Here is a 57671-nt window from a genome sequence, read left to right on the forward strand (position 1 = left end):
ACCATTAACTGAACGCCAACGCCTTGCGTTATTAACCCCCAATTGGTCTGAAATAGATCGCATAATAGCTGACGCCCAAGCCGCAGGTGCTGTAATTATTGGTTTTGATGACGCTCGTTATCCTTCGCAATTAAAACAAATTTATGATCCACCCTTAGTGTTGTTTGCTCGCGGAAATACGGATTTGTTACAAAAAACACAGTTGGCGATTGTCGGTAGTCGCAATTGTACGATTAACGGCCGAGAAATCGCTTATCAGTTTGCCGAAAAGCTCGCAAGCTATGATCTGGTGATCACAAGTGGCTTGGCATTAGGCATTGATGCGTTCGCTCATCAAGGGGCATTAGCTAGTTCGGGCAATACCATTGCAGTAACTGCCACTGGCATCGATATAACTTATCCGGCTCGTCATAGGCAGTTAGTGAACGATATTGTCGTTAAGGGCGGTCTTATTCTTAGTGAATTTTTACCAAAAACGGTCGCCAAAAAAGGTCATTTTCCTCGTCGCAACCGTATTATTAGTGGATTAGCACAAGGGGTTTTGGTGGTTGAAGCGAAAATTAAGAGTGGCTCGTTAATTACGGCAAAAATGGCACTAGAGCAAAATAGAGACGTTTTTGCTGTACCGGGCAGTATTTGCAATGAAATGGCGAGTGGTTGTCATGCGCTTATCAAACAAGGTGCTAAACTTGTAACTGAAGTGGCCGATATAATGAATGAGTTGGCCATTGAATTTCCTGAGGTAAATACTAAAGAAGATCACGCAAGTAAAAAGGAATGTGAAAAAACCAACGATCAAGGCTTGTTAAACGATGCATTGTTAGCTAGTGTGGGAGATGAAATAACACCAATTGATGTTGTTGTTTCTCGAACGCAACTTCCCATAGAGGAAGTGTTAAGTCGACTAACAGTTCTTGAGCTTAGAGGTCTGGTAGCTGCTGTACCAGGAGGCTACTTGAAGTTAACTAGGGGGTAGTGATGTTTGACATTCTAATGTACCTTTTTGAAAACTATATTCACTCCGAAGCAGAAGTAATGGTCGATAACGACACATTAACTGATGAGTTAAGAGGGGCTGGTTTTCACCAAGATGAAATATATAAAGCGCTAAAATGGCTTGAACAGCTTGCTGCTTTGCAAGATGCAGAAGCGTACCCATGTTTAACTAAAATCAATAACCACTCCGTAAGAGTCTATACGGCTGAAGAAATGCAGCTATTAGATACGCAATGTCGTGGTTTCTTATTGTTCTTAGAGCAAGTTAACGTGCTTGATTTTACCATGCGTGAGCTTGTTATCGATAGAGTCATGGAGCTCGATACCAAAGAATTCACTTTAGACGATTTAAAGTGGGTTATTCTTATGGTGTTGTTTAACGTACCGGGCAAGGAATCAGCGTATTCTCAACTCGAAGACTTAATTTTTGATGAAGTCCCTGATGGCCCTTTACATTAATACAATCTAGCAATAGTTATTTAGCGATACTTTGTGACATAATTGGCTTATCTAACGTTTTATAAGGTTAATTATGTCTGATCGCGATGACTCATTGTTTGAACGTCATGAACACGCCTTAGAAAAGGCATACGAAGTGTGCCCAGAATGTGGCTGTGAACTGGCTATAAAACATTCAAAAAGCGGTGCCTTTTGGGGCTGTGTTGCTTATCCCAGTTGCCAATATACTCGACCAATTGTAGAACACGAAAAAGTCGAAGATAAAATTCTAGTCGGTACGAGTTGTCCCGAGTGTGGCCATGAGCTTGCGGTTAAGCAAGGCCGCTATGGCATGTTTATTGGCTGCAGTAACTTTCCTGCTTGTCATCATATTGAAGATCCCAATGCTCATGAAGAGGATGAGAGTCAACTCGTCGATTGCCCAAGTTGTAAGACAGGGCAGTTACACGAAAAACAAAGCCGTTATGGTAAGACGTTTTATGCCTGTGATGGTTACCCTAAATGCAAATTTGTTGTTAATTATCAACCTGTTGTTGGTAGTTGTAGTGAATGTGGCTTTGATTTGCTAGTAAAGCGCAATATGGCAAGTGGCGAGAAACTTCAATGTGCCAATAAAAAATGTGGCAAGTTTCAGTAATTGCTTGATAGAAAAATAGCGACAATAAAGCCCTTAACTTATAACAAGTTAAGGGCCATTTTCTTTGTTTGAATAGTTTACCTTAGTTGCGAGATATATTGTGCAACTTCAGGAAAATCATCTTCCGGTAAAATCTTAGCTAGTTTATTTAACCGTTCAATGAGTTGAGCTTTACTATCACCACAAACATTAATGTGACCCATTTTGCGTCCAGGGCGCTTAGTTTTACCATACCAGTGCATCGCAACAGAAGGCACGCTAAAAATAGCGTGATCAACATGATCTGGCCCTAATATATTGATCATCGCTGACGGACGAACCAAGTGCGTTGAACCAAGTGGTAAATCAGCAACCGCGCGAATGTGATTTTCAAATTGGCTAGTGTCACTACCTTGTTGCGTCCAGTGACCTGAGTTATGTACGCGTGGCGCAATTTCATTGACTAACAACTGCTCGCCAACTTGGAAAAACTCAATCGCTAATACACCAACGTAGTCTAGTGCATTAGCAATACGGTCAAACGCTTGTGCTGCTTGTGCCTGTAGCTCCTGCTTTTCATTAATCGCCAGTGACACGCTTAACACACCATTGCAGTGGTGGTTTTCCGTTAATGGATAAGCGTGGGTTTCACCTTGTTTGTTGCGAACACCTACGAGCGAGACTTCGCGGTCAAATGGGATCATCTGCTCAGCGATAACGCCTTGTTGCTCAGCGCCTTTGGCTCCGTCGAAAAATGCTTGAATATCTTGCCAAATAGCATCGCTATCTGCCTTATCTTTAAGTCGCCATTGACCTTTACCGTCGTAGCCGGCGAGGGCGCTTTTTAAGATAAGTGGTAAACTCAATGACTCAAGCGCCTGATCAAAATCCGCTTTAGTATGAATAATTTTATGTGGTGCGTTAGCAACATCAGCTTTTTCAAGTAAAGCTTTTTCCAAGCGGCGATCGCCGCCAGTTTTGATTGCTTGGCTTGATGGAAACAATTTGCCTGTCGCTTCGCAGATCGCTAGCACATCGTGACTAATGTGTTCGAATTCTGCAGTGATGACATCGGCAAAGGCAAGACCATCTTCTAAATCACCGTAAACTAACGAATTTACTAAAGGGTCAATGACTTTACCTGAGCCGACATCATAGGCTCTAACTTCTATATTCAGCGGCTTGCTCGCTAACGCCATCATGCGTGCAAGTTGGCCTGCGCCTAGTACGAGAACTTTTTTCATCATTATGGTTGTGTTGGGTCTGGGTTGTCTAAAATAGTTTGGGTTTGTTCAGCGCGAAACTTCTCAACATTGGCCATAATTGCTTCGTCATGAGTCGCTAGAATTTGGGCAGCAAGTAAACCTGCGTTAGCGGCGCCCGCTGTACCAATAGCTAAAGTTCCTACTGCGATACCTTTAGGCATTTGAACAATTGATAATAGTGAGTCTTGACCACTTAGTGCTTTTGATTGCACTGGCACCCCTAATACTGGCAAGCTAGTAAAAGCTGCTGCCATCCCCGGTAAGTGCGCAGCACCACCAGCACCAGCAATAATAACTTTAATACCGCGATCTTTAGCATTCTCTGCGTAGTCAGCAAGTAAATGTGGTGTTCTGTGAGCTGAAACAACTTTTGTTTCATACTTAACGCCAAGTAAATCTAACATTTGTGCTGCGTGTGTCATTGTCGGCCAATCCGACTTAGACCCCATGATGATACCAACTGTCATGATAAGTGTGCCTTTTTTAAACTTGTAAGGATACTGCAAGAGGGCAGAAATGAATTATCGCATTATACCTTTGTTTCTAGCTGAACGAAACTTCAACAATTAGCTAGCTACAAGATAGACATATAAATCTAATCTTCAGCCTAAAGAAAAGCCTGACTTGTTGACTTAAAAACGCTCAGCGCAAGCTTATTAGACTAAAGCACAATAGCTATTTCCTATTATCCACATAAAATCTAGGGGTGTTTGTTTTTTAATCAGGGCGAATAAGATGAACAATATTTATCAACAAGGTCTCGATCAGGTGTATGCCAATAGCACGCCTTTATCCCCGGTCAATTTTCTTCAGCGCACTGCGCAAGTTTTTCCTGAACGCATAGCGATTATTCACGGCGAACTACGTATTAGTTATCGCGAGTACTATGAAAACGTCAATCGGTTAGCTTCTGCACTAATAGCGCGAAACGTTAAAGTCGGCGACACGGTTTCGGTGATGGCGGCAAATATTCCTGCATTTCTAGATGCTCACTTTGCCGTGCCAATGACGGGCGCAGTGCTAAACGCTCTAAATACTCGCCTTGATGCACAAGCACTTGCTTTTATTCTCGATCACGGCGAGTGTGATGTTTTGTTTGTTGATACTGCGTTTGCACAAGTGATGCGACAGGCATTGTCTTTATCGACGCGTAATCCATTAGTGATCAATATTGATGACGTTGGCAATGGCGATTTGATTGGTGATTTAACCTATGAGCAATTACTCGCCGAAGGGGATAGCCATTATACCGACAACTTTATTACCGATGAATGGCAAGCACTAGCACTAAACTATACTTCAGGAACAACAGGCAACCCTAAGGGGGTTGTTTATAGTCACCGCGGTGCCTATTTAAACGCGATCGGTAATACGTTAGTTTGGCCATTAGGTGAGCAACCCGTGTATTTATGGACTTTGCCTATGTTCCACTGCAACGGGTGGTGTTTTCCGTGGGCGATTACCGCTGCTGGTGGAACACATGTTTGTTTGCGCCAAGTAGAGCCTGAGGCTATTGTTCAATCTTTTGTCGATCACCAAGTGACGCATTTTTGCGGTGCGCCAATTGTCCTCAATATGATTTTAAATGCGCCAGCTCAGTTAAAACTCAATATCCCCCGAAACATAAAAGCGATGACGGCAGGCGCGCCACCGCCGGCTGCGGTGATTAAAGGCATGGAAATACTCGGCTTTGAAATTACTCAATCCTATGGTTTAACAGAAGTTTATGGACCTTGTGTGGTTAGCCAGTGGAAACCCGAGTGGGACAGTAAAGACGAAGATGAACGCGCGGCCCTAAAGGCACGTCAGGGGGTTAAATACCCAACGCAAGAGCATGTTGATGTACTCGATCCTGAAACCATGCAATCTGTGCCTAGTGATGCTACAACCATTGGTGAAATCATGTTTCGCGGTAATACCACCATGAAAGGTTATTTGAAAAACCCTACCGCCACTGAAAGCGCGTTTAAACACGGTTGGTTTCATTCTGGTGACCTAGCGGTTAAACATCCTGATGGCTACATAGAAATTCGCGATCGTTCAAAGGACATTATTATTTCGGGCGGTGAAAACATATCTTCCGTTGAGGTTGAGGGGGTATTATTCCAGCATCCTAAGGTGTTGGAAGCGGCGGTTGTGGCAAAATCCTGTGAAAAGTGGGGTGAAACACCTTGTGCATTTGTCACTTTGAAACCGGGAGAACAGGCGACATCAGAGGAAATAATCGCTTTTTGCCGACAGCATCTAGCCGGCTTTAAGTGCCCTAAAACGATTGTTTTTTCAGATTTGCCGAAAACATCAACGGGTAAAGTACAGAAATTTATCTTACGGGAAAAAGTCAGAAATATGCCAGCTCAAGCCTCTTAAAAGATAGGTGATGATATTTTTATTAATTTTCTGGCGATAGTAGGTTAAAGGGATATAATTAGCACTTTTCAATCTAGAGTAGATGCAACCTATTACGATGGAAAGTGCAATTCAAGCATATCAAGAAGGCGGTATTATCGCCTACCCAACGGAAGCTGTTTTTGGTTTAGGCTGTGATCCGAACAACCAAGCCGCCGTTGAGAAGCTTTTAGCAATAAAACAACGCCCAGTAGAGAAAGGGCTCATTTTGTTAGCGGCTAATTACTCTCAGCTTCTACCGTTTGTTGATGATCAAAAAATCCCACAGGATAAGCGTTACAGCGTATTATCGCGCTGGCCTGATGGCATTACTCAGGTTTTGCCGGCTAAGCATGATGTCCCCAGCTTTTTAACGGGTAAATTTTCTTCTATTGCTGTACGTGTAACTAGCCAGCCAGACGTCGTTGCTTTGTGCAATGCTGTTAATGGCCCGATTGTTTCAACAAGCGCTAACTTAACTGGGCATGAACCTGCAAGAACTGCACAACAAGTAAAGGAAGCGCTTGGCGATTTGGTCGATTATATCGTCGAAGGTAATACGTTAGGCTTTACTCAACCATCAAAGATTATCGATGGTTTAACCGGAGAAGTTTTTCGTATATGAGTCAGATAGATATAAATAGTGTTATTGATTATTTAAAGTCGTTACAAGACCAAATTTGTCAGTCGCTTGAACAAGCCGATGGCACAGGTAAGTTTGTAGAAGATAACTGGCAACGCGAAGCCGGTGGTGGCGGTAGAACAAGAGTTTTATCCGATGGTAGCGTCATTGAACAAGGCGGGGTTAACTTCTCCTATGTGTCAGGAGATAAATTACCGCCATCGGCAACCGCTCATCGCCCAGAGTTAGCGGGAAGAACTTGGCAAGCCTGCGGTGTTTCTTTAGTTATTCACCCGAAAAACCCTTATATTCCAACCTCTCACGCCAATGTTCGGTTTTTTATCGCTGAGAAAGAAGGAGAGGAGCCGGTTTGGTGGTTTGGTGGAGGATTTGATTTAACGCCGTTCTATCCATTTGATGAAGATATTAAACACTGGCATCAAGTCGCTCGCGATTTAACTTTACCGTTTGGTGATAAGGTTTACGATGAGCACAAAAAGTGGTGCGACGACTATTTCTTTTTGAAGCATCGCAACGAAACTCGTGGTGTTGGTGGGCTTTTTTTTGATGATCTAAATGAGTGGGGTTTTGATAAGAGCTTCGATTACATCAAAGCTGTTGGTGAAGGGTATATTGATGCTTATGTGCCGATTATCAATAAACGCAAGGCAGTTGAATATGGCGAGCGCCAACGACAGTTCCAGCTATACCGTCGTGGTCGCTATGTTGAATTTAATTTAGTTTTTGACCGAGGTACATTATTTGGCTTGCAGTCAGGTGGTCGAACCGAGTCTATTTTAATGTCGATGCCACCGCTTGCTCGCTGGGAATATAACTACCAAGCCGATGAAGGTAGCGAAGAAGCCAAGTTGATGAACTATTTATCTCCGAGAGAGTGGTTAAGCTAAATTACAAATAGCAAAAGGATTGTAACCATAAAAAAGCGTCTAATTTTTAAATTAGGCGCTTTTTTCATCTTGTTGAGTTGCTTTGGGTGATTGTTCAGCTTGATGCAAGGCTATTGGTGGAAAAGTTCCCTGTGTTTTATTGATGTAGATCATACTTTTTGTTTGTTTACATATTGATAACTTTTTTACATTTTCTTTTTTTGAGGTAAATCAAGTTTTGTCGAATGCGAAGTCGTTAAACTACGCTCAATACTTATTTAGGAAGCACTCTCATGAAAAAGAATTTATTAGCTGTAGCCGTTTTATCATCATTATCTCTATCCGCTTTTGCTGGTGGCTTTCAAGCTGGCGACATGGTTGTTCGCGGTGGTTTGGTGAACGTTCAACCGGATAGCTCAGAGTTTACTATTTACGCAGGTGGTGAGCCGGTTGATTTAGGATTAGGTAACTTATTAGCATCAGTTGAAGATGATACACAAGTAAGCTTAAATTTCGTGTACTTTTATGATTCAAACTGGGCTGTTGAAGTACTAGCTGCTACGCCATTTTCACATGATATCACCGTGAATTTAGGTGATGGCACAAAAACCAACTTAGGTAAAACAAAGCACTTACCACCGACAGTGAGCGCATTATATTACTTTGACACTAACTCTAACTTTAAGCCATACGTTGGCGCTGGTGTTAACTATACCTTTTTCTTCGATGAAAAATTCAATTCAGCGATGGAAGGACCTGATTCTCCTTTAGAATTAAGTGACTTAAAATTGAAAAACTCTTGGGGTTTAAGTGCACAAATAGGTGCTGATTATTACTTCGATGATAATTGGTCGATTAATGCTTCAGTTCGTTACATTGATATTCATACCAAAGCACGCTTTAAAGCACTTGATGGTGCAGCAGATGGTCATGTGAATGTAGACATTGATCCAATGGTTTACTCATTACAAGTAGGCTACAAGTTTTAATCGCCAGATTGAAAACTCCGACGTCCTTAAGCAGCAATATAATTGCTGCTTTTTTTTTGCCTTTAAATTAATTAAGCTTGCTTAACGCTTCGCTAATTACGCATACCCATGGATCAATATTTCGTTGTTGGAAATCCAATAAAACAATCAAAATCGCCAGTTATTCATCACTTGTTTGCCGAGCAAACCAAACAATCGCTCAATTATGATAAAAAACTCATTGATGATGATGATTTTGAACAGGCCATATCGCGATTCAAAAAAGCAAACGTCAAGGGCGTCAACGTTACCGCGCCGTTTAAAGAGCGAGCGTTCAATCTATGTGATGAACTTAGTGAGTTCGCGGCCAAAGCTGGTGCAGTTAATACATTAATTATTGAAGAGGGTAAAATCAAAGGAGACAATACCGATGGTGTAGGTTTAGTGAACGATCTACTTAATCACCAAGTCTCTTTATCTGGTCAGCGTATATTAATACTTGGTGCTGGCGGAGCAGCTAAAGGTGTTGTCGCGCCAATTCTCGATCACCAACCAAGCCAGTTAATTATTGCAAATCGAACGTTGAAAAGGGCGCAAGATATTGCTAACCAGTACCCCAATAAAGCGATCGATGTTTTAACCTTCGATGAATTAGCAAATGTATCTGTTGATCTTATTATCAATGCAACCTCAGCTGGCTTAAATGGTCAGTCGTTACCTATACCACCCTCAATCATTACGCCATCGGTAATCTGCTACGATATGACATACGGTAAAGAGCTAACGCCATTTCTCACATTTGCTAGTCAAGCGGGTTGTGAAAAGCTGATTGATGGCCTGGGGATGTTGGTAGGGCAGGCTGCTCAAAGTTTCTACCTTTGGCGAGGGGTCATGCCACAGGTAAAAGATGTTATTGATAAGCTCAGAGCGCAGATGTAATTATGAATCAAGCAATTCTACTTAATGATGATCTCAAATTTAATGGTGAAAGTTGGCAGTTAACGGGCTTGGCTTCGGGGCAGCTAATCACTATTACTGTGTTTACCGAGCAAAGTGACTATAGCGATAGTTTAAAGTTTGATATCGAGATGGCAATAGAGGATTGGCTCGAAGACAACGAGCCAGATGAATTTAGTTCTATTGAGCTAACCCTCTAGATAATCATTTTTGAGGATTACGTAATTTTCAGCAGACTTAACCAAAAAAGCTTTTTCTTCTGGTTTAAGGGGGCGAGCTTTTTTCATCGGATTGCCAACGTATAAATAACCACTTTCTAATACCTTATTAGGAGGAACTAACGTGCCTGCACCAATAAAGACATCATCTTGAACCACAGCACCGTCCATTATAATCGCGCCCATACCAACGAGGATCCGACTCCCAAGCGTACAACCGTGCAACATACACTTATGACCAATAGTAACGTCATCACCAATAATTAGCGGGTATCCATCGGGGTTAGCATGACTTTTTCTAGTGACATGGAGAACACTACCGTCTTGCACATTAGTTCTCTGACCGATCATAATTTTGTTTACATCACCACGCATGGCTACAAGCGGCCAAATGCTAGTGTCATTTCCTATAGTTATGTCGCCTACAACAACAGAACTTGAATCTATATAGGTATTCACACCTAAATTTGGCATGATCGATTTAAAAGGGCGAATGTTAGCTGTCATATTCATCTCATCTTATATCAACGTTATCAGCACATCTTACAACAAAACAAAGCAAAAGCGTTTTAATTAAAAAATTCCCTATTTTACCAGTAACAGATAACGATTCCGCTTAATAAACTAGCAGTTTGTAGACTTAATAAACAAACGGGATTTAATTTTAAAATAAGTGTTGACGCGTAATAAAAAATCCCTAAAATGCGCATCCACTTCTTCGGGACAGCCCAAAGGAGTTTTGTATAGGAAATACTTATTAGACCGAGTCAGGACGACGAAAGGTCAGTTTTGATAAGTTTAGTTAGTCGATATGAATAACAAACAGGTCAAACAACTTAGAAAAATACTTTTCTTACAAACCTAGAAAGTTTTTTCGAAAAAAGTTGTTGACATAAAAACTGAGACGCGTAGAATGCGCATCTCGCTTCGGGGCACTAACCACGAAGCATACAACTTAAACGAATGCGATTTAAGTTGGCTACTTTAAGCAAGTAGCGTTCTTTAACAAATAGTTATCATGCAATTTGTGTGGGCACTCACATTAATAAATTCATATAAAGACCTAACGTTTCGTTAGGCAAATTTATCAATGTTGATGTTCACATAAAAACTTACATAAGTTTTAATGTACAACAGAATTCATTGAGCCGTATCGACAGATACACAAACGATTTTAATTGAAGAGTTTGATCATGGCTCAGATTGAACGCTGGCGGCAGGCTTAACACATGCAAGTCGAGCGGAAACGAGAAGTGCTTGCACTTCGGCGTCGAGCGGCGGACGGGTGAGTAATGCTTGGGAATATGCCTTTAGGTGGGGGACAACAGTTGGAAACGACTGCTAATACCGCATAATGTCTACGGACCAAAGGAGGGGATCTTCGGACCTTTCGCCTAGAGATTAGCCCAAGTGAGATTAGCTAGATGGTGGGGTAAAGGCCTACCATGGCGACGATCTCTAGCTGGTTTGAGAGGATGATCAGCCACACTGGGACTGAGACACGGCCCAGACTCCTACGGGAGGCAGCAGTGGGGAATATTGCACAATGGGGGAAACCCTGATGCAGCCATGCCGCGTGTGTGAAGAAGGCCTTCGGGTTGTAAAGCACTTTCAGTCGTGAGGAAAGGGTAGTCGCTAATATCGGCTATCTGTGACGTTAGCGACAGAAGAAGCACCGGCTAACTCCGTGCCAGCAGCCGCGGTAATACGGAGGGTGCGAGCGTTAATCGGAATTACTGGGCGTAAAGCGTGCGTAGGCGGATTGTTAAGCGAGATGTGAAATCCCGGGGCTCAACCTCGGAACTGCATTTCGAACTGGCAGTCTAGAGTATTGTAGAGGGTGGTGGAATTTCCAGTGTAGCGGTGAAATGCGTAGAGATTGGAAGGAACATCAGTGGCGAAGGCGGCCACCTGGACAAATACTGACGCTGAGGCACGAAAGCGTGGGGAGCGAACAGGATTAGATACCCTGGTAGTCCACGCCGTAAACGATGTCAACTAGCTGTCTGTGAACTTGATTCGTGGGTAGCGTAGCTAACGCGCTAAGTTGACCGCCTGGGGAGTACGGCCGCAAGGTTAAAACTCAAATGAATTGACGGGGGCCCGCACAAGCGGTGGAGCATGTGGTTTAATTCGATGCAACGCGAAGAACCTTACCATCCCTTGACATCCAGAGAATTTTCTAGAGATAGAATAGTGCCTTCGGGAACTCTGAGACAGGTGCTGCATGGCTGTCGTCAGCTCGTGTTGTGAAATGTTGGGTTAAGTCCCGCAACGAGCGCAACCCCTATCCTTACTTGCCAGCGGATGATGCCGGGAACTTTAAGGAGACTGCCGGTGATAAACCGGAGGAAGGTGGGGACGACGTCAAGTCATCATGGCCCTTACGGGATGGGCTACACACGTGCTACAATGGCGTATACAGAGGGCAGCGAGACCGCGAGGTGGAGCGAATCCCAGAAAGTACGTCGTAGTCCGGATTGGAGTCTGCAACTCGACTCCATGAAGTCGGAATCGCTAGTAATCGTGAATCAGAATGTCACGGTGAATACGTTCCCGGGCCTTGTACACACCGCCCGTCACACCATGGGAGTGGGTTGCAAAAGAAGTGGCTAGTTTAACCTTCGGGAGGACGGTCACCACTTTGTGATTCATGACTGGGGTGAAGTCGTAACAAGGTAACCCTAGGGGAACCTGGGGTTGGATCACCTCCTTATCTTGAAGAGTTTATCGTGTTGAGTGTTCACACAAATTGCATTGATAACGAAAGTGTTTAAGACGAAGCCTTTGGGGCTATAGCTCAGCTGGGAGAGCGCCTGCCTTGCACGCAGGAGGTCAGCAGTTCGATCCTGCTTAGCTCCACCAATTTTGCTTTGCTCGCAAAATACTAATCTGTATCAGCTGGTTAGCACCCACATCCCTTATAAAAAGTAGGGTGAGGTCGGCGCCGACAGGATTGATAACTAGTGTATATAATAGGTCTGTAGCTCAGCTGGTTAGAGCGCACCCCTGATAAGGGTGAGGTCGGCAGTTCAAGTCTGCCCAGACCTACCAATTCTTATAGGAATTGACAACTTCGTCCATGGAAGAAGCCAAATTCAAATTATGCTTAGATAGATAATTTCAATTTGGTTTTTTATTCCCTGCTAAGGGAGAAAAACACTGCTCTTTAACAATTTGGAAAGCTGATATATATCCTTAAACAAGAAATTGTTTAAAACCTCTTAATTAAGTGTCGCGCTTAATTAAGAATTCTAATTCAAGATACTCTATTGAGTACGTGAAAATGTCAGAATACATTTAGTTAGCGGTTTGTCTCGCTAACACTCAAAACTATTTGGGGTTGTATGGTTAAGTGACTAAGCGTATGTGGTGGATGCCTTGGCAGTTAGAGGCGATGAAAGACGTGTTAATCTGCGATAAGTCTAGGTGAGGTGATAAAAACCGTTATAGCCTAGAATGTCTGAATGGGGAAACCCAGTGCCATAAGGCACTATCTTTACCTGAATACATAGGGTAAAGAGGCGAACCGGGAGAACTGAAACATCTAAGTACCCCGAGGAAAAGAAATCAACCGAGATTTCGTTAGTAGCGGCGAGCGAACGCGAATTAGCCCTTAAGCTTGTGGGCGTTAGTGGAATGTTCTGGAAAGGACAACGATACAGGGTGATAGTCCCGTACACGAAGACAAACACAAGTGAAATCGAGTAGGTCGGCACACGTGAAATGTTGACTGAATATGGGGGGACCATCCTCCAAGGCTAAATACTCCTAACTGACCGATAGTGAACCAGTACCGTGAGGGAAAGGCGAAAAGAACCCCTGTGAGGGGAGTGAAATAGAACCTGAAACCGCATACGTACAAGCAGTGGAAGCCTTCGGGTGACTGCGTACCTTTTGTATAATGGGTCAGCGACTTATATTTAGTAGCAAGGTTAACCGATTAGGGGAGCCGTAGCGAAAGCGAGTGTTAACTGCGCGTTCAGTTGCTAGGTATAGACCCGAAACCCGGCGATCTACCCATGGGCAGGTTGAAGGTTGAGTAACATCAACTGGAGGACCGAACACACGTATGTTGAAAAATGCGGTGATGACTTGTGGGTCGGAGTGAAAGGCTAATCAAGCCGGGAGATAGCTGGTTCTCCCCGAAATCTATTTAGGTAGAGCCTCGGACGAACACCACTGGGGGTAGAGCACTGTTAAGGCTAGGGGGTCATCCCGACTTACCAACCCTTTGCAAACTCCGAATACCAGTGAGTGATATCCGGGAGACACACTATGGGTGCTAACGTCCGTAGTGAAGAGGGAAACAACCCAGACCGCCAGCTAAGGTCCCAAAGTACTAGTTAAGTGGGAAACGATGTGGGAAGGCTTAGACAGCTAGGAGGTTGGCTTAGAAGCAGCCACCCTTTAAAGAAAGCGTAATAGCTCACTAGTCGAGTCGGCCTGCGCGGAAGATGTAACGGGGCTAAACTAGTCACCGAAGCTGCGGATTCACACTATGTGTGAGTGGTAGGGGAGCGTTCTGTAAGCCGTTGAAGGTGTGTTGTAAAGCATGCTGGAGGTATCAGAAGTGCGAATGCTGACATGAGTAACGATAAAGGGGGTGAAAAACCCCCTCGCCGAAAGACCAAGGTTTCCTGTCCCATGTTAATCAGGGCAGGGTAAGTCGGCCCCTAAGGTGAGACCGAAAGGTGTAATCGATGGGAAACAGATTAATATTTCTGTACTTCTATATAATGCGATGGAGGGACGGAGCAGGCTAGGCAAGCATGGCGTTGGTTGTCCATGTGAAAGTAAGTAGGCTGAGAACTTAGGCAAATCCGGGTTCTTAAGGCTGAGATACGAGACGATGCTCTACGGAGCAGAAGTTGTTGATGCCATACTTCCAGGAAAATCTTCTAAGCTTCAGTTATATAGGAACCGTACCCCAAACCGACACAGGTGGTTAGGTAGAGAATACTAAGGCGCTTGAGAGAACTCGGGTGAAGGAACTAGGCAAAATAGTACCGTAACTTCGGGAGAAGGTACGCTCTCTAATGTGAATGACTTGCTCAGTAAGCATAGGAGAGTCGAAGTAACCAGGTGGCTGGAACTGTTTATTAAAAACACAGCACTGTGCAAAATCGAAAGATGACGTATACGGTGTGACGCCTGCCCGGTGCCGGAAGGTTAATTGATTGGGTTAGCTCTGCGAAGCTCATGATCGAAGCCCCGGTAAACGGCGGCCGTAACTATAACGGTCCTAAGGTAGCGAAATTCCTTGTCGGGTAAGTTCCGACCTGCACGAATGGCGTAATCATGGCCACACTGTCTCCACCCGAGACTCAGTGAAATTGAAATTGCGGTTAAGATGCCGTATACCCGCGGCTAGACGGAAAGACCCCGTGAACCTTTACTATAGCTTGACAGTGAACATTGCTCCTACATGTGTAGGATAGGTGGGAGGCTTTGAAGCATGCACGCCAGTGTGTGTGGAGCCATCCTTGAAATACCACCCTTGTATGCGTGATGTTCTAACCTAGGGCCCTTAGCGGGCTTGGGGACACTGTCTGGTGGGTAGTTTGACTGGGGCGGTCTCCTCCCAAAGCGTAACGGAGGAGCACGAAGGTTGGCTAAGTACGGTCGGACATCGTACGGTTAGTGCAATGGCATAAGCCAGCTTAACTGCGAGACAGACACGTCGAGCAGGTGCGAAAGCAGGTCATAGTGATCCGGTGGTTCTGTATGGAAGGGCCATCGCTCAACGGATAAAAGGTACTCCGGGGATAACAGGCTGATACCGCCCAAGAGTTCATATCGACGGCGGTGTTTGGCACCTCGATGTCGGCTCATCACATCCTGGGGCTGAAGTCGGTCCCAAGGGTATGGCTGTTCGCCATTTAAAGTGGTACGCGAGCTGGGTTTAGAACGTCGTGAGACAGTTCGGTCCCTATCTGCCGTGGGCGTTTGAGAATTGAAGAGGGCTGCTCCTAGTACGAGAGGACCGGAGTGGACGAACCTCTGGTGTTCCGGTTGTTATGCCAATAGCATTGCCGGGTAGCTACGTTCGGAACTGATAACCGCTGAAAGCATCTAAGCGGGAAGCAGGCTTTAAGATGAGTTCTCACTGGAGATTTAATCTCCCTAAAGGGTCGTTGGAGACTACAACGTTGATAGGCTGGGTGTGGAAGCGCTGCGAGGCGTTGAGCTAACCAGTACTAATTGCCCGTGAGGCTTAACCATACAACACCCAAGTGGTTTTACACCATGTTGTATGAAGACAAGTCACGTACTCAGAACTTGAATAGAATTAGATATCAGATTTCCAGATTGTAACGTTTTTAGTCTAGCGACAATAGCGTTGTGGTACCACCTGATCCCATGCCGAACTCAGAAGTGAAACGCAACTGCGCCGATGGTAGTGTGGGAGGTCCCATGTGAGAGTAGGTCATTGCTAGACACCTATTACTAAGCCCAGCGTAATACTGGGCTTAAACCCTTTTGGAGGGGTTCCCGAGTGGCCAAAGGGATCAGACTGTAAATCTGACGGCTCCGCCTTCGGTGGTTCGAATCCACCTCCCTCCACCATCATAGAAAAGCTCGACATATGTCGGGCTTTTTTTATATTTGTTTTTTGATGAGTACGATATCTTTTATATTCGGCTCATAGGCCACTTACTCTGCCCAGACTGCCTTATAAGTTAGCGGGTTACTTGATTGTTAATTAATTGTCCGTTTCTGGGTTGATCAATAGCTCGTATTTTTCTTTGAGGACAATATAGCGCGATTGTGAATAACTTGATGATGGTAATTTATCCATTTCTTTAATTAATAATTGCGCGCGCTCGATGTAATTACTATTTTGCGGGTTCTTTTCGTATGCCACTAAATATACCTGTAGCAAGTTTAGTTTAAGCCCAGTGTGCTGGGGAATAATCCTAGAAGCATTTGATAATTCATTGATCGCCTCTGAAAACTGATTTTGCTTGTAATAGCTCATACCTACCTCTATAGCTTGCTGAGCTTTAACAATATTTCCACTTATCGGTTTTGCTAAGCATGAGTCTATTTCTTTAAGTAGGTCTTCATCTTTTGCATTATCTTGAGCGAGCTGCTGCAAGATATTATTGGCTCGTTCTTCTCTATCTAAACGTACAAGTGAGCGAGATGATTCCAGTTTACCCTGAGTAGTCATATCGTGTTGGTATATATCTAAAAGTTTTTCAGCTGCTTCTAGGCTAACAGTTGAAGTATGTTTTTCTTTTATTGATCGCTGTAGTAAAGCAGTGAGCAATTGTGATCGTATTTTAAGTTCAACATCATCAAAATCTTTAGTCATCAAGCTTAGCGCATTAAATACCTTATTAGTTAGCTTTCTCGCCTGGTCGATTGGCATTTCGCTTATGTGTTCCAAAACAGCTTTAGCAAAAAGCAAGGCATTTTCTGGATGGTTATGGACAGAATGGTATGCTAATTCATTTGTCGTTTTAAGCGCATTCGCTGCTTTTGAATATTGTTCATTCTCTAAACAGACATTGGCATAAAACTTTAATCGTGCTACTGAGCGTGGTGAAATAATTAAACAACGTTCCAGTGTTTGTTCTGCCTTAGCGTGTTCTCCTTGAGCTTGGAAAGTTTTGGCTAACCAGTCGTATGCCGAGAGGTAGCGGCGGTTATCATCGATTATTTCTTGAAAATAAGTCTCTGCCTTTTGATATTGTTTATTTTCTAATGCTATTTTACCCAACCCTATTTTCGCCCAAGCGCAGTTTGGCTCATTTTGATACCGCAAGTAAATGTCCTGTGCTTGAGCGAATTGCTTCATATTGAAATACTGGCGAGACAAAATCCCCATACACTCTGATTCATATTGCGTTTGATTTTCGATTGCTTGTTTTACTAAACGGATGACTTTGGCCTCGTCTTCGTTATCGAGCGCTTTGTATATTTTAGCCATACTGCGTTTTTTCTGATAACTGCGAATTAGCCGTTTTTTAAGGTCGTGGAGTGTATATGGCTTAGCAATATATTCATCCGGTTTGTGCTCTAGTGCAGCTAACACCATCGCTTCTGAAACTTCGGCGGTAATCATGATGATAATGGTTTGGCGCTTAACAATATTTTTGGACTTCAACTCTTCCAAGACCTGTTGGCCATTTTTTTGATTTTCACCAAGATCATAACCCAATAGAATAACGTCGTAATTGACATTTGCGCATGCGGTGATTGCATCTTTAGCAAATGCAGCAGAATCTACTTTTACATCACCAAGGGTGTAAGCAAATTGCTTTAGGGTATCTCGGGATTGTTTAATGTTATCGACAACTAAAAAACGCTTATTAGAAAAGTTTGGGGTGGCCATTCATTAACATCCTGTGGTGGTGATTTCCTGCACCAAAACCCTTAATGAGAAACGGGAAACAAAATACATCGTTTGACTATATAGTTTGATATTACCGAGATCAATTTTAAGTAATTAATTTAGTAATCAAGGCGCATTATTACATTTGCCGAAGACTTTGTTAACCTTTGACGACTATACGTATAGCGCTCTAGGTTAGTAAACAAAGTGGCGATTGGTTACAAAAATTTAACTTACTTGATGTGGTAATTTGAATAGTTACATCAAAAACGCGAGTATCCTGTTGTCAGCTTACCTTGAAATAACATCGGTAAATATGACCCAAGCTATCTAATTAATGACCTTTAGTCTTGTTAATTAAATATATAATAATCAACTGGTTATATTGTAATTGCTTTGCTAATCTCATTTCATTACCTGTGCCAATGTAAGGGGAAATAGCCTCGTGAAACCGCAAAACAACCGCAGCAAGAGTGTTAATTTCACTCCAAGTAATCAGTATTGGGCTGAGACCCACGTCGTTACTAATTTACCGAAAGCACTTGAAAGTTATAATCTGTATACCAGTGATCGGGCACTGATTCACTGGACTTCAATATTTTGCCAAGACAAAGAAAATGCCGCCCTATCCGAACTAGGGGAGTATTGTGGGCGCCCCGAGGTAATTGAATGGGGAGCGCAAGCCAACCATAACAAACCTGAGCTTTTTACCCATGATCGTTATGGCCAACGAATCGATGAAGTAAAGTTCCATCCCGCTTATCATCAATTGATGTCGCTCTCAATGGCAAACGGATTACACTCAAGCCATTGGTTAGAGCAAACCGATTATAGCCATGTCGAACGTGCGGCGAAATATTATATGGTGGCTCAGGTCGAAGCTGGTCACGGTTGTCCAATTACAATGACATCAGCGGCAATCCCTGCGCTAAAAAACCAACCTGAAATTTTTGAACTATGGCGCGATAAAATCCTGAACACGACCTATGATCCGCGCAATGTCAGTCACGAACATAAACAAAGTGTCACGATAGGTATGGCAATGACCGAAAAACAGGGCGGTTCAGATGTTAGATTAAATACAACCCGAGCTTTTCCGATAAATAAAGCCGGTGGCGGAGAGCTATACGAGCTAGTTGGTCACAAGTACTTTGTTTCAGCCCCGATGTGTGATGCGTTTTTGGTATTAGCTCAAACTGATGCGGGTGTCTCTTGTTTCTTAGTACCAAGATGGCGACCGGACGGTACAAAGAACCCAATTCAAATTCAGCGATTGAAAAATAAAATGGGTAATGTTTCTAATGCGTCGAGTGAAACAGAATTACGAGGTGCTCAAGGTTGGCTTATTGGTGAGGAAGGGCGTGGCATAGCGACCATATTAGAGATGGTCGCTATGACTCGTTTTGATTGCATGATTGGTTCATCAGCGCAAATGCGACAAGCTGTAGCACAAATTACTCATCATTGCCAAGAGCGAGTGGCTTTTGGTAATGCTTTGATTGAACAGCCACTAATGCAAAACGTATTAGCAGATTTGATTTTAGAAAGTGAAGCTGCACTGGCTATGACCATGCGACTGGCCCGAGCCTTTGATCAAATGGCTAAAGATAACCATGAAATGCAACTGGTTCGTTTAGGAACAGCGTTGGGAAAGTATTGGATTTGCAAACGAGCACCAGGGCATGCTTATGAGGCGATGGAATGTATTGGTGGTAGTGGTGTGATGGAAGACTCGATCATGCCAAGACTCTTTAGAGAATCGCCGATTAATGCCATTTGGGAAGGTAGCGGTAATGTTCAATGTCTTGATATGTTGCGAGCGCTAGTAAAACAACCTGACTCGTACCAGGCCTATTTAGCTGAACTAAAACGCGCTAGCGGTAAAAATGCATTTTTCGATCAAACGATTATTGATATTCAGGGCCTATTTAATGATCAAACATCGCTAGAGTATCGCAGCCGAACGATTACTGAAAAAATGGCGCTAGCATTACAGGCGAGTACCTTACTGCAGTACGGAGATCCGACAGTAGCGGATGGGTTTTGTCAGGCGAGACTAGCCCCCCATGCTAATGGCTTGCTCTATGGTAATCTATCTGAGGCTGTTGATTGTAAGTACATTATTGAGCGTGGCTGTGTTCACCGTTAAGTTCGTTAATTAAATGTTACAATTTAACCGAGGCCATTATGCTGACTATCACTTTGATGAGTAGACAATCACCATCGATTTGAATAGATTTTTACTACGACAAATAAAAATAACCAATTGGAAACAAGATGAATTTTAAACTAGCGAGCCTATCGTCAGCCCTTGTCCTGACTTTTGCTCTAACAGGCTGTGAGCAATCAGCGCAATCAACTGCTCAAAATGCTAATGCAAGTCAAAGTGAACAAGCAGTTAAGTTTGCTTATCCAGAAACCAGAAAAGGCGCTGTGGTAGACGAATATTTTGGCGTGAAAGTAGCTGATCCATATCGCTGGCTAGAAGACGATATGAGTGATGAAACTGCTCAATGGGTTAAAGCACAAAACGCAACAACTTACGGTTACCTATCGCAAATTCCATACCGCGATGCCATTAAATCACGCTTATCGACATTACTTGATTATGAAAAAGTCGGTATGCCTTTTATCGAAGGTGAGTACACTTATTTTTACAAAAATGACGGCTTACAAAATCAATACGTGCTTTACCGTCAAAAAGAAGGAAGTGAACCAGAGGTTTTTCTCGATCCCAATGCATTTAGTGAAGATGGTACGGTTTCATTAGCAAGTATTGAGTTCTCAAACGACGGCTCTTTAGCTGTTTACCTTATTTCAGAAGGCGGTAGTGACTGGCGAAAAGCGCGAGTGATGGATACAAAAACTTTAGAGATTATCGAAGAAGAGCTTGTTGACATTAAATTCAGTGGCTTGTCGTGGGTTGGTAATGAAGGTTTTTATTATTCGAGCTATGACAAACCCAAAGGTAGTGAGCTTTCGGCAAAAACAGATCAACACAAACTGTACTACCACAAATTAGGCACTGAGCAATCAGAAGATCAACTAGTGTTTGGCGGTACACCGGAACAAAAACACCGCTATGTCAGTGGTGGAGTCACTGAAGACAACCGTTACTTAATGATTTATGCATCGGTGTCAACGTCGGGCAATCGTTTATACATAAAAGACTTACAATCACCTGAGAGTGACTTAATTCCTGTATTGACTGAGCCAAACTCTGATACTTATGTCCTTGAGAGCAAAGGCGAAGCGTTGTGGTTAGTAACCAACCTTGATGCACCAAATAAGCGCGTTGTAAAAACGACCGTTAGCAACCCTACACCAGATACTTGGGTTGATGTGATCAGCGAAACTGAAAATGTTTTGTCGGTATCAACAGGCGGCGGCTATATGTTCGCAAAGTATATGAAAGACGCGACATCGTTGATCCAGCAATATACGCTTGACGGTCAAAAAGTTCGCGATATTGAACTGCCAGAGGTTGGCACCGCTAGTGGTTTTGGTGGTCATGATGATCAACAAGCGATTTATTATTCATTTAGTAACCAAAAAACACCAAGCACCATTTTTAAATTTGATGTTGAGTCAGGTAAATCAGACGTTCACAGTAAATCTAAAGTGAACTTTGACAGCAATAAGTACGAGTCTAAGCAGGTTTTCTATACGTCAAAAGACGGTACAAAAGTACCTATGATCATTACACATAAAAAAGGCTTAACGCTTGATGGCAGCAATCCAACCATTCTTTATGGTTATGGTGGTTTTAACGTTAGCCTGCAACCGCGTTTTAGCTCAACGCGAGCAGCTTGGCTTGAGCTCGGTGGTGTTTATGCCGTAGCTAACCTACGTGGTGGTGGTGAATATGGTAAAAAGTGGCATGATGCCGGCACTAAAATGCAAAAGCAAAACGTTTTTGACGACTTCATTGCCGCTGCAGAGTATTTGATTGATAGCAAGATCACCTCATCTAACAAACTGGCAGTAATGGGTGGCTCAAATGGCGGTTTATTAGTCGGTGCTGTAATGACACAACGACCTGAACTATTCCAAGTCGCATTGCCTGCAGTCGGTGTACTAGATATGCTTCGTTATCACACCTTTACATCAGGTGCAGGTTGGGCATACGACTATGGTAAGTCAGACGATAGCAAAGAAATGTTCGAATACTTGCTAGGTTATTCACCTCTACACAATGTCAAATCTGGCGTAGCGTACCCGGCAACGTTGGTGACTACTGGTGATCACGACGATCGTGTTGTACCAGCTCATTCATTTAAATTTGCCGCCGAATTACAAGATAAGCACCGCGGTGAAAACCCTGTGATGATCCGTATCGAAACCGATGCAGGCCATGGCGCGGGTACACCAATTAGCAAAACGATTGATCAGTACGCTGATATTTATGGGTTTACCTTATATAACATGGGGATTAAATCTATCAATTAAAATGCTTTAGAAACAATCTGATAGATTAGAAACAGCCTTCCTCAGTGAAGGCTGTTTAGTTTTAGCACGATTCAGTTGTGTCAAAAGTCTGTTATTTTGCTAGTATTGCGATGACAATTGTTGTTTATAGTTTGTTATGCGCACGCTAGATTTTACTTCACATCTCAATTTTTCAAAGCTAGTTGGCCGATTATTATCGGTTTTCGTGATGCTATCGCTCGGTATTGAGGTAGCACAGGCTAAAGCTGTGAATCTAGACCTTGTTAAAGATCAGGCAATTGGTCAATATGTTAGTTATTTTCAGGAAACAGAACAACGTCTGAGTATTGACCAAGCGATAACCGCGTTTGGCGAGCGATCAGTAAAACACAGTAATAATGACTCCGTATCTCTTGGTATTGGTGTTAAGCCCGTTTGGCTAAAATTTAGTGTTGAAAATCCCTCTGATGAGAAACGCTATCGACTTGCCGTTGAAACACCTTGGTTAGATGTGATTGATACTTGGTTAGTTGAAGATGGCCGAGTGATCAAGCGCGTATCGGGTGGCGATGCTTTACCGTTTGATCAACGGCCAATGCCATATCGCTTTTATGCGTTCGAACACTCGTTTAGCCAAGGTGTTGTCGATATATATATGCGTGTAGAGTCTTTGGGCCCTATGGCTATCCCTATTCGCTTGAGTGAAAAACAGCAAGCGGTTAATCGCGATATTTCCTCTGGCTATCAGTATGGCTTTTTGTACGGCATCATGCTGGCTCTGGGGTTATATAACCTTGTGCTGTTTTTCTTCATCCGTCAAAAAGAATATGGCTTATATGGCCTTTACTTGATTGGCTTCGTTGCTAATAGCTTATCATATACCGGTCAACTTCACGTTGTCTTTACGCCTGACTTAGGGCCATATTTTCAAGACTGGCTCGATATTTTTTTAATGATCACCTATAGCATAGCTGGTTTGCACTTTGCGCGTTACCTACTGGATACCAAATCCTATGCGCCTAAACTCGACAAGCTGGTTATCCGCACGACCGTGATCATTCCTACAGGCATGGTTATTGGCTTTTTACTCGACGAGTTAGTATTTTCAATTACCCTAGCGTTTATTTTAAACTGCGGCTTTGTCACACTTTTTATTGCCATGGGGTGGCGAGCATTTGTCGAAGACAAACCCTTTTCAGTGATATTCTTATTTTCTTCGGTTATCGCGGCCTTGTGTATTACGATTTCCTCAATGGCCGTTGCCGGTATATTAGTGCCATATAATGACTATACCTTTAAAGCGATTGAAGTCGGTATGGCATTTGAGGCGATTGTCTTAGCTGTGATCTTAGCTAAACAATTTAGGATGGCTAAACTCGATAAAATGATTGCCGAAGATCACGCCCGAAGTGACGCACTAACTAAACTGAACAATCGTTTTGGCTTTAAAGAAGTCAGTACGCCCATTTGGCATAGCTTGATACGCAAAGAGCGCGATGCAGCGCTAGTGATCGTCGATATTGACGACTTTAAGCAAGTCAATGACACATACGGCCACTACGGCGGTGATATTGTTATCAAGGCCGTCGCTGACTGTATTAGCCAAGTCGCCCGTAAGAACGATATTGCCGCACGCTGGGGCGGTGAAGAATTTATTTTGTTCTTACCCGAAACCTCACAAGGGCAGGCAAATATTCAAGCTGAACGCTTGAGGAAAGCTATCGCTGAAAAGCAGATTGCGGTTAACAAGGTAAAACCCTTCCAGCTAACGGTAAGTGTCGGGGTCGCTGGTACTGAGTTGGGTAAGTTCAATGACAAACCGCTAAACCAAGTAAACCTTGAATATATGATTAATCAAGCTGATAAAGCGCTTTATTTGGCGAAAACAACTGGCAAGAATAAAGTCTGCTTAGCAGAGTGTGTCGTTGCTAGTTAACACGCTTGGCCACAAGCAACGCCAGAGCTCCAAGCAAATTGAAAATTATAGCCCCCGAGCCAACCGGTAACATCTATCACCTCACCAATGAAAAACAAACCTTTGGCTTTTTTAGCCTCAAAGGTTTTTGATGAAAGTTCATCGGTATCAACACCGCCTAATGTGACTTCTGCAGTGCGGTAGCCTTCAGTGCCGTTGGGCTTAATCTGCCAGTGATGCAGATATTGCGATAAATAGCTGACTTCGGCGTTACTGATTTGATTAATGGCTTTATCGGAAATATCTTTGTGTTGAATCAGTATTTCAACAAAGCGTTTTGGCAAAATGGTACACAGCATATTTTTAAGTGACTTTTGGCTGTGTTGATCGCGCCACTGAGCAATCAATGTTTCAATTGATGTGTCAGGCAATAGGTTAATCGTTACTGGCTGCCCGGCTTGCCAAAATGAGGATATTTGTAAAATTGCCGGGCCAGACATACCGCGGTGGGTAAACAGAATATTTTCTTTAAAGCTAACACCGCTCTCACTCGTGACTATGGTTGGCAAGCTAATGCCTGATAAGCCATCAAACTTTTGTTTATCGTGATCGTGTAAGGTAAATGGCACTAGTGCTGCTGTAGTTGGCAGCACATTTAAACCAAACTGCTCAGCAATTTTATAACCAATTGGTGTAGCCCCAAGTTTAGGCATGGTTAAGCCGCCGCTAGCGATCACCAGTGAAGTACATTGATAGCTAGCGTCAGTCGTTCTAACCAGATAACCCTCACTCGTTTGCTCGACAGTTAGCACTTCGTTGCGAAGTTTCACTTGGACACCTGCCCATTCACATTCGGTCATCAATATGTCGACGATATCTTGTGCGCCGTTATCACAAAATAACTGACCTAAGGTTTTGTGGTGATAGGGCATACCGTGCCGTTCAACGAGCTCGATAAAATCTTGGGCGCTATAGCGGCTTAACGCAGATTTAACAAAATGCGGGTTTTGGCAAAGGTAATTGTCTGGGCTGGCGTTTTCATTAGTAAAGTTGCAGCGACCGCCACCAGAGATCAAAATTTTTCGTCCTGGCTTTTTGCCCATATCGACAACGGTTACCGATTTGCCTCGGTAACCGGCTGTAGCAGCACACATTAAACCTGCGGCGCCTGCGCCAATTACTAATACGTCAGTTTGTTGCACTTAAAACCCTTAACTTAAACTCCGCAAACAGTTGCGGACTAGCTCTTATAGGCGTGCATTATAGAAGTAATACCAACTGAAAACAAAAAAGGCTTCTAACGTTAGAAGCCTTTGTCTGAACAGTACTTTTTGCAGGGCTTATTAAGCACCAGCGTCTGTCATAATACTTGGTGAGCCTGTTTTTGCCAGCTCTGCTAAGTCTTTGTCGATAAAAAATAACGCTTGGCCATTTTCACCGACAAGTTCAAGCTTGTCTAAAATACCTTTAAAAAGTTTTTCTTCTTCGTGCTGCTCGGCAACGTACCATTGTAAGAAGTTAAAGGTAGAATAATCTTGGCTCTGAAATGCCGCGTGAGCTAGCGCATTAATGCGCTCTGTCACTAAACACTCGTGCTTGTAAGTTTCTTGAAAAACTTCACCTAACGACGAAAACTGATGTGATGGCGCTTCAATCGTACCAATAATCGGCATTGCACCGGTCTCACTGACGTAAGTGAATAAACGGTTCATATGATCCATTTCTTCAACCGCGTGTTTTCTCATAAACTCAGCTGCACCTTCAAAGCCTTGCTCTTCACACCAAGCACTCATTTGTAAATATAGGTTTGATGAGAAAAATTCTAGGTTAATTTGTTCGTTAAGTTTTTCGACCATTTCCGGCTTTAACATGATGCTCTCGCTTTTTAAAAAATGATAAACAGAATTCTGCCAATAATTACGCTTGATAACAACCAAAAGATCACCAAAAAACGCAATAAAAACATTGGTTTATAATGATAATTATTGTTATTTACAGTCTTTTTATAAATCGTTTAACACGACTTCGGCTTTACTAACTTCAAATTCTTTAGGGTTTTCAATGAATAAGCTAGTTACCACACCATTTTCAATGATCATGGCATAACGCTTGGAGCGCACACCACCGAAACTTTCGGTATCCATCTCTAAACCGAGCGCTTTGGTATAACTGGCATCGCCATCGGCTAGCATCATAATGTTTTCAGCATTTTGTGCTTCGCCCCAAGCAGACATAACAAAGGCATCGTTAACCGATAAGCAAATGATTTGATCAACGCCTTTGTTAAATAACTCATCAGCTTTAACGACATATCCCGGTAAGTGAGCGGCTGAGCAGGTTGGTGTGAATGCACCAGGAACGGCGAATAAAACGGTTTTGCGGTTGGCAAACAATTCAGCCGTGTTGTGTGATGTCATATTGCCATTGACCAATTGCTGTAAGTGGCCGACAGGCATTTTGTCATTAATTTTGATCATAGTTTCTCTTCTATTTCATTTTAATTGGCTTACACAAGTAGCCTTTATCGTGTGCACATCGAGCACAATCCTTGCAAACAAATCTCGGCTTTTCAAGTAGATGAATTAACTCGTGAATGTTGTTTTCAATATCTTTTTTCTTCCATTTACAAAGTGATTTAGCCATACGACTACCTCTGCTAAGGCTTCTGGCTGTCATTGACAAATTTGTCTTAGACCACGCCTAGAAGAGTGATGTAAATACTGACTTAATTGTAGTGTAAAAGGAAGGCGACTGCACTAGGGTCACGGAGTAATAACCCTAGTGTAGTGATTAGATCTCTAATGTTTTACTGATGTCTTTGACCTGTTGAGCGACATCGTCTGAAATGGTTTTTGCACGTGATTTTGACTGATTTACTTCGTCATTGACTTGCACCATCGCGGCTTCAAAACGAGTGAATTGAGATCGTTGTTCATTGATGTGATTGAGAGAATCTTGTGATACTTTCGCCGAAGTAATCGCCTGTTCGACAACCGCCTCAGCATTATTTTTTAAACTTAAAGCGATAGCTTTTTGTTTACTCGATGCCTGTTCAATATCAAAAATAGTCGTGGTTAAATCTTGGCTGGCCTGATTGAGCTGCTCTAATCGTTGGCTTACTTGTTTTAGTGACTCTTGCGTTTTACCAGCGAGCTGACGAACTTCATCGGCAACCACGGAAAAGCCTCGGCCATGCTCGCCAGCACGAGCCGCCTCAATCGCCGCATTCAGTGCTAACAAGTTGGTTTGATCAGCAATTGCACTGATGACATCAACAATAACACCCACTGAGTCGACTGACTGGGTTAGCGAGTTAATAGCGTGCTTGCCTGACGTTGCTGCTTGATTGGTTGCATCACTGGCTTGTAAAACTTCTGTCGCCATTTGTTGGCTTTCATCCATTGCCTTTTGGGTAGCTTGGGCGTTATCAACAACTTGGTGAGATAAGGTATTTACAACTTCGGTTACCCGAGAAAGCTCATGCATAATATTGTCCACCGCGTTGAGCTGCTCAGAGGTTGCGTTAGACGAAGTTAAAATTTGGTAGGCCTGGCTTTCCATGGTTTGCATTGCATTTGACACCAAGGCCAATTGTTGAGCTTTTTGTTTGTCCTCTTCAGCTAGTTTATTCACCATCTGATTAAAGCTCGACGATATTTCACCTAGTTCGGTTTTGGTTGATATGCCTGTGATGTTATCAACTCGTCCTTCTTGCACTAAGGAGACAAAAGCATTTCTCAATTTACGCAGTGGGTTGAGCACTACCGAGCGCATTAGCCAATAATTACAGACTAAAAAAGAGGTCAAAAAGATTAACATCACGATAACGATGATCTGTAGTTGCTGATTAATTTGTTCTTGCTCAGCAATGATCACAGTTTCGCTTGCTTTAATCGTGGTTTCTAATGCTGCAACATCGTTTTGTAACACGCGCAGCCCCGATGTTCGGTGGTTGATTTGTTCTATCGTATTACTGATATCGGTTTGGTAGCGCAGTAATATTGAGCGCAGTTCATCCATTGCTTCTTGGCTTAGTTCTGTTGATGCTTCATCGTCGTCAAATAGTAGGTCGTCTTCGTCTTGCTCAATCACTTGATAGATTGATAACGTCGGTAACTTATTGAAGTCTGTTAATAATTGGCTGATCTCATTGATGTTTCTAACCAATGCTTGTTGATTAGGTTGTTGGCTGATAAACAGCTTTTCACGTTGTTGTGATAGTTGGGTCAAGGCGTGATGAATATTTTGAACTGTTGCTAGGTATTGAATACGCGTGGTTTGATCGATAGCCGTACTTTGTTGCGCGTATTGAGCGATCATCTGGTTACTCGCGAGCATACCTTGTTCACTATTGCGCAGTAATATCATGGGATCACCACTTTGTTTGCCCATGGCGCGGTACTTTAAGTTTAAATCTTGCTTTAATTGTTCGGCTTGTTGGCTAAGCTGGTTTGAAAAGTTATCTATGTTGAGATCATTAGCCAATTGTTGGATTTGCGTTAAGTGGTTTTCGGCTTGAGTAAGCAAACTGGCGTCACCTGAAGTAAGGTAACTAGCAATGGTACGGTAAAAGTCGACTTCGGTTTTAGTTTTTACTGCTTGATAGCTTTCTACTTTGCGTTTGCTGTCACTTAATGTGCTGGCGACATGGTACATAGCAACAAAAAATAGTAAGGTAAAAACGCTGATAGCAATAACTGACAATCGAGAAAATGATGATACGCGCAACGCAGGAAACTCCTTGAGATAAAAAGGTATTTTCCTGCAGTTTTATGTCATTTTTGTTGCGTTAATGTTACATTTTTGTGACAAGCGAAGTGATTCAAGGTCAACCTTTAGGAATAGCCTGTTTCACGTAAACGTCAAAGCGATTTTTCTTCATTTTGATGCTCATTGATGGCTTTTTACCGGCAATATAATCGGCGTAATTAGGTCGCTTTACCACGACGCGATAGGTTGCTAAATCGTAAGCCGGGGCAAAGAGTTGGTCGGCATCTAAATCTTCACCAACGAGGGTTTGGAACACGCGCATTTCTTTTTTTACTGCGGCAGATTTTTCCCTGTGTGGGTACATGGGATCAAGATACACCACATCGTGGTTGCCACAATCAGCCATATTATCGATTGATGAGCCGTGTTTCAGTTGCATATGCTCAACAATTGGCGTGGTTTCGTGATGGAGTAACCCCCGCTCGAGACCGTTTTCAAGTAACGCCGCAACTGCCGGTACGCGTTCATGTAAAGTGACCTGACAACCAAGACTAGCTAAAACAAAAGCATCGCGACCTAAGCCTGCTGTTGCGTCTAATACTGTAGGTGAAAAGCCGTGTTTTAAGCCCACTGCTTTGGCAATATCTTGACCTCTACCACCACCAAACTTGCGGCGATGAGCACTAGCTCCCTCGACAAAATCGACGACGATACCACCGAGTTTAGGTTCATCGAGTTTTTTCAAAGACAAGACTTGTTGCTCGACTTGCAATAAGAAATCGATATCATCGCGCTGTTTAATGGCGGCAACATCACCGATATAATCAAATTGCCATTGAGTTGCAATGCGTTTTGCTAAATCAACATCAACTTTGTCGCAGTAACCGACTACAATTTTTGCCATGCTATTCTACCTGTAGATGATTGTCGCCAGTTGCTAGTGCTACGAGGCGGCTGAGCTGCTGATAACTTAAGCCGCTTTGCTCATGCCATTGATTAAAGCACTGTTGAATTGCCCGATGGCTCGATTTGGTATTGATACCCCCGTCAATGATCTCAAAAGCGCGCATATAGGCTTCAACATCCCGAGACAGCAAAAAGGTATCTTTGCCGAGCGCTCTCAGAGCATAAGGGCCGGTATTACCGCCAAGGCGAGCGCCGTGTTTTTTTAAATAAGCCCATAAGCCGATAATATCGTTAGACGGCCAATGTTGAATAAACTGAGCGAAACTGTGCCCGTTTTGTTGCTCATTAAAGATCATTTGTGCGTTTTCTTTAATGGTTTTAACCTTGTTGAAGTTGCGAATGATACGTGGGTCGCTGGCTTTTCGCTCAAGCATTTCTTCTGGCATCATCAATACCTTCTCAATGTTAAATTGAAAAAACACCTCTTCAAAATCTGGCCATTTATTCTCTACCACACGCCACACAAAGCCACTTTGAAAGACTTTCTTGGTGAAATGTGCGAGAAATCTGTCATCACCTATTTGGCTTAATTGCGACGCGTTAGGAGCATCGCCAAGTAACAAGGTGACGTTAGCCAAATTTCCCTTTCTGTTTACGGCTCTGGCCAGTAATTGCTCAAAAGACTCTTGCGCCATAGTTTACTCAATACCGCTGTGGCGCAGGAGAGCATCAATTTCTGGTGCTCGGCCCCTAAAGGCAGCAAATAGCTCAGCAGGCTCTTGTGAGCCACCTTTTTCGAGAATGTTGGTCAAGAAAGACTGACCGGTTTCGGGGTTAAAAATACCATCTTCTTCAAATTTCGAAAAGGCGTCTGCTGATAGCACTTCAGCCCATTTATAACTGTAGTAACCGGCGGCGTAACCACCACCAAATATATGGCCGAAACTGTGTTGAAAGCGGTTAAAATCTGGTGCTTTAACAACGGCTACTTCATCGCGTATTTGGTTGAGCACTTGTTGAATTTGATCGCCTTGCTCAGGTGAGTATTGCGCGTGCATGGTGAAGTCAAATAAGCTAAATTCAAGCTGTCTTAGCATTTGCATTGCCGATTGGAAGTTTTTCGCGGCGAGCATCTTATCTAATAACGCTTGTGGCAATGGCTCGTCTGTTTCGTAGTGACCAGAAATAAAGGCTAGTGCTTCAGGCTGCCAACACCAGTTTTCCAAAAATTGGCTAGGTAATTCAACGGCATCCCAAGGTACGCCATTGATGCCTGAAACGCCGCTATCGCCAACTTGCGTCAGCATATGGTGAATACCATGACCAAATTCGTGGAATAGTGTGACAACTTCATCATGAGTGAAAAGTGCTGGTTTGTCGCCCACTGGGCGATTAAAGTTACACGTTAAATAGGCAACCGGTAACTGAATTGTTCCGTCGCTTAACTCTCGACGGCAAATACACTCATCCATCCAAGCGCCACCGCGCTTTTTCTCGCGGGCATAAAGATCTAAGTAGAAGCTACCGCGCAAGGTGCTATGTTGATCAAAAATATCAAAAAATTTAACGTCTTTGTGCCAAGTATCAACACCATCACGTGGCTTTATCTCAATGTTAAAAAGCTTGTTAACTACGGTAAATAAGCCATTTACGACGCGCGCTTCGGGAAAGTACGGACGCAGCTGCTCGTCAGAAATAGCATACCTTTCCTGTTTTAGCTTCTCGCTGTAATACGCTAAATCCCACGCGTGTAAACTGTCTTTTTGGTGTTTATCTTTGGCAAAATTAATGACTTCTTGATAGTCGGCTTGACCTTGTGTTTTCGATTTGTCGGCTAAGTCGCGTAAAAAACTAAAAACTTCATCGGTTGATGTTGCCATTTTGGTCGCTAACGACTTCTCTGCAAAGTTATCAAAGCCCAACAATGTAGCGAGTTCGTGGCGTAACGCTAATATTTCAGCCATCACTGCTGAGTTATCATATTCACCGGCATTTGGCCCTTGATCTGATGCACGGGTAACAAAAGCGCGATACATTTGCTCTCGCAATGCCTCGTTATCGGCATACATCATCACCGGTAAGTAGCTTGGAAAATCGAGGGTAAATAACCAACCTGATTTGTCTTTGCTTTGCGCAAGTTCTTGTGCCGCATCTTTGGCACTTTGTGGCAAGCCTGCTAAGTCAGCTTCATCGGTAATATTGACGGTAAACGCTTGAGTGGCGTCGAGCAAGTTGTTGCTAAAAGTTGAGCCGAGCTCTGATAGTCGACTAACGATTTCGCCGTAGCGTTGTTGTTGCGTTTGTTCTAGTGCGATACCAGAGAGTTTAAAATCGCGTAAGGCGTCGTTGATCACTTTTTGTTTTGCTTGGCTTAAATTGGCAAATTCGTCGCTTTCAGCTATTTGCTGGTAGGCCTCGTATAAACCTTTGTGTTGGCCTACATAGGTCGAGTATTCCGACAATAAAGGTAAGCAAGATTCATAAGCTTGACGCAATTCATCGCTACTCTTCACTGAGTTTAGATGACCAATAGGTGACCACAGGCGGCTGAGTTTATCGTCGGCATCGTCAATCGGCATGACCAAATTTTGCCAAGTGTAATGATTGTCTGTTGCCAGTGCGCTCTCGATAGTGTTTTTGCAGTGAGCGATGGCAGCTTCTACGTCGGCTTTGATGTTTGCTGGCGTTATTTGTGAAAAGCGAGGCAATAAATCTTGGGTTACTGATGCATTCGACATAATGAAATTCTTGTTAGCTAAGGTAACGTAATATGTAGTGATTTTACTGAGGAATTTCAAGTGCATCAGAGATAACTAAGGCAGTTTAATAACCATACATAAATTAGGCTTAAGTTGGTATTCGTGTATAATGGAAATAGATCTGCAACATTTCGATACATGGTGGTTAACGACGGCAAGGTGCTAAACTGTTGTTTAGGTGTTTATTACGAACATTGGGTATTACGTGAAGCTAGTTGGTCAATTTTTCTTACTGTATTGTTTATTGTTTGGGGCGCAGCCATCGGCTTCGGTTCACCACAGTGCTATTCATATAGGCCTTGAAGAGGGCTTAAGACAAGGAACTGTTGAGCACGTCTTCCAAGATAATCGAGGCTTTGTTTGGGCACTTAATGAAAATGGCATTGATATTTATGATGGCTATCGCTTTAGACCACTGCAGGGGCCTGATAATATCTTTGCAGATGGTTATCCTGTTGATGTTATTCAGGATAACAACAGCAATATATGGATAGCTTTTCAAGGTGAAGGGCTGTTTTTCTACGATCCGATCAATAACACTCAGCAAAATGTTTTATCTGCTGATACAGGACAAAACGCTTATATTGTTGAGTTAGCTATTGCTGATTCGGGCGAACTCTTAGTCTTAACCTCCAAAGCATTATTTACCGTAGATGTTAACAGCAAACAAGTGTCTGAATTAACTAAATTTGACGAGTTAATTAATGAAGAACACGCGCTTTATTCAATGATTACAGCAGGTTCTATGGTGTTTTTTGGGACGCGTTCAGGGTTATTTGTATACGACTTAAATAAACATCAGCTAAAACCACTACCTAAACTACTCGCCAAGCTATCAGAAGATGATGGTGAACATGTATTGGCAAACAAGGTTTATGATTTAGCGATTGATGAACAAAATACCTTATATTTAGGGACATTTCGTGGTTTGTATTCTGCCAAGGTCGATGAATTACTAAGCCATAGTGAACAACAAACAGGTACTTTTAGGTACCATCAAATCGATGAAGAAACCTCTACGTGGAGTTTGCATCTGAATGGCCAAACCTTGTTCGTTTCAGATGAACGCGGCTTATTTTCCTTCGATATAAAAACACAAGTTTACCAGTTTATAGCGGCTGCCAATCACTTAGCGCCAGAGGTAAGTGATGAACGGATCATCAACGTATCGAGTGATCACTTAGGTCGACTTTGGCTAAGCACAAGCTCTAGAGGCTTGTTGATTTTAAACCAAGAAAACGATGCCGTTCGCAACAGTTACCATCAAAAGCATCAGATTTCAGGCTTGCCGAGTACAGAAGTTTGGGCTTTCGCGCAATCACCAAGTCAACCAGAAGAGCTTTGGATTGGCACAAGTTATGGTCTTGCCAAAGAAAATTTGCGCACAGGTAATATTCAGCACTACTTTCTAGATTTGGCTAATACCTTTCAATTCGATGAAAACCATATTTATAATTTGCAGTTTATCAGTGACGACGATTTGTTAGTGCTGAGTGCTCGTAACAGCTATTTATTGAATATTTCTTCGGGGTATCGCTATTTTATTCCACCCGATTCACCGATTGGCAAAGTGTTAAATGGTGATATTTATGCCATTAGTTATGATGATGCAGGAATGGCTTGGTTAACCACTTCTGAGCAGGTTTATTACGTTGATTTTAATCAGTTTACAATTGTTAGAAAGTACAGTTTTTCCGAGCCTGAATTAGCGAATAATTTAGTCAACGTATTACAAAGAGTAGATGAAAACCGTTACTTACTCACATCGAATCAAGCGCTTTATCTATTTGACAAAACCACCGGCGCGGTTAAAAAAGTTTTTGATAACCCATATGTCAGTCAAAATGAGGCTTTGCCGTTTATCAAGTCTTACCTTGATGACGCAGGACAACTTTGGTTGTCAGTATCGAGTAAAGGCCTATTAGTGCTAAATAGTGAAACCTTTGAGGTTATTGAAACGATTAATAATGACACTCATGGTATCGATAATAATGTTTATGGCTTGGTGCCAGATGAACAAGGCGATATTTGGTTTAGTAGCCATGATGGCATCTATGTCGTCGATGCGAAAACTAAAACACTTCGTCATTTTGATCGTTTTGATGGTTTAGTTGGTAACGAGTTTAACTGGGGTGCCGCGCTAAAACTGCACAATAATCACATGGCATTCGGCTCAACGGCAGGTGTTAGTATTCTCGATCCTAAAAAATTGAAAGATAAGGCAGCAAGCCGGAATAAGTATCCTATTCAAGTGTCAGAGTTTGATGTGTTATCGTCAAGTTTGTCGTCGGCCTTATATACGGCTAATCAATCGACTATTCCATTGAGTTACGACGATATTGGCATTCGCATTGCCTTTACAGATTTTGATTTTGTCAATGTGGGTGATCAGAAGTTCTTGTTCGAGTTACAAGGCCCTGAACCAGTTGTTTTTCCGGCAACGCAAGATAACTTTATCGTTTTTCCCCGTTTAGCTTCGGGCCTTCACCGTCTTAAAGTGCAAACCATACCGCCAGATACGGGTGTGCCATCAGAGCCGTTTTACGTTAACTTTAAAGTGTCATATGCGCCATGGAAGTCGCCGATTGCTTATTTGATATATTCGCTCGTGGCTATTATTACTATTTCATACATACTTTATCGCCGTCATTTACGTCAAATTGCCCTGTTAGCCGCTCACGAAGAAGTTAAATATCGTGAAAATCGTCTGCAATTGGCATTAAAAGGCAGTAACAGTGATGTTTGGGATTGGCAAGCCAGTGATGATTTACTGTTTTCTAAACGAATCAACCAAGAACTTGGCTATAAATACGCAGAGAGTGCTTATCAATTTTCTCAGCATATTGATCTCATTCATCCACAAGACAAAGGTGAGTTTTTAAGTGCTTGGCAAAAGTTTTTACAACGCGCAGATCTCGAGGAAAACTTTAGCTGTACTTATCGTTTGAAGTCAGATTCTGGCCAGTGGTTGTGGTTTAAAGACTTAGGCAAAATTGTTGCGCTTGACAGTCAAGGCAAGCCAACTCGAGTCACCGGATCTTATACCAATATTACAGAAACTCGAGCGGAAGAAGAGCGTGCCCAATATTACGGTGCCGCTTTTGCTCAAACCAAAGATTGGGTAGTGATCATCAATCACGACTTAAGCAAAATTACCGCAAATAAAGCGATCAGAGACGTCTTTGGTTGGCAGGCAGAAGACTTGCCAATGTCAACTTTTGCTAAGACCTTACCGTTGAGTAAACGCCAATTTTACGTCGATTTAATTCAATCGTTAAAAGCGGGTGAAAGCTGGCGAGGTGATGAATTGGTCACATTGGATAATGGTAAAGAGTACCATGTTCTGATCAACATCACAGTTGGTGAGTCACACCTTGATAAACAAGCTCACTATGTCTGTTTGATCACCGATATCACCGCACAAAAAAATGCTGAGCAAGAATTGCGCTACATGGCAAACTATGATCACCTCACCGGTTTACCTAATCGCACCTTGTTGCTCGATCGTATCGAACATGCGATGACGGTAGTGCAACGTCATAACTCTGAAATGGCACTGTTGTTTATCGATCTAGATCGCTTTAAACAGGTTAATGATAGCTTAGGTCATGACTACGGTGATTTATTGCTCAAAGTTGTTACTGAACGTTTAAAGTTTGCGCTGAGATCCGAAGATACCATTGCTCGTTTAGGTGGTGATGAGTTTGTCGTGTTAATTGAAAATTACACCGCGGTTAAAGATGTCGCGAGAATAGCGCAAAGTTTAATTGATAGCTTGGCACAACCGTTTACCTTGGTCGAGCACATTGTTACGATTGGTGCGAGTATTGGTATTGCGATTTATCCAGAAAATGCTGAAGATTCGGCTGAGCTACTGCGCAGCGCCGATATTGCGATGTATCACGCGAAACAAAATGGTCGCAATCACTTTCAGTTCTTTACAAATCAAATGAATGAGCAAGTCGCTGAACGGGTCAGACAAGAAGCGCGGCTTAAATTAGCGGTTGAAGAAAACAAATTTGTAAACCACTACCAGCCAATTATTGACGCTTCAGGCTCACAGACCGTAGGCGTAGAGTTATTATTGCGCTGGCCAAGTCAAGATGGCTTGATTTCACCGGCTATTTTTATTCCAATGGCAGAAGAGCTTGGCTTGATTAGTGAGATGACCATAAAATCCTTGAATAGGGCATTAACTGATCTTGCAAGATGGCGTCAGGTCCATTCACAGTTATATTTGTCGCTCAATGTTTCTGCGGTTCATTTTCACGATCAATCTTTGATTAAACAAATCAGCCAGTTATTATCTCAACATCAGTTACCGCCTTCGGCACTCAAAATTGAGGTGACTGAATCTGCACTGATCAAAGAGCCAGAAAAAGCGACTCAGACGATGGTTGCATTGACTGACTTTGGTATTGAGCTAGCGTTAGATGATTTTGGTACTGGTTATTCGTCTCTTAGCTACTTGAAACAGTTACCTTTGGATATTCTCAAAGTTGATCGCAGCTTTATTGATGGCATTGGTAAAGACAAAACGGATCAAGCCATTGTTGATGCAACTTTGGTCCTCGCCAATAGTTTAAATATGCGCTGTATTGCTGAAGGTGTAGAAACGCAAGATCAACTAGACTATTTGCGCAGCAAGGGGTGTCAGTTTTTCCAAGGCTACTTTTTCTGTAAGCCGATGGCCGCAAGCGACATTGACATTCGGGTGAGCAAAGAAGCCAAGCTAGTAAGTAGTTAACCAAAATTGGTTATAACCTTGTAATTCATCGAATTATACCCAACTATAAAAGCAAGTAATTAAATAACCTGAACTTCTTATCCCGAGTTCAGGTTAAATAAGGTGAATTATGTCTCAACATTTCGATTATATCGCTATCGGTGGCGGTAGCGGCGGCATTGCATCAGCTAATCGGGCGGCAATGTACGGTAAAAAAGTAGCCATTGTAGAAGCAAAAGCCGTCGGTGGAACGTGCGTTAATGTCGGTTGTGTGCCTAAAAAAGCCATGTGGTATGCCGGACAAATCGCTGATGCACTAAAGTATGGTTACGATTACGGTTTTGATTTAGCCCAGCAAGGTTATAACTGGCAGCGCATGGTGAAAAATCGCGAAGCCTATATTGAGCGTATTCATGCGGCTTATCAGCGTGGTTTTGATGCTAACCAGGTCACCTTGATTAATGGCTTTGCCCGCTTTAAAAATGCTCATACCATTGATGTTGATGGGGTAGAGTACACGGCTGACAAATTCCTCATCGCGACCGGTGGTCGCCCAGCTATTCCAGATATTGAAGGTGCTCACTACGGCATAGATTCAGATGGCTTTTTTGCCTTAACAAAGCAACCAGAAAGTGTTGCAGTGATCGGCGCAGGCTACATTGCGGTTGAATTAGCAGGTGTATTTCACGCGCTTGGCACCAAAACTGATTTGGTGGTGAGAAAAGAAAAGCCATTGCGTAATTTCGATCCAATGCTTAGCGACACCATAGTCGAGCAAATGGCTAAACACGGTCCAACCTTACATACTCATAGTATTCCGAGCAAAATTGAACAACTCGATGACGGCAAGTTGGTCGTTCATTTTGAAAATGGTCAGCGATTAGCGCCGGTTGAGCAAGTGGTGTGGGCGATTGGCCGAGAGCCGGCGACAGATAACTTAAACCTTGAAGTAACAGGTGTGGCGCTTGACGAGAATGGTTTCATTCCAACGGATAAGTATCAAAACACTAACGTAGAGCATATTTTTGCGGTCGGCGATAATACTGGCCGTATTCAGCTAACACCAACAGCCGTTGCTGCTGGGCGCCGTTTATCAGAGCGCTTATTTAACAATAAACCCTATGAACATTTAGATTATAACAATGTTGCAACCGTGGTGTTTAGCCACCCAGTAATTGGTACGGTTGGCTTAACTGAGCCAGAAGCCATTGAGCAATATGGCGAAGCCCAAGTGAAAGTATATAACTCGCAATTTACCGCGTTATATCAAGCGATCACCGAAGATTATCGAGATCCAACTCGAATGAAGTTAATTTGTGTCGGTAAAGAAGAGAAAATTGTCGGCATTCATTCGATTGGCTTTGGTAGCGACGAGCTATTGCAGGGGTTTGCTGTTGCCCTTAAGATGGGCGCAACCAAAGCTGACTTTGACAATACGGTAGCTATTCACCCAACGTCTGCTGAAGAGTTTGTTACGATGCGTTAGGCTTTCTTTAGCGGTACATTAAAAACCGAGAAGGGCAATGCTCTCTCGGTTTTTTATTGGTTACTTTAGGGAGAAATTGCTGAAGTCAATTTTCTAAAATAGGGAGTTCGCCTTGTTATTCCTAGCTTATGTTTTTTTGTTCTTTTAATTTGTCATATTATTTTAAAAAAGTTTTAACATTAGACTAGTAATCCACCTCAATTCTGTTAATCTTTTTAACTCATTTTTGCACAGTTGCTGTAAAAATGAACATAATAAAAATGGATAAAAATTTTTTTATTCACAAAACAATAAAAATAACAAATGTGTATAAAAAAGGAACTTTGACTTACCTTTTTTTTAATATATTCAATCACATACATAAAATAACGGCATCAAGCATAAGGTTTGAATGTCGCATTTCTCGTGGCTTTTTCACAGAGTTATCCACAGGTGCGTTTAGTTCTTTCCACTGTTGCCAATATCGGTGGAGAGTAGGCGCGGTTTGTGGCATCCTTACCTCATTATTTTGTCACCAATTACAAACACATGACTGAGACAAACTTATCCCCAACAATTTTAGTTGATGGTTCATCATACTTATTTCGCGCTTATCACGTACCTTATTTACAAGCCCTCTCAACGCAAGATGGTCAACCAACCGGTGCAATTACCGGTGTACTTAATATGATTCGCAGTTTGCAGAAAGAATATCCACGCGCTAATGTCGTTGTGGTTTTTGATGCAAAAGGCAAAACATTTCGCAACGATATTTATCCAGAATATAAAGCTAATCGCCCACCTATGCCGGACGATTTGCGCAGTCAAATAGCGCCGCTACATGAAATTATTGAAGCGATGGGGCTGCCTTTACTGGTGATTGATGACGTTGAAGCCGACGATGTCATCGGTACATTGGCGCATCAGGCTGACCAAAAAGGCATGGAAACGATTATTTCAACGGGTGATAAAGATATGGCCCAATTGGTGACGCCTCATGTGCGCTTGATCAATACCATGACGAGCACCGAGCTTGATGAACAAGGTGTGATCGAAAAATTTGGTGTTCGCGCAGATCAAATTATCGATTACCTCGCCTTGATGGGTGACAAGGTTGATAACATTCCGGGCGTTGAAAAATGTGGCCCTAAAACGGCAGTTAAATGGCTAACTGAGTATAAAACCCTTGAAGGGGTGATTGAAAATGCCGACAAAATAAAAGGAAAAATTGGCGAAAACCTGCGAGCGGCACTGTCGCAACTACCTTTGTCTTATGAGTTAGCCACCATCAAATTAGATGTTGAGCTCGATCAAACCGTTGAACAAATTTTACCTAAACCAGCGAATGTTGAAAAACTTACCGAGCTGTACACTAAGTTTGAATTGAAGCGTTTGTTAGCCGAACTTAATGCCGGAGACAAAACTGCACCATCGCAAACATCAAGTGGTGAGGAAGACGAAGAAGAACTCTCTTTGCCGATGGATAATATCGATGCCGAATATGAGATTATTTTAACCTCTGATGCCTTCGAGCAATGGTTAAACAAACTCACTGGCGCTAAGTTGTTTGCTTTTGATACGGAAACGACTTCGGTTGATTACATGAAAGCTCAGCTTGTTGGGATGTCGTTTAGCATTGAGGCAGGCAAAGCGGCTTATTTACCGTTAGCCCATGATTATGTTGGCGCACCTGAGCAGCTTAATATTGATGACGTGCTAGTCAAACTAAAACCCATTTTAGAAAGTACTGACATTCAAAAAATCGGCCAAAACTTAAAGTACGATGCTAATGTCTTGAGCCATTACAACATTGCCCTTAATGGCGTAGCTTTTGATACTATGCTTGAGTCGTACTGTTTAAACAGTGTGGCAACGCGTCATAATATGGATGCTTTAGCGCAAAAGTATTTAGATTACCAAACGGTAAAATTTGAAGATATCGCCGGTAAAGGGGTTAAACAGTTAACCTTTAATCAGATCGAACTTGAAAAAGCAGCTCACTATGCCGCTGAAGACGCAGATATTACTTTGCGCTTACATCATGCTATTCACCCAAAATTATCGAAGTCAACTAGCCAACTAGCTGTATTTAACGAGATTGAAATGCCTCTCATGCCGGTACTTTGTGCCATGGAGCAAACGGGGGTGTTAATTGATCCTGATTTACTCCACGAGCAAAGTGATGTTATCGGTAATCGATTAGCTGAGTTAGAAGTTGAAGCCCACAATATTGCCGGTAAGGCCTTTAATTTAAGCTCGCCTAAGCAGTTACAGGAAATCTTGTTTGAAGAACTAAAAATTCCAGTTATCAAAAAGACGCCCAAAGGCGCGCCATCAACGGCCGAAGAAGTATTACAGGAGCTCGCCTTAGATTATCCGTTGCCTAAATTAATTTTAGAGCACCGTGGCTTGAGTAAGTTGAAGTCTACTTATACCGATAAGTTACCGCTGATGATCAGTGAAAAAACAGGTCGTGTTCACACGTCTTATCACCAAGCGGTTGCAGCGACAGGGCGACTTTCTTCAACGGATCCTAACTTGCAAAATATTCCAATTCGCAGCGCAGAAGGGCGTAAAATCAGACAAGCGTTTATCGCCCCTGAGCACTATAAAATTGTTGCGATTGACTACTCGCAAATTGAGTTGAGAATTATGGCACATCTTTCTCAAGACGAAGGCTTAGTGAATGCCTTTAGTCAAGGACGAGACATTCACCAAGCAACAGCCGCTGAAATCTTTGATGTCGCGCTAGAAGAGGTGACATCAGATCAACGTCGTAGCGCGAAAGCAATTAATTTTGGTTTAATTTACGGGATGTCGGCCTTTGGTTTATCAAAACAATTAGGTATTGGTCGCAAACAAGCTCAAGATTATATGGACTTGTATTTTAAGCGTTACCCGGGTGTACTCACTTATATGGAAGAAACGCGTGAGAAAGCCAGTGAGCAAGGTTACGTTGAAACGCTCTTTGGTCGCCGACTTTACTTACCTGATATTAAAGCGCGAAACCAAGCGCGTAAAAAAGCAGCCGAGCGTGCGGCGATCAATGCACCGATGCAAGGCACCGCTGCTGATATTATTAAAAAGGCGATGATCGCGGTACAACAATGGTTACTTGAACAAAACGATTCACGGATCAAGATGACGATGCAAGTGCACGATGAACTTATCTTTGAAATCCATCAAGACATTTTAGATGAAACTGTTGATAAACTGGTTGAGATCATGAATAACGCGGTCAGCTTGTCGGTACCGCTGATTGCCGAAGCAGGTGTTGGTGAAAACTGGGATCAGGCACATTAAACAACCAGTGCTCACATTAATTAATAGCTTCTCTATTGGTTATTTAGTCATCACGGTGACTAAATAACCACAAAATAAGTGGTTTTATTTCATTTTTCGGCAGTTAAACTGCTTTTGTTTTGCTTTTTTGTGAAAAAATAACACATAAATGAAAATAAATTACAAAAAGTGCTTTACAAAGCTAGAGTAGGTACTCTATAATTCAAATCGTTCCTCAACGCGAACACTTGTTGTAATAATTGTATATTCTAGCTTTCCTCATAGCTAATAAGCCGATGATTCACTCATCGGCTTTTTTTTGTCTCAAAAATTATCGCTTAACTACGCATTCGCGGCAATGCCATTACGAGCCATACTTGAGTAGTCGGGCATCTTTGCATTGTGTAAGAGGAGGTTACCGCATTCGCGGTAATGACGAAATGATGTCATACCCGAGTAGTTGGGTATCTTTGTGTTGTAAAAGAGGAGATTACCGCATTCGCGGTAATGACGAAATGGTGTCATGCCCGAGCAGTCGGGTATCTTCGTGTTGTAAAAGAGGTGATTACCGCATTCACAGTAATGACGAAATGATGTCATACCCGAGTAGTCGGGTATCTTTGCATTGTGTAAGAGGAGATTACCGCCTACGCGGTAATGACGGTAAGGTCTAAATATTACCACCTCGATAATTGCTCCCTGCATTATTCTAGTTACCTACATCCATGTCGGTATACGTGGTAATGACGAAATGCTGTCATGCCCGAGCAGTCGGGCATCTCTTTAAATAGCATGTAGCCAAAATATTCAGCAAACACCCTGTTGTAAAATTACATTTTATCTTTGAAAAAAATTTAACCCCTTTTTACTTTTTCATCAGTTATATCAATAAGCCAATTGGAATGGCGTTGTGATCACACCTTTTATTTATGACTAACGATGAGGTGGATATGAAAAAATTGATAATTATTTTACTGTTAAGTAGTGCTATGACATTGGGCTTGTTTAGTTTAATGGCATACATGGTGGCGAGTGAACAAGCACCCATTATTGATGAGCCGATACAAAAACCTGTTGCGGTGAATCAAACCCCGCCGGCGAGCGTAAAAAATGAAATGACTCGCGTGAAAATTGAGCCGCCAAAAGTCGTAGCTAAACCACCAACACAACGAGAGGTGGTGGAAGAAACAGAGCCATTAACAACTGATATTGGTGTTGTGGTACCGCAACTTAACTTAGGTAAGTCGTTAAAGACAATTAATTTTACCGGGCCGGCCGATAGTGGTGCTCGGCCAATTTTTCGCGTAAACCCCAGTTATCCACCAAAGGCTAGTCGCGATGGCATTGAAGGGTGGGTCGTGTTAGGTTTTGATATCAATGAAATAGGCGCGGTTGAAAATATTCGAGTTATTGACGCTAATCCTAAACGGGTGTTTAATCAAGCAGCTAAACAAGCCTTGAGAAAGTGGAAATACCAAGCCAAAACGCTTGATGGTAAAGCCGTTGCTCAGCATAATTTATCTGTTCAACTTGATTTTAAGTTAGATCAAAGTACCTAACGGTATAAGAGAAAGGATATCATTTGAAGTTACCGTCTAAAGTGAAGGGGTGGTTGAATATTCAGTCCCACCCCGAAGCATTGCTTAAGGCATATCATCTGCATCGTGATACTGAGGCATTAACGCGCTTGGTCAGCTTGTATCAAACAGATATTTATCACTATTTAGTGAGCCTGTCAGATAAGGATATTGCGCAAGATGCTATACAGAGCACTTGGCTAAAAGTGATCAACAGTACACCATTAAATGACTATCAACATATTAAAGCGTGGTTATTTCGCATAGCGCGCAATACTTTGTTTGATGAGTTTAACAAGCGCAACAAATTTGTTAGTGATGAGCACGCGGCTGTTGAATTAACAACCCAGCCCTTGAGCGAGCAAATAGATAAAGAGGATAAACTCAACGTGCTAAACCAAGCGTTGGCGCAGCTTAACTTTTTTCAACGAGAGGCGATTATTTTTCAACAAGAAGGTTTCAGTGTTGAGCAAATTGCCGAGCTAACCAATGAAAGTTTTGAAACCGTCAAGAGTCGGATAAGATATGGCAAAGCCAAGCTTAAGCAGTTGATAGAGGAAAACTCATGAGCAACGATAAATTTGATCAAGAGTTAACAACGCTTTTTCAACAGCGAAAAAATAGCTTAAACGTGCCTGAATTTAACGTTGAACAAGCGCTGCAAAGTCAAAGCGCCGATAAAGCTAGCGATACTCGTCGTTGGTTTAAACCCTTTGGTTTGATACTCGGTGGCTTAACGGTTTCGGCTGCAACGTTTGCTGTCATGGTTAGTATGTTAAAGCAACCCAAAATTGACCACGTACCTAACCAAACAACGGATGTTAGTGTGGTTGAGCTAGAAGTACCTACTAATACATCTGTCCCTGATACGCTACCAATACCCGAGTTACCGGTGCAACCAGAAGTACCAGATAGGCCAACTTCGGCGCACAGCCTTCCGGAGCAACAAGCGTTGACGGTGCCGAGTGACATTCACTTGATCACGCCAGCGGATTTTAGACTTGGCGAGTTACAGATTGCGCAACCGAATACCCAACTTAAACCTCTGGTGCAAAAATTACCGGTAATTGATCAACAAGCGTTTGAAGTTGGCATGATAAAGCTAGGGTTCGATATTGATCGCCAAGGGCAGGTGCGCAATGTCATCACAATGGAAAACAGTACAAACCTATTGATGTTAAAAGCAACGAAAAGAGCGCTGAGTCAGTGGCGTTATGCTAAGCCGGAAACTGAAATCAAAGGAATGGAAATTATCTTCGAATTTACCGACAAGTAGTTGGTAAGAGTACGCGTATGAAGTTAGTACAACAGGATTTAAAACAATCGACAGGCTGGCTTAGCCAAAATCAGCAAGCGCAACTGTTACCACTAATCGAACAAAGCTTTAGTGATGTTGATGCACAGGCTTATTTAACCAAGTATTTCACTGCCAACGATGCGTTTGATAGAAGGTTGCGGTTGTATTATGCAGGCGAGCGCATTGTTGGTTATTGTTTATTGACCTTGCATCATCAGCAAGGAATTATTTTAGTCAAAGCCTCTGCCGCTTTTTATCCTGAATTTCGCCAAGGCGGCAATACGTTTAGTTTTAGCTTGCTGGAAGTAACGAAGTTAAAGTTACGCCATCCATTTAGGCGAATATACTACGCCGATACTATGTTAAGTCCGGCGATGTATCGCGCGATGGCAAAAAATGTTGCTCATGTTTATCCCGCCCCGGATATGCCAGCTAACACCGAAACGCTATTCAAACAGTTCAATGCCAATGGCATTTATAGCGAGTACGCTAAGCGAACCTGTTTAGTAGACGCGGGTCGAAAAACTAATTATAGCGCTGAAGAAGTAGCAAGCTTTAAGCAAAATAACAAACCAGAAATTAGCTACTACTGCAAAGCTAATCCTAATTTTGATCGAGGTATTGCCTTATTTGTCATTATGCCAATTACCTTACGACAGTTTATAGCAACGGCTATCAAGCTATTGGTTCAATAACCTAAACTTGGGTTAACGAGTCACTTGTCAGTTGCAATTAGTGACAGTTGTTGAGCAATCAATTAACAATCATTCTATCGCTGGTTAGCACATTTCTAGGTCAAGGAACTTGACAATTTAATTGTTAAAACTCTTTGCTCTCTGTGCTTGATCTAGGTCAATTCATCGCACGTTGATAATTTATTTACCCACTATATCTTGTGTATTATTTTTCTAATAACACAAGATATAGTGCTTATGTTTAACTCAACACCACCGCAAATCGTTTTTCAAGAAGTGCCAGGAGAAGTCTCGCTATCGTTTTGTATTAGCGGCTGCGATCTTGGTTGTAAGAACTGTCATTCGCCAGAGTTGTGGGATGCTAATTACGGTCAACCGCTGACAAAGCAAAAATATATTGGCTATTTAGCGCAGTATCGACAAATGGCAACTTGTGTTTTGTTTATGGGAGGAGAGTGGCAACCTGCAATATTATTGCAGTACCTCAAACTTGCTGTCGATTATGGTTTCAAAACCTGCCTCTATACTGGCCAAGATGATGTCTGTTGGCAGTTAAAACAACAATTAAGCTACTTAAAAGTTGGTGCTTACAACTTTAAATTGGGTGGCTTGGCAAGTAAATCCACTAATCAACGTTTTATTAAATTACCTGAAAATCAATTACTTAATTATAGATTCATTAAGGAATAAGCGCGCCTATGTACCATATTGACGACAGTTTAATCGATGAAAAAATTAATTTTATTACCAACTATATCGAGGCGAACAATGCGGCCGACGGTTCAAAATATGATGCTAATGCCAATATCAGCAGTAAAAATATTGCGACACTAGAAAGTGAGCTGAACAAAGACATTAATATAGCCATCAACCGCCGATTGCTGACCAATAAAATTGCTGAAATATTTGATCAATCGCTGGCCCAGCAATATATCGATGACATTAACCAGCACTTGATTTATGCCCACGATGAAAGCTCACTTAAACCCTATTGTGTCAGTTTGTCGATGTATCCATTGTTACTCGATGGCTTAACTAAGCTGGGTGGAGAATCTAAAGCCCCTAAACATCTTGAATCGTTTTGCGGCAGTTTTATTAATATGGTTTTTGCTGTAAGTGCGCAATTTGCTGGCGCGGTGGCAACCGTTGAGTTTCTAACCTATTTCGACTATTTTGCCCGCAAAGATTATGGTGATGACTACTTGATCACCGCAAAATCTAACATTGAAGCGCATCTTCAGCACGTTGTTTATAGCGTTAATCAGCCAGCAGCAGCTCGCGGTTATCAATCGGTGTTTTGGAATATTTCATTGTTTAGTGAATCGTTCTTAAATGCGATGTTTGAAAATTTCGTTTTCCCTTGCGGTGACAGCCCTAAGTGGCAAACAATTAACCAGCTACAACAGTTTTTTATCGATTGGTTAGGCAAAGAGCGCGAGCGTGCGATGCTCACTTATCCTGTCGTTACAGCGGCGCTATTAACGCAAGACAAACAAGTTGCCGATGTTGAGTTTGCTCAGTTTTGTAGTCGAGAAATGGCAAAAGGTAACAGTTTTTTTGTTTATATGTCTGATAGCGCTGACTCACTTGCTTCGTGCTGTCGCTTGCGCAATGAAGTGGCAGATAACAGCTTTTCATACACGCTAGGCGCGGGCGGTGTTGCCACGGGCTCCATTAACGTGATCACTGTTAATATCAATAAGGTGGTACAGGAGCAGCAAAACTTACAAGCCATTATCGAGCGCGTACAGAAGTACCAAGTTGCTTATCGCAAATTAATGGAGCACTACCAAGACCAAGGTATGCTACCCGTGTACGATGCTGGTTTTATCCACTTAGATAAACAATTTTTAACTATCGGTATCAACGGTATGGTCGAAGCCGCAGAGTCACAAGGTATTGAAGCGAGTAATAACAAGGAATATAAAGCGTTTGTCTCCAAGCAACTCAAGGTAATTTACGATGCCAACAAAGCGGTAACTAAACAGTGGGGTTATAAATTTAATACTGAATTTGTGCCAGCGGAAAACCTAGGGGTGAAAAACGCAAAATGGGATCGAAAAGCGGGCTTAACAGTTGAGCGTGATTGTTATAACTCGTATTTCTATCCGGTTGAAAACGACCATATCAACGTCGTTGATAAATTTATTTTGCATGGTCATGAGTTGACGCAGTTTTTAGATGGCGGCTCAGCATTACACTTGAATTTAGATGAAGCACCAGATGAGCAACAGTACTTTCAGCTATATCAAATTGCCGCCCAAACAGGTTGCAACTATTGGACAACCAATATCAAAGTTACGGTTTGTAATCAGTGCGGCCATATCGATAAGCGGACATTGCACGCTTGTAGTGAGTGCCACAGTGAAGATGTTGATTGGGCGACTCGCGTGATTGGCTATTTGAAAAAAGTCACCAGTTTTAGCCAAGCGCGGCAAAAAGAGCACGCATTACGCCACTATCACAAAGAGCCAGTAAAAAGTGAAAGCGCCGCTTAGATAAAAAAACGCCCTAACAATCAATGTTAGGGCGTAATTAATCAAGTCAATTAACCTTATAAGCGGTAAATATTATCCGCGCTATCTCGGTCAATGAGTTTTACAAAAGGGTCTACACCGACATATTTAGGCTTCTTATCGACGATCAAGGTGATAATATTTTCACCGGTTTTTATCTCGTGTTTTTGCAGGTATTGCACGCTGCTTTGCACCGATAAATCCTCAGGATCTTCGCTAAATAAACCTACGTCTACCATATCGACAAAATCTTCTGGTGTTTCTTTACCGCGACCATCGGCTCTGAGTAAGCCAGCATCAATCGTGATAGTCACTTCGAATTTACCACTGTCGAGCTCAGCGACTTCTACTGCCTTAGTTTTAAGATCGTAAAGTGTGATGTGTTCGAATAAATTCGTGACAAATGTCTGCTCTTCAGGTGATGTATCTTGAATGATGTAAGCCATTAAATCCTTGGTGGTTGGATATGGCGTACTTTGGTATTTGTAGCGTGTTAAAAAGTCAGCAAGTGCTTTATTTAACCGTGCTTCACCAAGTCGGTCGCGGATCGCCATCATCACCACTGAGCCTTTGTTGTAGTGAATGTATTGCTGACCTTCACTGCGCATAAACGGCATTTCTTCAATATCTTCACGCGAACGACCTCTAAGGTAGCGATCGAGCTCGTATTTTAAGAATTTACGCAACTTGTCGCTGCCATATTTTTTCTCTAAAACCATTAGGGCTGCGTATTGCGATAAACTCTCCGAAATAATCGCACTACCTTGAACGTTAGCTGCGCCCACTTGATGGCCCCACCATTGGTGTGCTACCTCGTGTGCCGTCACGTAATAAACGGTATCGACGTTTTCAGGGTCGCGTAAATCAGTGATAAAACCAATATCTTCTGAATATGGCACCGTATTAGCGAAACTCTGCGCGAACGAGCGATAACCAGGGAACTCGATAATGCGCATTTGTTGATGCTGATAAGGGCCAAACGCAATGGTGAAATAGTCGATAGAGTCTTGTACCGATTCAATCATCCGATCAACATTCATGGCGTGATCTGGGTGATAATAGATCTCAATATTAATGCCTTTGTATTCAACTTTTTTAGCCGCTAAATTTGCCGACATGATTGAGTAAAAGTTTTTGATTGGCGCATTCATTTTATAGTGATAAACACGACGACCATCGATAACTTCTTCACTTTGTAAATAACCGGGCGCTATGGCAAATTGATCTTCTGACGTTGAAATCGTCGCTTCAAAGTCGATGAAATCAACACCCTTACCGAAAAAGCTCTCATTGTAATATTGGCTTTCTTCTAGTTTGTGGGCGCGCTCCAGTTTAGCTAAGTCGCGTTTTTTACGCTCGTGTTTGTCTCGTATTTGCCAGTCATTGCGGTAGCCAAAACTCGGGAACAAACTGAAGTTGTTAATAAAAGTACCGTTTTCAACTAATGAGAAATCCTCACCACCATCGGTAAAACCTTCATGGGCGCGGGTTACAGTTAACTTACCTTTGCGCACTTCACCAGGTTGTAATGCTTGCTCAAATTCGAACCACGCAGTGCGAAAACGCGCTTGATAACTGTGGCTTTCACCACCGTCTATTTCGACAGACCAATCTTTACTAAATGATGGTTTGCTGATCAAAAACTTTTTCAGCGGCTCAGCCGATTTATTTTCTACCGTGATTTCAGCTACTGCTTCAATCCGACGCTCACTTGGATAAATATCAACCTTAGCGTGAGTTTGAGTGATGGTTGGAATGTGGTCTTCTTTGTATTGGCCGTAGGTTTTTTCGTACTCACCTTGGGTATCTAAGCGGTCGTCTTGAATAACATACTCATTGATCACTCGCGTGTTGTAGTGAATGTAACTACCTGCGCCAACAAAAATCACCAAACCGAGTACGATTGCTACGCGTCCAGGTGCGCCAATGTAATATGACATACGCTTAAAACGCGATTTTAGTGGTTGCGCTGGGCCGCGATGCCATAAGCCGTAGGTGATAGCACTAAGTGCAATACACATACCTGCCCAATACAACATGTACCAATTAAACGCGGTCATGAAATGGCCATAGGTGTTAATGTCTGAGTAAAACACACGTGGGGCACCGCCAAACTGGAACATGTTGTGGCTGAAACCAAAGTTACTTAACACAAGTGTTGAAATGATAAACAACACAAACAGCAGCATACCAATGTATTTATTCGGGCTAAGCACTTGTAAGAAAAATGCTAGCACTACGCTCATTAACAGTGGTACTAGGTTGATATAGCCCAAGCGAATGGCGTACTGGCTCAGTTCAAAATTAAAATAACCTAGGGCAACTTGGTTGATAAGGGTAACAATCGTGCCAATGACATATAAAATCGCCATTACTAGCGTTAAAGCAATAAGCTTTGATAACCAGTAAGTGATATTGTTCACTGGCAGACTATCAATCATATCGCCCATACCTGAGTTGCGTTCGCGCCATACAACTTCGGCGCTGTAGTAAGTAATAATGATCAACATCAAAAGGCTTGTTGCGCCGCCAATTAAATCAACCATTTGTTGTGTTACTGGCCAGTTAGGTGTGCCGAAAACGCCGTCGGGATCTATTAATGGCCCGATAAGTGAAAATACGGTTAATGCACTTAAGATTAAAAATGGCGCACTAAATACCACTTGTTTAATTTCAAATTTGGTGCGCAAAAGCAAATGGGCGCGGGTATTAATACCTTGGTTTTTGTAGTCAATGCGATTATCTAAACAGGCTTCGCCTGTATCTGTAGTTTTAGCTTTGTCTTTGGTCGGTTTATTTTGCAAGCTGACTTTACGTGTAAAGCCACCAAATATTGCCAGAATAACGACGGCAATAACTAACCAAAGAATTCGGTTTTGCAGTAAGACACCCGTAAGTTCAATTGGTGTATTGTTTTTGTCGTACATGGTCCAGTAACGGGTCACTTCGCCAAACGTTCTAAAGCCGAACGGGTCGAGCAGGGCAACGGCGGTGCGATAGCTAGGATCAGATAATAAATCACCGGCCACGCTATATAAAATAAACAAAGCAACGGCAATTAAATACGCGCCCATCATGGATTTGAATTTATTGGCAAAGGCATAAAACAAACACGACATCACGAGTAATGTTGGTAAGGCGATATAAACGTAGGCCGTGATGTAATACGAGAGGTGGGTAGTGCCTAATCTGTCTTCGTCAACCCAACCGGCAAGTTCACCGATAAAACAGCCAACTAAGACGCCAAGTGGTACGAATAAGAAGACGGTTGCAACCGTGGCAAATGAGCCCAGAAAGCGGCCGAGTTGGTAGCTAACAGGGTTAATTGGCTTACTGTATAAAATTTCCGACATACCCGTTGTTTCGTTGCGTGTTGCGGTACTCGCGACAAAGTTAACAACTAAAAACATCGAGAAAATCAGCATAATGCAAACGGCTTGAGCTATAGCGTATGGGCCGTTGTAATGGATATTACCACCACCGCCAATTTGCACGCTATCACTAACCGTAGCAAAGAAGGTGAGCAAAAAGAAAATCGAACTGGTAACAATAAACGAGGGCTGACGAATTAAATATCGCCACTCAAAGAGAAACATTTTAGCTAGCATGTTAACTCCTTAAGCTGCACTGCGATGACTGTGCAAGGTAGAGAAATAAACATCCTCTAGGTTAGCCGGCGTGGTATCAAACCCTTCAGGTGCGGTATCTGCCAATACGTGAATAATTGTTTGGCCGGCAAATAAGCGCTTAGAAATCACGGTTAAGTTCTGTTCAATTTCTAGTGCTTCTTGTTGTGTCACGGTTTTACGCCAAATTTGACCGTTGAGTTGGTTGGTTAAATCGATTGGGTTGCCTTCGAGCAAGATCTGGCCAGAGGCAAGCACTGCCATGTTTGGGCAAAGCTCTGAAACGTCTTCGACTATATGAGTGGATAAAATAATGACTTTTTCTTGACCTAAACTCACGAGTAAGTTGTGAAAGCGATTGCGCTCTTCCGGATCTAAACCAGCTGTAGGCTCGTCAACCACGAGTAAATCGGGATCGCCAAGTAGGGCTTGAGCAATGCCAAAACGCTGACGCATACCACCTGAAAAGCCACTAACAGCTTTGGTTTTGTGTTGGTAAAGATTCGTGTGAGCTAGCAAGCCGTCAACCGCTTCTTTGCGTTGTGCTTTGTTGTCTAACCCTTTTAAGATAGCCATATGATCGAGTAAATCGTAGGCAGAAATGCGTGGGTAAACACCAAAATCTTGTGGCAGATACCCTAGGCGCTTGCGCAATGCTTGTGGGTTGTTGAACACGTCGATACCGTCAAAGGTAATTGAACCAGAATCAGCGTCTTGCAGGGTTGAAATCGTCCGCATTAATGATGACTTACCCGCGCCATTTGGTCCTAATAGGCCATACATGCCTTTGGGTATTTCTAAATTGACGTTGTTTAGTGCTTTAACGCCGTTGTCGTAGGTTTTGGATAATCCTTCTATTTTAAGCATTATTGTTATTCCTTTATGGGGTGTTTTAGTGTTAATAAAGTGTTAATTTATGCCATGTAATTTATTGATTTACAAGTGAAGTCACCTAAACCGTTGATTAGTATTCGAAGTTGTCTTGGCTAAGCGGTACAATACTTATACCAATTGAAATAAATATTTGACCGACTCAGAGCTACGTCAGGGAAGTTAGAATAAAAGAAATTTATGCAGATGTAGTCATTCTCCATCAAGTAAATTTGTGAAATTATCACTTTTCTGACGAGCTCCCAAGGGCGAGTTTAAAAGACTTTTATGCTTCGTTACTGATTTTGATAAGGGAATAACCATTATCGGCAATCAAAGCCTTGCCTAAAAGCCTTTTAAATCTCGCTGAGTGATCAAATATTTAATTCACTTGGTATTAATTGCCTTTATCTAATTGGAGCCCTCTTTTGTCTTGGTGTTTTGCATGTTGCCGTTGGCTGATTTATGTTGTTGTCACAAGTTTTTTTGCGTTGGCGAGCTACGCCGAATCGACGGCTAACTTTAATACGGTATTTTCTAAAGATGTGGCAAGCATGCTCAACGACAAAAGTATTCCGGGCGCAGCATATGTCATTGTTGAGCATGGTGAAATAAAGGCACTAGAAACCTTTGGTCATCTTGCTAAAGGCTCAAACCAAGCGGTAACACCAACCACTGTATTTCGACTCGCGTCAGTGTCAAAACCATTTGCGTCAACACTTACTGCCCAACTTGCACTCGAAGGAAAAATTAATTTACAGGCGCCGGTAACGCATTTTTTACCGGAGTTTAGTCTAAAGCAGGCGGGACAAGCCGATGAGATTAAAGTGCATCATTTGCTTAGCCATACCAGTGGCTTACTGCCAAATACTTACGACAACTTACTGCATGAAAATTGGAGTATGGAAAAAATCATTGGCCGTTTTGATCGCTTAGCACCCATTTGTCAGCCAGCAAAATGCTATGGTTATCAAAATATTATGTATGGATTCTTACAAGACGTAATCGAAGCTAGCCAGCCTCAACCTTATGAGCAGGTATTGGCAGACAAAATATTTACACCATTAGATATGCAGCAGGCGAGTGTCGGTTTAACCGCGTTTCGCGCACAAGGAAATACTGCCAAACCGCATATTTTAATTAGGAAAAAGAAGACGAATAAAAGTAGTGCCTATGGCAAACCGCGCATCAAGTATACGTGGAAGCAAGTTCAGGTAAATAGCGACTTTTACAAAGTACCAGCGGCTGCCGGTGTTAATGCCAGTATTTTAGATATGGCTAAGTGGCTTAATGCTAATATGGGCTATCAGCCTGATGTATTGTCTCCTGAACTTTTGGATAGAGTCACCACGCCATTTATTCGGACAAAACGCGACCTAAAAAGGCGTTATTGGCGTGACTTTTTGACCGACGCTCACTATGGTTATGGTTGGCGAATATATCAAATAGATCAGCAGGATTTAATTTATCACGGTGGCTGGGTTGAGGGTTTTCGCGCAGATATAGGTTACATGCCTGAATTGGGCATCGGTTTTGCTATTTTGATCAATGCCGAGTCTAATGTGATCAGCGAAATATCGGCAAGGTTTTGGCAGCAAATAGCGGAGCGTTCTGCAGCTACACCAGCTAACCAACAACACATGCAAACTCCTTAACAGCACATTATCATGTTACTAAACTGGTTCTCGTTAATCTTTAAATTAATCACTGCTTTTATCGCGATTATTTTACTCGTGATTTTATGCGCATTAGCCTATGTAAGTTGGGCACCGATTTTTGGTGGTAGCCCCGACGCTAAAAGCCTCGAAAAAATGACTCAGTCACCTAACTTTGACGGCGAAAAATTCATTAATTTGACACCTACCGTAATCGCAACGCCAAGTGATACTTCCCAGACAATTTGGGCGACGCTCTTTGATTTGCTTTCGCCACCACCAGATAAAAACCCGCGCCAACCACTTCCTTCACAGCCGTTAACCAAACTAGATAACGGTGACTATGTTTGGCTCGGTCATTCAACCGTGCTGTTTAAGCAAGATGATTTGACGGTGATTACTGATCCAATATTTTATCGTGCTTCACCCGTGTTTTTTGGCGGTAAGCCTTTTGCTCAAAAAACGCCAACAACGCCTAATGATTTGCCTAAGCTTGATGTTGTGATGATTTCCCATGATCACTACGACCATCTCGACAATCAAACGATTGCCGCAATTGATGACAAAGTGACTCGATATTTAGTGCCACTTGGTATAAAGGGCCATTTACAACGCTGGGGTGTGGCGAGTAGTAAAATTACCGAGCTAGACTGGTATCAATCGACACAAATCGAACAAGTAAAATTTACCTTAACCCCTTCGCGTCATTTTAGTGGTCGTGGGTTAACCGATAGGTTTGCAACCCTTTGGGGCTCTTGGGTTGTGCAAAGCTCGAAACAGTCGATTTATTTTAGTGGTGATGGTGGATACTCTGAGGAGTTTAGTAAAATTGGCGAGTTGTTCGGCCCGTTTGACATCGCCTTTTTAGAAGATGGCGCGTACAATCGAGATTGGTCACAAATTCATATGTTTCCTGAGCAAACAGTACAGGCGGCAGTCGATCTTAAAGCCTCTGTTGTATTGCCAATTCACTGGGCCAAATACGACTTAGCTAGACACCGCTGGACGGAGCCAATCGAGCGAACAATAGTTGCAGCAAAAGAACGCAATGTGGCTTTAGCAACCCCGATTATCGGCCAAGTGTTTACCCTTGAGCGTTACCCTGATAGTGCTTGGTGGCGCAATATGCCTTGAGTAAGCGCTTAAGTTTTATGTTAGATACAAATACGACAAGATTTAAGGAGCGTAGGCAATCCTTATGATGATGGAGCACGGCAGACATTTTCAGCACTGGTCAAGAAAAGGTGAACCGTTACACTTTTATGGGGCTAATGGCTTTCCTGTGGGCTGTTATCAAGGTGTCCTCGAGCAGTTAGCTGAGCAATTTGCCGTATCTAGCTTATTTAATCGCGCAACCTGGCCAGCCACGCGCATGCCAAAATCGTTTGATTGGCAAATTTACGCCGATGATTTAATACACTTTTTAGAGCACCATATCACTAAACCTGTTATTGGCGTGGGCCATTCATTGGGCGCAACAGCGACAATCTATGCCGCAATAAAGCGACCAGACTTATTCTCTCGATTGGTGCTTATTGAGCCCGCCATGGCGTCGCCTTGGTTGGCGAGAATATTAAGAGTTGCGCCGTTTAAGTTAAAGCGGCGAATCCAACCGATAAAATACACCGTAGCTAAACCTGAACACTGGCAGAGCAAACAAACATTTTATGACGATTGCCGCAGCCGGCGAGTATTTAAACGCATAGATGATCATAATCTACAGCTGTTGGCTCAACACAGTTTGATTGAAGATGAAGAAAACGCATATCGCCTCACGTTTCCTAAATTATGGGAAGCGAGAAATTATGCCAGTGCGCCCAACTTATACAAAACGCTTGGTCAACTTCAGGTGCCGGTTAGTGCCATTCGCGGTAAGCCTTCATTGTATTTTTCACAGAAAAGTTGGCAGGTTTGGCAGCGAGTTAGCCCGCACAGTATCTTTTTGGAGAACCTAAATTATGGCCACTTAATACCGCTTGAGTCACCAAATGAGTGCGCGCGGTTAATGCTAAGCGGTATTGAGCAATCGAGAGAACAGGTTAGGTTGAGCGAGTAAAATAAGGTAAACTACTGGCTTTTGGAGAAGGCATGATGAACCGGAAAAAGAAAGTCAAACAAACACTCAAAGCAAAAATGAAAAAGGCCAATGCTAAACTGCACAAAAGCAATAAGCCGAAATACATTTCAAAAGCTGAACGAGCCAAAATGGCATTAGCTAGTGAGCAAGTAGTTAACGAAGATCAAACGTAGTGCACCATCATAAAAAAGTGACAACTAGCACCACCTAAAACAAAGACATGCCAAATTGCGTGATTAAATGGAATTTTCTTTTGCACGTAAAAATAAACACCAGAGGCATACACTAACCCACCTGCAGCAAGTAACACTGTGCCACCTAATGAAAGCGCTTGATATAAGTGGTGGATAATAAACAGTGAAATAAAACCCATGCCCAAATAAGTAATCAAGGAAATGATTTTATATCGGGTACCAAATTTAACCTTGAACCAAACCCCAGCGATTGCCAACGACCAGATCAAAGCCAACATGCTATAACCGAGAGAGCCTTGTAAAGTAACCATCATCAGTGGTGTATAAGTACCTGCGATCAACAAATAAATTGCACAATGATCGAGTGTTTTTAGGACTTCTTTAGTTTTGACATGGCCAATGGCGTGATACAAGGTTGAGGCTAAAAATAAGATCACCAAGCTGGCTCCGTATATCGAAAAGCTTGTAATGCGCGACACATCACCGTCTAAAGATGCCCATACAACTAGTACGGTGAGGCCGGCGACACTTAACAACGCTCCAATTCCATGGCTAACCGCGTTAGCAATTTCTTCTGCTACAGAGTAAGCGGCATTGTGCTGCTGTGTTTGACGAGTAGTTGATGTCATAAATATACCTTTAGTGTACAGGTGTACGCTGAAACATTTTAGCACTCATTTCCTGAGATTAAAAGTTGTCTGACCAGTAATGTGCAAGATACTTTAAAAAGGTGAATTTTGGACGATTTTTAGTTAATTGAGCTATATTCAATCTGTATACGTATAACTAATTTACATAGCGTAAAATTTAATCTTAGCCGAATTTAGATCAAGAATTTGGTGTTTAGAGGAAGGCCTATGCGTGAAAGTAACGCGAGTATGCATGGTTACTACCAAGTGAGTTATGAAAATAATATCGTCATTGCCACGTTAAAGGGGGCGTGGAATGAAAATACTGCCCATGCGTTTAGTGATGACTTTAAATTAGAAGCTAGCGCTTTAGTCGCAAATAATTGGGGCCACATAGTATACCTTTGTGATTGGGAAATGGGGGTGCCTGGTGTCGATAAAATTCTAGAGTCTTTGGTCGCTTGGTGTATAGATAATGGGTTAACACATGCCGCGCACGTAGTAGGGAAGTCGAAAATAACAGAAAAATACGCCGGAAAAATAGTCCACAGTAAAGATCAGATATTCACTAAGCAGGTATTTCATGACGAACAGCAAGCTCTGCAATGGCTGTCCGAGTTTGATTAT

General features: G+C 42.5%; 41 protein-coding genes, 3 tRNA genes and 3 rRNA genes (2 of these 47 running past the window's edge). 33 read left to right on the forward strand and 14 right to left on the reverse strand.

Annotated elements, in window-relative coordinates:
* From dprA to LP316_RS03630, 3 genes are all read left to right on the forward strand, one after another.
* Positions 1-976 carry the 3' portion of a DNA-processing protein DprA gene (gene dprA, locus LP316_RS03620; protein ID WP_193022731.1) on the forward strand. The gene continues 134 nt to the left of window position 1, outside the view, so the window shows 976 of its 1110 coding nt (coding positions 135-1110); its start codon lies off the left edge, out of view; it ends in the stop codon at positions 974-976.
* Positions 977-978: 2 nt separating this feature from the next.
* A complete protein-coding gene (locus LP316_RS03625) occupies positions 979-1455 on the forward strand; it encodes a DUF494 family protein (protein ID WP_193022732.1) in 477 nt (158 codons plus the stop codon).
* A 73-nt stretch (positions 1456-1528) separates the two neighbouring features.
* Complete coding sequence (locus tag LP316_RS03630) at positions 1529-2092, forward strand: type I DNA topoisomerase (protein ID WP_193022733.1); 564 nt, start codon at positions 1529-1531, stop codon at positions 2090-2092.
* 77 nt (positions 2093-2169) lie between these two features.
* On the opposite strand, the gene LP316_RS03635 is transcribed toward LP316_RS03630, so the two are convergent.
* The gene (locus tag LP316_RS03635; protein WP_193023796.1) at positions 2170-3315 is read right to left on the reverse strand and encodes a 5-(carboxyamino)imidazole ribonucleotide synthase; all 1146 of its coding nucleotides are present in this window, start codon (positions 3313-3315) and stop codon (positions 2170-2172) included.
* Positions 3316-3317: 2 nt separating this feature from the next.
* Positions 3318-3803: a 5-(carboxyamino)imidazole ribonucleotide mutase gene (gene purE, locus LP316_RS03640; RefSeq protein WP_193022734.1), complete on the reverse strand. Its 486-nt coding sequence runs from the start codon at positions 3801-3803 to the stop codon at positions 3318-3320.
* Positions 3804-4071: 268 nt separating this feature from the next.
* Here purE and LP316_RS03645 point away from each other — a divergent pair, with 268 nt between their 5' ends.
* The 6 genes from LP316_RS03645 (at position 4072) to LP316_RS03670 (ending at position 9355) form a co-directional block, all read left to right on the forward strand.
* The gene (locus LP316_RS03645; protein ID WP_193022735.1) at positions 4072-5703 is read left to right on the forward strand and encodes an acyl-CoA synthetase; all 1632 of its coding nucleotides are present in this window, start codon (positions 4072-4074) and stop codon (positions 5701-5703) included.
* An 82-nt stretch (positions 5704-5785) separates the two neighbouring features.
* Positions 5786-6346, forward strand: a complete 561-nt coding sequence (locus LP316_RS03650) for an L-threonylcarbamoyladenylate synthase (RefSeq protein ID WP_193022736.1) — start codon at positions 5786-5788, stop codon at positions 6344-6346.
* Positions 6343-7251, forward strand: coding sequence for an oxygen-dependent coproporphyrinogen oxidase (gene hemF, locus LP316_RS03655; protein WP_193022737.1), 909 nt, complete (start codon positions 6343-6345; stop codon positions 7249-7251). Before LP316_RS03650 ends, hemF begins: the two co-directional genes overlap by 4 nt.
* A 272-nt stretch (positions 7252-7523) precedes the next feature.
* On the forward strand, positions 7524-8219 hold the full coding sequence (locus tag LP316_RS03660; RefSeq protein WP_193022738.1) for an OmpW/AlkL family protein: 696 nt from the start codon (positions 7524-7526) through the stop codon (positions 8217-8219).
* A gap of 108 nt (positions 8220-8327) precedes the next feature.
* On the forward strand, positions 8328-9137 hold the full coding sequence (gene aroE / locus LP316_RS03665; protein ID WP_193022739.1) for a shikimate dehydrogenase: 810 nt from the start codon (positions 8328-8330) through the stop codon (positions 9135-9137).
* 2 nt (positions 9138-9139) lie between these two features.
* Entirely contained in the window at positions 9140-9355 is a 216-nt protein-coding gene (locus LP316_RS03670; RefSeq protein WP_193022740.1) for a hypothetical protein, read from the forward strand.
* Here LP316_RS03670 and LP316_RS03675 read toward each other — a convergent pair.
* Positions 9344-9880, reverse strand: coding sequence for a gamma carbonic anhydrase family protein (locus LP316_RS03675; protein ID WP_193022741.1), 537 nt, complete (start codon positions 9878-9880; stop codon positions 9344-9346). The genes LP316_RS03670 and LP316_RS03675 overlap by 12 nt on opposite strands.
* A 668-nt stretch (positions 9881-10548) precedes the next feature.
* On the opposite strand from LP316_RS03675, the gene LP316_RS03680 reads away from it, so the two are divergent.
* The 6 genes from LP316_RS03680 to LP316_RS03705 all read left to right on the forward strand — a co-directional run bounded on the left by LP316_RS03680 (position 10549) and on the right by LP316_RS03705 (position 15943).
* A 16S ribosomal RNA gene (locus LP316_RS03680) occupies positions 10549-12089 on the forward strand.
* A gap of 73 nt (positions 12090-12162) precedes the next feature.
* Positions 12163-12238, forward strand: a tRNA-Ala gene (locus tag LP316_RS03685).
* Positions 12239-12350: 112 nt separating this feature from the next.
* A tRNA-Ile gene (locus LP316_RS03690) sits at positions 12351-12427 on the forward strand.
* A gap of 295 nt (positions 12428-12722) precedes the next feature.
* A 23S ribosomal RNA gene (locus tag LP316_RS03695) occupies positions 12723-15598 on the forward strand.
* A 102-nt stretch (positions 15599-15700) separates the two neighbouring features.
* A 5S ribosomal RNA gene (gene rrf, locus LP316_RS03700) occupies positions 15701-15815 on the forward strand.
* The 16S, 23S and 5S rRNA genes sit together here with 3 tRNA genes alongside, the layout of an rRNA operon.
* 43 nt (positions 15816-15858) lie before the next feature.
* Positions 15859-15943 (forward strand) — tRNA-Tyr (locus LP316_RS03705).
* 136 nt (positions 15944-16079) lie between these two features.
* On the opposite strand, the gene LP316_RS03710 is transcribed toward LP316_RS03705, so the two are convergent.
* A complete protein-coding gene (locus LP316_RS03710) occupies positions 16080-17717 on the reverse strand; it encodes a response regulator (protein ID WP_193022742.1) in 1638 nt (545 codons plus the stop codon).
* 445 nt (positions 17718-18162) lie between these two features.
* Here LP316_RS03710 and LP316_RS03715 point away from each other — a divergent pair, with 445 nt between their 5' ends.
* The 3 genes from LP316_RS03715 to LP316_RS03725 all read left to right on the forward strand — a co-directional run bounded on the left by LP316_RS03715 (position 18163) and on the right by LP316_RS03725 (position 24081).
* On the forward strand, positions 18163-19866 hold the full coding sequence (locus LP316_RS03715; protein ID WP_193022743.1) for an acyl-CoA dehydrogenase family protein: 1704 nt from the start codon (positions 18163-18165) through the stop codon (positions 19864-19866).
* Between the two features lie 128 nt (positions 19867-19994).
* Positions 19995-22166 (forward strand): prolyl oligopeptidase family serine peptidase, encoded by a 2172-nt coding sequence (locus tag LP316_RS03720; RefSeq protein WP_193022744.1) that lies wholly within the window; start codon positions 19995-19997, stop codon positions 22164-22166.
* Between the two features lie 136 nt (positions 22167-22302).
* Positions 22303-24081, forward strand: coding sequence for a diguanylate cyclase (locus LP316_RS03725; protein ID WP_193022745.1), 1779 nt, complete (start codon positions 22303-22305; stop codon positions 24079-24081).
* On the opposite strand, the gene LP316_RS03730 is transcribed toward LP316_RS03725, so the two are convergent.
* The 7 genes from LP316_RS03730 to prlC all read right to left on the reverse strand — a co-directional run bounded on the left by LP316_RS03730 (position 24078) and on the right by prlC (position 32414).
* On the reverse strand, positions 24078-25262 hold the full coding sequence (locus LP316_RS03730) for an NAD(P)/FAD-dependent oxidoreductase (RefSeq protein WP_193022746.1): 1185 nt from the start codon (positions 25260-25262) through the stop codon (positions 24078-24080). The two genes, LP316_RS03725 and LP316_RS03730, sit on opposite strands and share 4 nt — an antisense overlap.
* A gap of 141 nt (positions 25263-25403) precedes the next feature.
* Entirely contained in the window at positions 25404-25931 is a 528-nt protein-coding gene (gene ftnA, locus LP316_RS03735) for a non-heme ferritin (RefSeq protein WP_193022747.1), read from the reverse strand.
* A gap of 132 nt (positions 25932-26063) precedes the next feature.
* Complete coding sequence (locus LP316_RS03740) at positions 26064-26516, reverse strand: peroxiredoxin (RefSeq protein WP_319020996.1); 453 nt, start codon at positions 26514-26516, stop codon at positions 26064-26066.
* Positions 26517-26850: 334 nt separating this feature from the next.
* Positions 26851-28788: a methyl-accepting chemotaxis protein gene (locus LP316_RS03745; RefSeq protein ID WP_193022749.1), complete on the reverse strand. Its 1938-nt coding sequence runs from the start codon at positions 28786-28788 to the stop codon at positions 26851-26853.
* A gap of 100 nt (positions 28789-28888) precedes the next feature.
* Positions 28889-29674, reverse strand: coding sequence for a class I SAM-dependent methyltransferase (locus LP316_RS03750; RefSeq protein WP_193022750.1), 786 nt, complete (start codon positions 29672-29674; stop codon positions 28889-28891).
* 1 nt (position 29675) lies between these two features.
* Complete coding sequence (locus tag LP316_RS03755) at positions 29676-30371, reverse strand: DNA-3-methyladenine glycosylase I (protein ID WP_193022751.1); 696 nt, start codon at positions 30369-30371, stop codon at positions 29676-29678.
* Between the two features lie 3 nt (positions 30372-30374).
* Positions 30375-32414, reverse strand: coding sequence for an oligopeptidase A (prlC, locus tag LP316_RS03760; RefSeq protein ID WP_193022752.1), 2040 nt, complete (start codon positions 32412-32414; stop codon positions 30375-30377).
* Positions 32415-32640: 226 nt separating this feature from the next.
* Between prlC and LP316_RS03765 the strand changes: the two genes are divergently transcribed.
* The 10 genes from LP316_RS03765 to nrdD all read left to right on the forward strand — a co-directional run bounded on the left by LP316_RS03765 (position 32641) and on the right by nrdD (position 47975).
* A complete protein-coding gene (locus tag LP316_RS03765; RefSeq protein WP_193022753.1) occupies positions 32641-37182 on the forward strand; it encodes an EAL domain-containing protein in 4542 nt (1513 codons plus the stop codon).
* A 109-nt stretch (positions 37183-37291) separates the two neighbouring features.
* Complete coding sequence (gene gorA, locus LP316_RS03770) at positions 37292-38647, forward strand: glutathione-disulfide reductase (RefSeq protein WP_193022754.1); 1356 nt, start codon at positions 37292-37294, stop codon at positions 38645-38647.
* Between the two features lie 528 nt (positions 38648-39175).
* Positions 39176-41929 (forward strand): DNA polymerase I, encoded by a 2754-nt coding sequence (polA, locus tag LP316_RS03775; protein ID WP_193023797.1) that lies wholly within the window; start codon positions 39176-39178, stop codon positions 41927-41929.
* Between the two features lie 356 nt (positions 41930-42285).
* On the forward strand, positions 42286-42582 hold the full coding sequence (locus LP316_RS03780; protein ID WP_193022755.1) for a hypothetical protein: 297 nt from the start codon (positions 42286-42288) through the stop codon (positions 42580-42582).
* A 276-nt stretch (positions 42583-42858) separates the two neighbouring features.
* Positions 42859-43467: a TonB family protein gene (locus tag LP316_RS03785; RefSeq protein WP_193022756.1), complete on the forward strand. Its 609-nt coding sequence runs from the start codon at positions 42859-42861 to the stop codon at positions 43465-43467.
* Positions 43468-43490: 23 nt separating this feature from the next.
* Positions 43491-44054 (forward strand): RNA polymerase sigma factor, encoded by a 564-nt coding sequence (locus LP316_RS03790; RefSeq protein ID WP_193022757.1) that lies wholly within the window; start codon positions 43491-43493, stop codon positions 44052-44054.
* On the forward strand, positions 44051-44761 hold the full coding sequence (locus LP316_RS03795) for a hypothetical protein (protein ID WP_193022758.1): 711 nt from the start codon (positions 44051-44053) through the stop codon (positions 44759-44761). Before LP316_RS03790 ends, LP316_RS03795 begins: the two co-directional genes overlap by 4 nt.
* 17 nt (positions 44762-44778) lie before the next feature.
* Entirely contained in the window at positions 44779-45477 is a 699-nt protein-coding gene (locus LP316_RS03800) for a hypothetical protein (RefSeq protein ID WP_193022759.1), read from the forward strand.
* Between the two features lie 237 nt (positions 45478-45714).
* A complete protein-coding gene (locus tag LP316_RS03805; RefSeq protein WP_193022760.1) occupies positions 45715-46167 on the forward strand; it encodes a 4Fe-4S cluster-binding domain-containing protein in 453 nt (150 codons plus the stop codon).
* Positions 46168-46175: 8 nt separating this feature from the next.
* Entirely contained in the window at positions 46176-47975 is a 1800-nt protein-coding gene (nrdD, locus tag LP316_RS03810) for an anaerobic ribonucleoside-triphosphate reductase (protein WP_193022761.1), read from the forward strand.
* Between the two features lie 56 nt (positions 47976-48031).
* Here the strand turns inward: nrdD and LP316_RS03815 are convergent, their stop codons facing one another.
* The gene (locus tag LP316_RS03815) at positions 48032-51601 is read right to left on the reverse strand and encodes an ABC transporter permease/M1 family aminopeptidase (protein WP_193022762.1); all 3570 of its coding nucleotides are present in this window, start codon (positions 51599-51601) and stop codon (positions 48032-48034) included.
* A gap of 9 nt (positions 51602-51610) precedes the next feature.
* Entirely contained in the window at positions 51611-52486 is an 876-nt protein-coding gene (locus LP316_RS03820) for an ABC transporter ATP-binding protein (protein WP_193022763.1), read from the reverse strand.
* A gap of 431 nt (positions 52487-52917) precedes the next feature.
* Here LP316_RS03820 and LP316_RS03825 point away from each other — a divergent pair, with 431 nt between their 5' ends.
* From LP316_RS03825 to LP316_RS03840, 4 genes are all read left to right on the forward strand, one after another.
* Positions 52918-54144 carry a serine hydrolase domain-containing protein gene (locus tag LP316_RS03825; protein ID WP_226960795.1) on the forward strand — a complete coding sequence of 409 codons (1227 nt, stop codon included), beginning with the start codon at positions 52918-52920 and terminating at the stop codon, positions 54142-54144.
* 12 nt (positions 54145-54156) lie between these two features.
* The gene (locus LP316_RS03830; protein ID WP_193022764.1) at positions 54157-55278 is read left to right on the forward strand and encodes an MBL fold metallo-hydrolase; all 1122 of its coding nucleotides are present in this window, start codon (positions 54157-54159) and stop codon (positions 55276-55278) included.
* Positions 55279-55342: 64 nt separating this feature from the next.
* Entirely contained in the window at positions 55343-56200 is an 858-nt protein-coding gene (locus tag LP316_RS03835; protein WP_193022765.1) for an alpha/beta fold hydrolase, read from the forward strand.
* A 35-nt stretch (positions 56201-56235) separates the two neighbouring features.
* Positions 56236-56394: a DUF2986 domain-containing protein gene (locus LP316_RS03840; protein ID WP_193023799.1), complete on the forward strand. Its 159-nt coding sequence runs from the start codon at positions 56236-56238 to the stop codon at positions 56392-56394.
* Here the strand turns inward: LP316_RS03840 and trhA are convergent.
* Positions 56385-57044 (reverse strand): PAQR family membrane homeostasis protein TrhA, encoded by a 660-nt coding sequence (gene trhA / locus LP316_RS03845; protein ID WP_193022766.1) that lies wholly within the window; start codon positions 57042-57044, stop codon positions 56385-56387. The genes LP316_RS03840 and trhA overlap by 10 nt on opposite strands.
* Before the next feature lie 228 nt (positions 57045-57272).
* On the opposite strand from trhA, the gene LP316_RS03850 reads away from it, so the two are divergent.
* Positions 57273-57671, forward strand: partial view of a hypothetical protein gene (locus tag LP316_RS03850; RefSeq protein WP_193022767.1) — the 5' portion only. The gene runs 12 nt beyond the window's last position; only the first 399 of its 411 coding nucleotides appear in the window; its start codon is at positions 57273-57275; the stop codon falls past the right edge of the window.

It is taken from the genome of Thalassotalea sp. LPB0316 (assembly GCF_014898095.1).
Lineage (GTDB): Bacteria > Pseudomonadota > Gammaproteobacteria > Enterobacterales > Alteromonadaceae > Thalassotalea_G.

Excerpts from the sequence above, each read along its gene's own strand:
- LP316_RS03635 (WP_193023796.1), bottom strand. The coding sequence starts at position 3,315 with ATGAAAAAAGTTCTCGTACTAGGCGCAGGCCAACTTGCACGCATGATG.
- LP316_RS03800 (WP_193022759.1), top strand. The coding sequence starts at position 44,779 with ATGAAGTTAGTACAACAGGATTTAAAACAATCGACAGGCTGGCTTAGC.
- LP316_RS03650 (WP_193022736.1), top strand. The coding sequence starts at position 5,786 with ATGCAACCTATTACGATGGAAAGTGCAATTCAAGCATATCAAGAAGGC.
- LP316_RS03675 (WP_193022741.1), bottom strand. The coding sequence starts at position 9,880 with ATGACAGCTAACATTCGCCCTTTTAAATCGATCATGCCAAATTTAGGT.
- LP316_RS03630 (WP_193022733.1), top strand. The coding sequence starts at position 1,529 with ATGTCTGATCGCGATGACTCATTGTTTGAACGTCATGAACACGCCTTA.
- LP316_RS03785 (WP_193022756.1), top strand. The coding sequence starts at position 42,859 with ATGAAAAAATTGATAATTATTTTACTGTTAAGTAGTGCTATGACATTG.
- LP316_RS03625 (WP_193022732.1), top strand. The coding sequence starts at position 979 with ATGTTTGACATTCTAATGTACCTTTTTGAAAACTATATTCACTCCGAA.
- LP316_RS03720 (WP_193022744.1), top strand. The coding sequence starts at position 19,995 with ATGAATTTTAAACTAGCGAGCCTATCGTCAGCCCTTGTCCTGACTTTT.
- LP316_RS03805 (WP_193022760.1), top strand. The coding sequence starts at position 45,715 with ATGTTTAACTCAACACCACCGCAAATCGTTTTTCAAGAAGTGCCAGGA.
- aroE (WP_193022739.1), top strand. The coding sequence starts at position 8,328 with ATGGATCAATATTTCGTTGTTGGAAATCCAATAAAACAATCAAAATCG.
- LP316_RS03820 (WP_193022763.1), bottom strand. The coding sequence starts at position 52,486 with ATGCTTAAAATAGAAGGATTATCCAAAACCTACGACAACGGCGTTAAA.
- LP316_RS03835 (WP_193022765.1), top strand. The coding sequence starts at position 55,343 with ATGATGATGGAGCACGGCAGACATTTTCAGCACTGGTCAAGAAAAGGT.
- LP316_RS03755 (WP_193022751.1), bottom strand. The coding sequence starts at position 30,371 with ATGGCGCAAGAGTCTTTTGAGCAATTACTGGCCAGAGCCGTAAACAGA.
- gorA (WP_193022754.1), top strand. The coding sequence starts at position 37,292 with ATGTCTCAACATTTCGATTATATCGCTATCGGTGGCGGTAGCGGCGGC.
- LP316_RS03750 (WP_193022750.1), bottom strand. The coding sequence starts at position 29,674 with ATGGCAAAAATTGTAGTCGGTTACTGCGACAAAGTTGATGTTGATTTA.
- LP316_RS03840 (WP_193023799.1), top strand. The coding sequence starts at position 56,236 with ATGAACCGGAAAAAGAAAGTCAAACAAACACTCAAAGCAAAAATGAAA.
- LP316_RS03815 (WP_193022762.1), bottom strand. The coding sequence starts at position 51,601 with ATGCTAGCTAAAATGTTTCTCTTTGAGTGGCGATATTTAATTCGTCAG.
- trhA (WP_193022766.1), bottom strand. The coding sequence starts at position 57,044 with ATGACATCAACTACTCGTCAAACACAGCAGCACAATGCCGCTTACTCT.
- LP316_RS03740 (WP_319020996.1), bottom strand. The coding sequence starts at position 26,516 with ATGCCTGTCGGCCACTTACAGCAATTGGTCAATGGCAATATGACATCA.
- LP316_RS03725 (WP_193022745.1), top strand. The coding sequence starts at position 22,303 with ATGCGCACGCTAGATTTTACTTCACATCTCAATTTTTCAAAGCTAGTT.
- nrdD (WP_193022761.1), top strand. The coding sequence starts at position 46,176 with ATGTACCATATTGACGACAGTTTAATCGATGAAAAAATTAATTTTATT.
- prlC (WP_193022752.1), bottom strand. The coding sequence starts at position 32,414 with ATGTCGAATGCATCAGTAACCCAAGATTTATTGCCTCGCTTTTCACAA.
- LP316_RS03830 (WP_193022764.1), top strand. The coding sequence starts at position 54,157 with ATGTTACTAAACTGGTTCTCGTTAATCTTTAAATTAATCACTGCTTTT.
- LP316_RS03645 (WP_193022735.1), top strand. The coding sequence starts at position 4,072 with ATGAACAATATTTATCAACAAGGTCTCGATCAGGTGTATGCCAATAGC.
- LP316_RS03660 (WP_193022738.1), top strand. The coding sequence starts at position 7,524 with ATGAAAAAGAATTTATTAGCTGTAGCCGTTTTATCATCATTATCTCTA.
- ftnA (WP_193022747.1), bottom strand. The coding sequence starts at position 25,931 with ATGTTAAAGCCGGAAATGGTCGAAAAACTTAACGAACAAATTAACCTA.
- LP316_RS03670 (WP_193022740.1), top strand. The coding sequence starts at position 9,140 with ATGAATCAAGCAATTCTACTTAATGATGATCTCAAATTTAATGGTGAA.
- LP316_RS03710 (WP_193022742.1), bottom strand. The coding sequence starts at position 17,717 with ATGGCCACCCCAAACTTTTCTAATAAGCGTTTTTTAGTTGTCGATAAC.
- purE (WP_193022734.1), bottom strand. The coding sequence starts at position 3,803 with ATGACAGTTGGTATCATCATGGGGTCTAAGTCGGATTGGCCGACAATG.
- polA (WP_193023797.1), top strand. The coding sequence starts at position 39,176 with ATGACTGAGACAAACTTATCCCCAACAATTTTAGTTGATGGTTCATCA.
- hemF (WP_193022737.1), top strand. The coding sequence starts at position 6,343 with ATGAGTCAGATAGATATAAATAGTGTTATTGATTATTTAAAGTCGTTA.
- LP316_RS03795 (WP_193022758.1), top strand. The coding sequence starts at position 44,051 with ATGAGCAACGATAAATTTGATCAAGAGTTAACAACGCTTTTTCAACAG.